This window comes from Citrobacter sp. MGH103 (assembly GCF_001034475.2).
Lineage (GTDB): Bacteria > Pseudomonadota > Gammaproteobacteria > Enterobacterales > Enterobacteriaceae > Citrobacter > Citrobacter freundii.
In genome coordinates this window covers 1,786,638-1,842,815 of sequence record NZ_CP073043.1, presented here as the reverse complement: position 1 = coordinate 1,842,815, position 56,178 = coordinate 1,786,638, and the positions used below count along the sequence as shown (strand labels likewise).

At 51.5% G+C, this 56,178-nt stretch carries 56 protein-coding genes, 1 pseudogene and 1 riboswitch (2 of these 58 running past the window's edge); of the genes and pseudogenes, 27 read left to right on the top strand and 30 right to left on the bottom strand.

Features of this window, described 5'->3' with window-relative positions:
- From SK33_RS08695 to SK33_RS08680, 4 genes are all read right to left on the bottom strand, one after another.
- Positions 1 to 455, bottom strand: the 5' portion of a protein-coding gene (locus SK33_RS08695) for a head completion/stabilization protein (protein WP_046276225.1). Its footprint begins 52 nt before the window's first position; the window shows 455 of its 507 coding nt (coding positions 1-455); the start codon lies at positions 453 to 455; the stop codon falls past the left edge of the window.
- 99 nt (positions 456 to 554) lie between these two features.
- Entirely contained in the window at positions 555 to 1,310 is a 756-nt protein-coding gene (locus SK33_RS08690; RefSeq protein WP_040090154.1) for a phage terminase small subunit, read from the bottom strand.
- Positions 1,311 to 1,313: 3 nt separating this feature from the next.
- Positions 1,314 to 2,381 (bottom strand): phage major capsid protein, P2 family, encoded by a 1,068-nt coding sequence (locus SK33_RS08685; protein ID WP_048218187.1) that lies wholly within the window; start codon positions 2,379 to 2,381, stop codon positions 1,314 to 1,316.
- Between the two features lie 61 nt (positions 2,382 to 2,442).
- Positions 2,443 to 3,297, bottom strand: coding sequence for a GPO family capsid scaffolding protein (locus tag SK33_RS08680; RefSeq protein ID WP_048218189.1), 855 nt, complete (start codon positions 3,295 to 3,297; stop codon positions 2,443 to 2,445).
- Positions 3,298 to 3,463: 166 nt separating this feature from the next.
- Between SK33_RS08680 and SK33_RS08675 the strand changes: the two genes are divergently transcribed.
- Both SK33_RS08675 and SK33_RS08670 read left to right on the top strand, forming a co-directional pair.
- Complete coding sequence (locus tag SK33_RS08675) at positions 3,464 to 5,233, top strand: terminase ATPase subunit family protein (protein WP_048218191.1); 1,770 nt, start codon at positions 3,464 to 3,466, stop codon at positions 5,231 to 5,233.
- Between the two features lies 1 nt (position 5,234).
- Positions 5,235 to 6,251 carry a phage portal protein gene (locus tag SK33_RS08670; RefSeq protein ID WP_048218193.1) on the top strand — a complete coding sequence of 339 codons (1,017 nt, stop codon included), beginning with the start codon at positions 5,235 to 5,237 and terminating at the stop codon, positions 6,249 to 6,251.
- 336 nt (positions 6,252 to 6,587) lie between these two features.
- On the opposite strand, the gene SK33_RS08665 is transcribed toward SK33_RS08670, so the two are convergent.
- From SK33_RS08665 to SK33_RS08635, 7 genes are all read right to left on the bottom strand, one after another.
- Positions 6,588 to 7,871: a HEPN domain-containing protein gene (locus tag SK33_RS08665; RefSeq protein ID WP_247751718.1), complete on the bottom strand. Its 1,284-nt coding sequence runs from the start codon at positions 7,869 to 7,871 to the stop codon at positions 6,588 to 6,590.
- A 104-nt stretch (positions 7,872 to 7,975) separates the two neighbouring features.
- Positions 7,976 to 10,258 (bottom strand): replication endonuclease, encoded by a 2,283-nt coding sequence (locus tag SK33_RS08660; protein ID WP_048218198.1) that lies wholly within the window; start codon positions 10,256 to 10,258, stop codon positions 7,976 to 7,978.
- A complete protein-coding gene (locus tag SK33_RS08655; RefSeq protein ID WP_048218200.1) occupies positions 10,248 to 10,523 on the bottom strand; it encodes a DUF5405 family protein in 276 nt (91 codons plus the stop codon). The genes SK33_RS08660 and SK33_RS08655 overlap by 11 nt, the downstream gene beginning before the upstream one ends.
- Positions 10,523 to 10,822 carry a DUF5405 family protein gene (locus SK33_RS08650; RefSeq protein ID WP_047090182.1) on the bottom strand — a complete coding sequence of 100 codons (300 nt, stop codon included), beginning with the start codon at positions 10,820 to 10,822 and terminating at the stop codon, positions 10,523 to 10,525. Before SK33_RS08650 ends, SK33_RS08655 begins: the two co-directional genes overlap by 1 nt.
- Positions 10,822 to 11,046, bottom strand: coding sequence for a DUF2732 family protein (locus SK33_RS08645; protein WP_048218201.1), 225 nt, complete (start codon positions 11,044 to 11,046; stop codon positions 10,822 to 10,824). Before SK33_RS08645 ends, SK33_RS08650 begins: the two co-directional genes overlap by 1 nt.
- Positions 11,047 to 11,109: 63 nt before the next feature.
- Complete coding sequence (locus tag SK33_RS08640) at positions 11,110 to 11,610, bottom strand: hypothetical protein (RefSeq protein ID WP_047090184.1); 501 nt, start codon at positions 11,608 to 11,610, stop codon at positions 11,110 to 11,112.
- Positions 11,607 to 11,777 carry a hypothetical protein gene (locus SK33_RS08635; RefSeq protein ID WP_163426238.1) on the bottom strand — a complete coding sequence of 57 codons (171 nt, stop codon included), beginning with the start codon at positions 11,775 to 11,777 and terminating at the stop codon, positions 11,607 to 11,609. Before SK33_RS08635 ends, SK33_RS08640 begins: the two co-directional genes overlap by 4 nt.
- A 99-nt stretch (positions 11,778 to 11,876) precedes the next feature.
- Between SK33_RS08635 and SK33_RS08630 the strand changes: the two genes are divergently transcribed.
- Entirely contained in the window at positions 11,877 to 12,068 is a 192-nt protein-coding gene (locus SK33_RS08630) for a hypothetical protein (protein WP_047090185.1), read from the top strand.
- Here the strand turns inward: SK33_RS08630 and SK33_RS08625 are convergent.
- Both SK33_RS08625 and SK33_RS08620 read right to left on the bottom strand, forming a co-directional pair.
- Entirely contained in the window at positions 12,065 to 12,484 is a 420-nt protein-coding gene (locus tag SK33_RS08625; protein WP_047090186.1) for a hypothetical protein, read from the bottom strand. The two genes, SK33_RS08630 and SK33_RS08625, sit on opposite strands and share 4 nt — an antisense overlap.
- Before the next feature lie 64 nt (positions 12,485 to 12,548).
- Positions 12,549 to 12,818, bottom strand: a complete 270-nt coding sequence (locus SK33_RS08620; RefSeq protein ID WP_047090187.1) for a regulatory phage cox family protein — start codon at positions 12,816 to 12,818, stop codon at positions 12,549 to 12,551.
- Positions 12,819 to 12,942: 124 nt separating this feature from the next.
- On the opposite strand from SK33_RS08620, the gene SK33_RS08615 reads away from it, so the two are divergent.
- Together SK33_RS08615 and SK33_RS08610 are read left to right on the top strand one after the other, a co-directional pair.
- On the top strand, positions 12,943 to 13,242 hold the full coding sequence (locus SK33_RS08615; protein WP_047090188.1) for a helix-turn-helix domain-containing protein: 300 nt from the start codon (positions 12,943 to 12,945) through the stop codon (positions 13,240 to 13,242).
- A 96-nt stretch (positions 13,243 to 13,338) separates the two neighbouring features.
- Positions 13,339 to 14,352 (top strand): phage integrase, encoded by a 1,014-nt coding sequence (locus tag SK33_RS08610; protein ID WP_047090189.1) that lies wholly within the window; start codon positions 13,339 to 13,341, stop codon positions 14,350 to 14,352.
- A gap of 205 nt (positions 14,353 to 14,557) precedes the next feature.
- Here SK33_RS08610 and clpA read toward each other — a convergent pair whose 3' ends face one another.
- Positions 14,558 to 16,834: an ATP-dependent Clp protease ATP-binding subunit ClpA gene (clpA, locus tag SK33_RS08605; protein WP_048218204.1), complete on the bottom strand. Its 2,277-nt coding sequence runs from the start codon at positions 16,832 to 16,834 to the stop codon at positions 14,558 to 14,560.
- 30 nt (positions 16,835 to 16,864) lie between these two features.
- Positions 16,865 to 17,185, bottom strand: a complete 321-nt coding sequence (gene clpS / locus SK33_RS08600) for an ATP-dependent Clp protease adapter ClpS (protein WP_003036810.1) — start codon at positions 17,183 to 17,185, stop codon at positions 16,865 to 16,867.
- Positions 17,186 to 17,508: 323 nt separating this feature from the next.
- Here clpS and cspD point away from each other — a divergent pair, with 323 nt between their 5' ends.
- A complete protein-coding gene (cspD, locus tag SK33_RS08595; RefSeq protein ID WP_003036813.1) occupies positions 17,509 to 17,733 on the top strand; it encodes a cold shock-like protein CspD in 225 nt (74 codons plus the stop codon).
- 74 nt (positions 17,734 to 17,807) lie between these two features.
- Here the strand turns inward: cspD and macB are convergent, their stop codons facing one another.
- Together macB and macA are read right to left on the bottom strand one after the other, a co-directional pair.
- Positions 17,808 to 19,754: a macrolide ABC transporter ATP-binding protein/permease MacB gene (gene macB, locus SK33_RS08590; protein WP_048218206.1), complete on the bottom strand. Its 1,947-nt coding sequence runs from the start codon at positions 19,752 to 19,754 to the stop codon at positions 17,808 to 17,810.
- The gene (macA, locus tag SK33_RS08585) at positions 19,751 to 20,866 is read right to left on the bottom strand and encodes a macrolide transporter subunit MacA (RefSeq protein ID WP_003036818.1); all 1,116 of its coding nucleotides are present in this window, start codon (positions 20,864 to 20,866) and stop codon (positions 19,751 to 19,753) included. Before macA ends, macB begins: the two co-directional genes overlap by 4 nt.
- Before the next feature lie 159 nt (positions 20,867 to 21,025).
- Here macA and SK33_RS08580 point away from each other — a divergent pair, with 159 nt between their 5' ends.
- The gene (locus SK33_RS08580; protein ID WP_048218208.1) at positions 21,026 to 21,973 is read left to right on the top strand and encodes a VirK/YbjX family protein; all 948 of its coding nucleotides are present in this window, start codon (positions 21,026 to 21,028) and stop codon (positions 21,971 to 21,973) included.
- On the opposite strand, the gene SK33_RS08575 is transcribed toward SK33_RS08580, so the two are convergent.
- Positions 21,970 to 23,628 (bottom strand): ATP-dependent endonuclease, encoded by a 1,659-nt coding sequence (locus tag SK33_RS08575; RefSeq protein ID WP_003036822.1) that lies wholly within the window; start codon positions 23,626 to 23,628, stop codon positions 21,970 to 21,972. The two genes, SK33_RS08580 and SK33_RS08575, sit on opposite strands and share 4 nt — an antisense overlap.
- A gap of 371 nt (positions 23,629 to 23,999) precedes the next feature.
- Here SK33_RS08575 and aqpZ point away from each other — a divergent pair, with 371 nt between their 5' ends.
- From aqpZ to SK33_RS08550, 5 genes are all read left to right on the top strand, one after another.
- Positions 24,000 to 24,695, top strand: coding sequence for an aquaporin Z (gene aqpZ / locus SK33_RS08570; RefSeq protein WP_003840208.1), 696 nt, complete (start codon positions 24,000 to 24,002; stop codon positions 24,693 to 24,695).
- Positions 24,696 to 24,839: 144 nt separating this feature from the next.
- On the top strand, positions 24,840 to 25,739 hold the full coding sequence (locus SK33_RS08565; RefSeq protein WP_003027250.1) for a lysine exporter LysO family protein: 900 nt from the start codon (positions 24,840 to 24,842) through the stop codon (positions 25,737 to 25,739).
- 155 nt (positions 25,740 to 25,894) lie between these two features.
- Positions 25,895 to 27,547 carry a hydroxylamine reductase gene (hcp, locus tag SK33_RS08560; protein WP_003840204.1) on the top strand — a complete coding sequence of 551 codons (1,653 nt, stop codon included), beginning with the start codon at positions 25,895 to 25,897 and terminating at the stop codon, positions 27,545 to 27,547.
- 10 nt (positions 27,548 to 27,557) lie between these two features.
- Positions 27,558 to 28,526: an NADH oxidoreductase gene (hcr, locus tag SK33_RS08555; protein ID WP_003027256.1), complete on the top strand. Its 969-nt coding sequence runs from the start codon at positions 27,558 to 27,560 to the stop codon at positions 28,524 to 28,526.
- Positions 28,527 to 28,727: 201 nt separating this feature from the next.
- On the top strand, positions 28,728 to 30,341 hold the full coding sequence (locus SK33_RS08550; RefSeq protein ID WP_048218210.1) for an FAD-NAD(P)-binding protein: 1,614 nt from the start codon (positions 28,728 to 28,730) through the stop codon (positions 30,339 to 30,341).
- 75 nt (positions 30,342 to 30,416) lie between these two features.
- Here SK33_RS08550 and SK33_RS08545 read toward each other — a convergent pair whose 3' ends face one another.
- Complete coding sequence (locus SK33_RS08545) at positions 30,417 to 30,851, bottom strand: DoxX family protein (protein WP_003027261.1); 435 nt, start codon at positions 30,849 to 30,851, stop codon at positions 30,417 to 30,419.
- A gap of 152 nt (positions 30,852 to 31,003) precedes the next feature.
- Here SK33_RS08545 and poxB point away from each other — a divergent pair, with 152 nt between their 5' ends.
- The 4 genes from poxB (at position 31,004) to SK33_RS08525 (ending at position 36,431) form a co-directional block, all read left to right on the top strand.
- A complete protein-coding gene (poxB, locus tag SK33_RS08540) occupies positions 31,004 to 32,722 on the top strand; it encodes a ubiquinone-dependent pyruvate dehydrogenase (RefSeq protein WP_048218212.1) in 1,719 nt (572 codons plus the stop codon).
- Positions 32,723 to 32,877: 155 nt separating this feature from the next.
- Positions 32,878 to 33,879, top strand: coding sequence for a low-specificity L-threonine aldolase (gene ltaE / locus SK33_RS08535; RefSeq protein WP_048218216.1), 1,002 nt, complete (start codon positions 32,878 to 32,880; stop codon positions 33,877 to 33,879).
- A 10-nt stretch (positions 33,880 to 33,889) separates the two neighbouring features.
- Positions 33,890 to 35,320 carry an SDR family oxidoreductase gene (locus SK33_RS08530; RefSeq protein ID WP_032950900.1) on the top strand — a complete coding sequence of 477 codons (1,431 nt, stop codon included), beginning with the start codon at positions 33,890 to 33,892 and terminating at the stop codon, positions 35,318 to 35,320.
- A gap of 97 nt (positions 35,321 to 35,417) precedes the next feature.
- On the top strand, positions 35,418 to 36,431 hold the full coding sequence (locus tag SK33_RS08525; protein WP_003840192.1) for an NAD-dependent epimerase/dehydratase family protein: 1,014 nt from the start codon (positions 35,418 to 35,420) through the stop codon (positions 36,429 to 36,431).
- 105 nt (positions 36,432 to 36,536) lie between these two features.
- Here SK33_RS08525 and SK33_RS08520 read toward each other — a convergent pair whose 3' ends face one another.
- Together SK33_RS08520 and SK33_RS08515 are read right to left on the bottom strand one after the other, a co-directional pair.
- Positions 36,537 to 37,367: an N-acetylmuramoyl-L-alanine amidase gene (locus SK33_RS08520; RefSeq protein WP_003027275.1), complete on the bottom strand. Its 831-nt coding sequence runs from the start codon at positions 37,365 to 37,367 to the stop codon at positions 36,537 to 36,539.
- Positions 37,364 to 37,687, bottom strand: coding sequence for a heavy metal-binding domain-containing protein (locus SK33_RS08515; protein ID WP_048218217.1), 324 nt, complete (start codon positions 37,685 to 37,687; stop codon positions 37,364 to 37,366). The genes SK33_RS08520 and SK33_RS08515 overlap by 4 nt, the downstream gene beginning before the upstream one ends.
- A gap of 126 nt (positions 37,688 to 37,813) precedes the next feature.
- Here SK33_RS08515 and SK33_RS08510 point away from each other — a divergent pair, with 126 nt between their 5' ends.
- From SK33_RS08510 to yegS, 7 genes are all read left to right on the top strand, one after another.
- On the top strand, positions 37,814 to 38,329 hold the full coding sequence (locus tag SK33_RS08510) for a lipoprotein (RefSeq protein ID WP_003027292.1): 516 nt from the start codon (positions 37,814 to 37,816) through the stop codon (positions 38,327 to 38,329).
- 225 nt (positions 38,330 to 38,554) lie between these two features.
- Positions 38,555 to 39,283, top strand: a complete 729-nt coding sequence (gene artP, locus SK33_RS08505; RefSeq protein ID WP_003027295.1) for an arginine ABC transporter ATP-binding protein ArtP — start codon at positions 38,555 to 38,557, stop codon at positions 39,281 to 39,283.
- A 16-nt stretch (positions 39,284 to 39,299) separates the two neighbouring features.
- On the top strand, positions 39,300 to 40,031 hold the full coding sequence (gene artI, locus SK33_RS08500; RefSeq protein WP_003027298.1) for an arginine ABC transporter substrate-binding protein ArtI: 732 nt from the start codon (positions 39,300 to 39,302) through the stop codon (positions 40,029 to 40,031).
- A 6-nt stretch (positions 40,032 to 40,037) separates the two neighbouring features.
- The gene (artQ, locus tag SK33_RS08495) at positions 40,038 to 40,754 is read left to right on the top strand and encodes an arginine ABC transporter permease ArtQ (RefSeq protein WP_003027301.1); all 717 of its coding nucleotides are present in this window, start codon (positions 40,038 to 40,040) and stop codon (positions 40,752 to 40,754) included.
- Complete coding sequence (gene artM, locus SK33_RS08490; protein WP_003844364.1) at positions 40,754 to 41,422, top strand: arginine ABC transporter permease ArtM; 669 nt, start codon at positions 40,754 to 40,756, stop codon at positions 41,420 to 41,422. The genes artQ and artM overlap by 1 nt, the downstream gene beginning before the upstream one ends.
- 227 nt (positions 41,423 to 41,649) lie before the next feature.
- Entirely contained in the window at positions 41,650 to 42,381 is a 732-nt protein-coding gene (gene artJ, locus SK33_RS08485; protein ID WP_003027308.1) for an arginine ABC transporter substrate-binding protein ArtJ, read from the top strand.
- A gap of 131 nt (positions 42,382 to 42,512) precedes the next feature.
- Entirely contained in the window at positions 42,513 to 43,412 is a 900-nt protein-coding gene (gene yegS / locus SK33_RS08480; RefSeq protein WP_048218219.1) for a lipid kinase YegS, read from the top strand.
- A 22-nt stretch (positions 43,413 to 43,434) separates the two neighbouring features.
- Here the strand turns inward: yegS and fbaB are convergent, their stop codons facing one another.
- Positions 43,435 to 44,487 (bottom strand): class I fructose-bisphosphate aldolase, encoded by a 1,053-nt coding sequence (gene fbaB / locus SK33_RS08475; protein ID WP_003027312.1) that lies wholly within the window; start codon positions 44,485 to 44,487, stop codon positions 43,435 to 43,437.
- Between the two features lie 252 nt (positions 44,488 to 44,739).
- On the opposite strand from fbaB, the gene SK33_RS08470 reads away from it, so the two are divergent.
- From SK33_RS08470 to SK33_RS08460, 3 genes are read left to right on the top strand one after another with little or no spacing between them, the layout of a single operon-like run.
- Positions 44,740 to 46,026 (top strand): nucleoside permease, encoded by a 1,287-nt coding sequence (locus SK33_RS08470; RefSeq protein WP_048218222.1) that lies wholly within the window; start codon positions 44,740 to 44,742, stop codon positions 46,024 to 46,026.
- Positions 46,023 to 47,027 (top strand): ADP-ribosylglycohydrolase family protein, encoded by a 1,005-nt coding sequence (locus SK33_RS08465; protein WP_032949627.1) that lies wholly within the window; start codon positions 46,023 to 46,025, stop codon positions 47,025 to 47,027. Before SK33_RS08470 ends, SK33_RS08465 begins: the two co-directional genes overlap by 4 nt.
- Positions 47,024 to 47,989 carry a PfkB family carbohydrate kinase gene (locus tag SK33_RS08460; RefSeq protein WP_032949628.1) on the top strand — a complete coding sequence of 322 codons (966 nt, stop codon included), beginning with the start codon at positions 47,024 to 47,026 and terminating at the stop codon, positions 47,987 to 47,989. Before SK33_RS08465 ends, SK33_RS08460 begins: the two co-directional genes overlap by 4 nt.
- Here the strand turns inward: SK33_RS08460 and SK33_RS08455 are convergent.
- The 3 genes from SK33_RS08455 to thiM are packed head-to-tail and all read right to left on the bottom strand — an operon-like array spanning position 47,963 to position 50,337.
- Positions 47,963 to 48,709 (bottom strand): GntR family transcriptional regulator, encoded by a 747-nt coding sequence (locus SK33_RS08455; protein WP_003027325.1) that lies wholly within the window; start codon positions 48,707 to 48,709, stop codon positions 47,963 to 47,965. The genes SK33_RS08460 and SK33_RS08455 overlap by 27 nt on opposite strands.
- A 42-nt stretch (positions 48,710 to 48,751) precedes the next feature.
- Positions 48,752 to 49,552 (bottom strand): bifunctional hydroxymethylpyrimidine kinase/phosphomethylpyrimidine kinase, encoded by an 801-nt coding sequence (gene thiD / locus SK33_RS08450; protein ID WP_003844369.1) that lies wholly within the window; start codon positions 49,550 to 49,552, stop codon positions 48,752 to 48,754.
- An 8-nt stretch (positions 49,553 to 49,560) separates the two neighbouring features.
- Positions 49,561 to 50,337 (bottom strand): hydroxyethylthiazole kinase, encoded by a 777-nt coding sequence (gene thiM / locus SK33_RS08445; RefSeq protein WP_048218224.1) that lies wholly within the window; start codon positions 50,335 to 50,337, stop codon positions 49,561 to 49,563.
- Between the two features lie 31 nt (positions 50,338 to 50,368).
- Positions 50,369 to 50,465: riboswitch (TPP riboswitch) on the bottom strand.
- Positions 50,466 to 50,699: 234 nt separating this feature from the next.
- Here thiM and SK33_RS08440 point away from each other — a divergent pair.
- On the top strand, positions 50,700 to 51,032 hold the full coding sequence (locus SK33_RS08440) for an RcnB family protein (protein WP_016150637.1): 333 nt from the start codon (positions 50,700 to 50,702) through the stop codon (positions 51,030 to 51,032).
- 55 nt (positions 51,033 to 51,087) lie between these two features.
- On the opposite strand, the gene SK33_RS08435 is transcribed toward SK33_RS08440, so the two are convergent.
- From SK33_RS08435 to SK33_RS08415, 5 genes and pseudogenes are all read right to left on the bottom strand, one after another.
- Entirely contained in the window at positions 51,088 to 52,110 is a 1,023-nt protein-coding gene (locus tag SK33_RS08435) for a fimbrial protein (protein ID WP_032949630.1), read from the bottom strand.
- Between the two features lie 11 nt (positions 52,111 to 52,121).
- Positions 52,122 to 54,608, bottom strand: a pseudogene (locus tag SK33_RS08430) (fimbrial biogenesis outer membrane usher protein).
- Positions 54,609 to 54,622: 14 nt separating this feature from the next.
- On the bottom strand, positions 54,623 to 55,303 hold the full coding sequence (locus SK33_RS08425; RefSeq protein ID WP_032949632.1) for a fimbrial assembly chaperone: 681 nt from the start codon (positions 55,301 to 55,303) through the stop codon (positions 54,623 to 54,625).
- Positions 55,304 to 55,366: 63 nt separating this feature from the next.
- Positions 55,367 to 55,897 (bottom strand): fimbrial protein YehD, encoded by a 531-nt coding sequence (gene yehD, locus SK33_RS08420; RefSeq protein WP_048218225.1) that lies wholly within the window; start codon positions 55,895 to 55,897, stop codon positions 55,367 to 55,369.
- Positions 55,898 to 56,174: 277 nt separating this feature from the next.
- Positions 56,175 to 56,178 carry the 3' portion of a DUF2574 family protein gene (locus SK33_RS08415; protein ID WP_032949634.1) on the bottom strand. The gene runs 278 nt beyond the window's last position, so the window shows 4 of its 282 coding nt (coding positions 279-282); its start codon lies off the right edge, out of view; the stop codon is at positions 56,175 to 56,177.

Sequence of the window (56,178 nt, the reverse complement as noted above, 5' to 3'; positions counted from 1 at the left end):
CAGCGCATATCCCGCCACAGCTCATCGATAACCGCCTCGGTGCTTTCCGCCTTGCGGTCGCCTTTTGCCGTCGCATCGATGCCGCGATAGCGCTCAAACAGCGTGGCACTGGTCATGGCGCAGACGGCGCGGAAATAGTGGAAACAGCGCACGCTTTCGCCGTCGATATCATCGGCAGGCACATCGGCCAGCGTGTCATGACCTGCGGCCATCTGCTCAACCCGCCACAGGGCAAGCTCCGCATTGGTTTCAGCCATACCGGCTTTAATCGCATCATTCAGGCGCAGCGCGGAAACGGTCTGCTCCAGACGCATCAGCTCGCGCACACGCTTCGGATCCACATCAGGGAAAAAGAAGGTGTTTTTTATTACCGGCTCGCTCACGCCCGGTGGTGGTATCACCACGCCCGGCACATCCTGCGGCTCTTTTTTTGGCTCAATAATCACTGTCGTCATGACAACCTCGGGTAATGGGTGGGCGGTGGACGCCGGTCGCAGTCAGGGCAATCAATACCCGCATTGACCGGCGTGCCGCCCGGCTCGGGGAGCGCTCTGTTAACCTGCGGCTTTTGCCGCTTTCGGGGGACGCCCGCGCCGTGCCGCCGGTTTGGCGGCAGGTTTGCGCGTGCGCGGTTTATTCTGTTTGGGTGCGGGTTCTGGTTTGGGTTTCAGCGCGCGCTCGAGCTGTTCAATATCTTTTTTCACACCGACAGTTCGCTCTAACTGGATCGCACGCTGCAGGTGCGCCAGCGCGTCAGTCAGACGGCCAGCCTCACGCAGCACGTAGCCGGTAATTTTGTGCAGCTTCGCGCGCACGATGTCCGGCATGTCTGCCCGTTCGGTCAGTGCGATGGTGTCGAGCAGGAGCTGCAGCCCGACAGGCTGTTTCGCATCGAGCAGGCGCTGCGCTGACAGGGCGACCTCTTCGGCCAGCAAATACGGCGTGGTGCGGCGGTGGCCGCCGGTCGGCATGGTCAGGCCATAGGTCATCGCATAGCGGGCAATCTCCAGCGCACCGGCGATGTCATCCGCATCGAGACGCCACAGCATGACGGTCATGACAATGTCATCCTGCGCCCCTTTTCCGGCGCTGAGGACACCCGACACCCACGGCAGATAGAACGGCAGCAGCTCACGCTTTTTATCTGCCTTGCGTTCATTGGAGCGGATTTGTTTTAACGTGCGACAGTCTGCGGCCAGCTTGACGAGCATCTGCTCATAGGCAGTTGCATTGCGCAGCGGAGCAGCAGCCCGCCGCGCATTCTCAGAGGCCGAGACCCGCATCATGTGACGCGCTGCGGGACTCGTCATGGCTTATTCCCCGCTTTCCGGTGCAGCAGGTGCAGTGAAGTCACCGAGTTTGATGTTTTCAATCAGGCAACCGGCGGCGTAAGCCTCGACCACATAGTCAATATTCATCGACTCGTAGTTTTCGACGCGGTCTTTCTTCGGCTCCTCGATGATGGCGCGACGGTGGGCATCATCCATGAAGTAAATCGACAGGTTATCGAGACGCGTCACCATCAGGGCATTCGCCGGGAAATACGGCACACGCACAGCAGGCAGGTTGCCGATGCGCTTCTGGCTGATGATGATGTCAGCGGCCAGCGTTTCGCTGTTTTCCTGTGCCTTGTTGACCAGCGGGAAATATTTATCTGCCATCAGCTTACGGCCAGTGATAACGACGAGCTCCGGGTCATCCTGATAAATCTCATCAATCAGGTTGGTGGTCGCATCCATCACCAGCGCATCAAGGTTTTCATAGTCACCGTTTTTACCCACGCGGATCACATCGGAAATGACCTTGCCGTCATCATCAGTGACGTTGGACATCACACGCGCGGCAGCTTCATTGCGATATTTCTGCAGCCAGCCCACCGCGACATCCTGCAGCATCGGGTTCGTTTTGCGGTTGGATGTCTCCGCGCGGGTGATACCGTTGAAACCGGCCATGATGAAATCGAGCGACTGACGCTTGATAATCGCGTCACGGATACGGGTCTGAAAGTCCTGGAAACGCGCCCACAGGTCGAGCTGTTTGTAACGAATATGGAAATCAAAGTTGATTTGCGCGCATTCGTATTTGTTGGATTCGAGCGCAGTGAAATCAGCGGTCTTACGCTCGTCATCGGCGGCGGTGTCCGTGGTGCTCGCAATCGTACCGTTGACGCCGACCCCGACTTTTTCGCCTTTCAGCTCGTCGACCGGCACGATATTGATTTTGGTCAGAAACGCGGATGACGCCTGCAGGGTGGTCATCAGGGTCTGCGTCACGGACGGCTCAACGGTGAATTTTTTCGCCACGTCATCGGTGTCGACGCCGTTCAGCTCCGCCACGCGGGACAGGTAAGCATTGAATTTAAAGCGGGTATCTTTACGCATTGTTATTCCTGTTTTTCTAAAAAGGGGCATCAGGCCGGGCGACGCGCACCCGGCAGGTCTGTCAGCAGTTGGTCAGCAGCTCGTCACCCGTCCCGCCTTTCGATTTCTCGCGGCGCGGCTGGCGATAGCTTTCGGTGTTATCGAGGGAGCTTTTCAGGGCGTTAAACGCCTGCGTGCTCTGCGTGGTCTGGCTGGTCACGTCCTGCTTTAGCTGTGCAAAGGCGGTTTCCAGCTTAGTGACGCGCGTTTCGGTGGCGGTCAGGTTGGTCTGTACCTGCTCAGAGACGGCGGTCACTGCCTCATGCACATCAGCAAGACGGGCGTCATCGCTGACCTGTTTGCGGCTGAAAATCGATTTGACCTTGTCGGTCAGGCTGTTGAGCATGGAATCGGGAACATCCTCGAATTCCAGCTCAGCAAGGGAGGCCACCGAGAAGAGGTCGCCCGGCTGGTCTTTTTTACCGGCGAGCGGGTTCTGCGCAGCACGGCTGCAGAATTCGAGATATTCGGTGCCGAGGCTTGCCGGGTCATCGGTCACAGCGAGACCAATCAGATAGCATTTACCGGTATTTGAGAAATTCGGGCGAATTTCCATGGAGGTGTAAACCTTCTGACCGGCACGCACCATGCTCACCAGTTCATCAAGCGGTGCAATCTTGCCAAACAGCGCTTTTTTGCCGTTCAGCGCAGAGTCATCACTGATGATTTCCGCTTTCACTTCGGTCACGTCGCCGTAACGTTTAAACGGACTGTCAGGCCAGAGGCTTTTGATGTGTTCGAGGTTAATGCGGCAACCGTAGACGCGCGGGTCAAAGGTATCCGCCATGTCCTGAATGTCATCCCCGTTGATGACACGACCATCGCAGGTGTCACCCTCGACGCCGATGCGAAACCATTTAGAAACTTTCTTTGCCATTGTTCAGGTGTCCTGATGTTGGGTTTTCGGTTCGGGTGTAGTTTCCCGACTCCGCCCCGCATCAGCCACCGCTTGCAGACGTGTACCCCCTGACACAACAGGGGGTTAGCGATAATGCCCCGCTATTTCCTTAGCCTTGCCCCGTATTCACTGACACGAGGCAACCATGACCATTTCGACTGACCTCTCCCTTTTGCACGACCCGCGACGACAGGCACGCCTGCTGTTCTGGCAGGGGTTTTCCGTGCCACAAATCGCCGACACGCTGCAGGTCAAGCGCCCGACCGTGCAGAGCTGGAAACAACGTGACGGCTGGGAGGAAACCGCCCCGCTTAACCGCGTGGAATCCACGCTCGAGGCGCGCCTGATTCAGCTTTATGCAAAGCCTGACCTCACGCCGCATGACTTCAAGGTCGCTGACTTTCTGTCACGCCAGATGGAACGGCTCGCGCGCGTCAGCCGCTACGGCCAGACCGGAAACGAAGTAGATTTAAATCCCAACATTGCCAGCCGCAACAAAGGCGATCGCCGCAAGCCAAAACGTAATTTTTTCAGCGATGAGGCTATCGAAAAGCTCGAAGAGATTTTCTTCGATCAATCCTTTGAGTATCAGCTCAACTGGCACAAAGCCGGTATCGCGCACCGTATTCGCCACATCCTCAAATCGCGCCAGATTGGCGCAACATTTTACTTTGCCCGCGAGTCATTGCTGCGCGCCCTGAAAACCGGGCAAAACCAGATATTTCTGTCAGCCAGTAAGACGCAGGCTTACGTGTTCCGAAAGTACATCATCGCCTTTGCCCGCATGGTCGACGTCGACCTGTCAGGCGACCCGATTGTCATCGGCAACAATGGCGCAGAGCTGATTTTTCTCGGAACCAATTCCAACACGGCACAGAGCCATAACGGCGACCTGTATGTCGATGAAATCTTCTGGATCCCCAACTTTCAGAAACTGCGCAAAGTTGCCTCGGGGATGGCGTCACAGTCCCACCTGCGCACCACCTACTTTTCAACCCCCTCGACGCTGGCACATGGCGCGTATCCGTTCTGGTCAGGTGATCTGTTTAACCGGGGACGCAGCAGCGCCGCCGAGCGTGTCGACATCGATATCAGTCATAAGGCGCTGGCCGGGGGCGTGCTGTGCCCGGACGGACAGTGGCGGCAGATTGTCACCATCGAGGATGCGCTCGCCGGGGGATGCACGCTGTTTAATCTGAATCAACTGAAACAGGAAAACAGCGCCGATGATTTCCGCAACCTCTTCATGTGTGAGTTTGTCGACGACAAGGCATCGGTATTCCCGTTCGAGGAGCTGCAGCGCTGCATGGTCGATGCGATGGAAGAATGGGAGGACTTCGAGCCGTTTTCTGACCGTCCGTTTAACTGGCGCCCGGTGTGGATTGGCTATGACCCGTCACACACCGGCGACAGTGCAGGCTGTGCGGTACTGGCTCCGCCACTGGTTGCCGGTGGCAAGTTCCGCATCCTTGAGCGTCACCAGTGGAAAGGCATGGATTTTGCGACGCAGGCCGGGGCTATCCGCGAGCTGACCGAAAAATACTGCGTCGAGTATATCGGCATCGATGCGACCGGCATCGGCCAGGGTGTTTACCAGCTCGTGCGCTCGTTCTTCCCGGCGGCGCGCGCCATTCGCTACACGCCGGAAATGAAAACCGCGATGGTACTGAAAGCGAAAGACACCATCAGACGCGGGTGTCTGGAATACGACGCCGGGGCAACTGACATCACACAGTCATTTATGGCTATCCGTAAAACCATGACCAGCAGCGGGCGCAGCTCCACCTATGAGGCCAGCCGCAGCGAAGAGGCCAGCCACGCGGATATCGCATGGGCCACTATGCACGCGCTGTTAAACGAGCCACTTTCCGCTGGTAGCGGCATGCATTCAACGTCAATTCTGGATATTAACTGACATGAAAAAACATCAGAAAAAACCCGCCACAATGAGCGCCAGCGCACCGCAAAAAATGGAGGCGTTCACCTTTGGCGAGCCCTCCGCCGTTCTGGATCGCCGCGATATCCTCGATTATGTCGAGTGCATCAATAACGGTAAGTGGTACGAGCCGCCGGTCAACTTCTCAGGTCTGGCAAAAAGCCTGCGCGCCGCCGTGCATCACAGCTCGCCGATTTACGTGAAACGAAATATTCTGACGAGCACCTACATCCCGCACCCGCTCCTGTCGCGTCAGGATTTCAGCCGCCTCGTACTGGATTATCTGGTCTTTGCAAACGGCTATCTTGAGAAACGCATGAGCGTTACCGGCCAGCTTTTAAAACTGGAAACATCACCGGCTAAATATACCCGCCGGGGTGTCGAGGATGGCGTTTACTGGTACATATCGAGCTTTAACAACCCGCACCAGTTCGCACCCGGCTCGGTGTTTCACCTGCTGGAGCCTGATATTAATCAGGAGCTGTACGGCATGCCGGAATATCTGAGCGCACTCAATTCGGCCTGGCTGAATGAATCCGCCACCCTGTTTCGTCGCAAGTATTACCAGAATGGCGCGCACGCAGGTTACATCATGTACGTCACCGACGCGGCACAAAGCAGCACCGACGTCGAGTCGCTGCGTTCTGCAATGCGTGATTCAAAGGGGCTAGGAAATTTTAAAAACCTGTTTTTCTACGCGCCCAACGGGAAACCGGATGGCATCAAGATAGTGCCGCTGAGTGAGGTCGCCACGAAAGATGACTTTTTCAATATTAAAAAGGTGAGCGCCGCTGACCTGCTCGATGCGCACCGTGTACCGTTCCAGCTCATGGGCGGCAAGCCGGAAAATATTGGCTCAATGGGTGATGTTGAGAAGGTGGCGCGGGTGTTTGTGCGTAACGAACTGACCCCGCTGCAGGAGCGCTTTAAAGAGATTAACGACTGGCTCGGGATGGAGGTGATCCGCTTTAAAGATTACAGTCTTGAATCAGAATAACTCTGCAAAAATCGCCGCCTCCGGGCGGCCTCATCCCTGACAGCCTCAGCCCCACCACACGCAATCCAATCTCATCGCGAAACCATCGCAGACTTGCAACATGACAGCGCCGTCACGACGCGCACAGACGCATTAAATTAAATGCTGTCACCGCCTCTGGCGCGCAGTGCTATCCCCGCCTCGCCTGCCCGCTTAAGGGGTCACTTTTAATGCGGTTGCATTAGCAACCCCGACCCGTGCCAGCACAGGAGCCAGCTCACAAAAACCGAACTAAAAAACTGATGCAAATACATGCACCTGATAGATGCATAGCTAAAAATAAGCTTCGCTATCACTTTATTTACCACTTATGAAGCTCTCAATCATCTTTCTAACATCCGCAACAAGCTCAACAGGTACATCCATTGTCCGAGAGTTGCTATATTCTTTTGGTGCTTCATACACACCTTGATAATTGAGAACGCATTCTTTCAGTATTTCAAAAAGAGACTCAACAGGATCGCTCCCATGGCGATCAATAAATTTTAGATATTTCACATGCGCCGATAAAGTGGAAATATCGCCATGGACAAATTTGCATCTAAGATCGTAGATTATTTCTATTTTAGAACTCACATCAAAAATATTTATCGCATCACGACAAACGCCACCAACAATCGAAATTTTGTTACCTGCATTATTACCATACATTGCATCAAGAGCTATAAATTGATTTAAAAACCTTTCACGGCTATCATTCCCCCAACCATGAGCAATGAACGAAAGAGCAGACAAAACACGCTTATCAGATCTAGATAATATTTTTATTAGACGTTCGCAAACCAAACCATCAATATTTAACATTGACAATGATGGAATGTTTACACGGAAATTAGAAATATGATACTTCCCCTCAGAGAAACTCTCAACTTTATTATTAACATCACATGAGTTAATAGCGAATGGATTATTGACAGTAACACATAACCCACCGAATAGCCGATTCAACATCTCAACTGCATCCTGTTGAGAGGAAGCATAGGTAAGTATAACTGTCGAGCTTGCTTGATTGAAATACCTCCCAATCGGTTCATCTCGTATATCTTTCTCATCAAAGAAGGAGTTTGGAACGTCAATACCAGCTTTGGATTTAATATTAGACAATAAGGCCGCACCCTGCCCCGGGCCATATAGATAAAGATTTTCCTGTAACTTCAATTGCCCATCAAACCTAACACATCCAAGATTGTAAATATAAGGATAAAACTTCATTCGTGAGATTATGTAACACTCAAACATTTCACTAAGATTTGTCCTGTGTACCTTTGAAATTATACTATCAACGGATCTTTGCTCTGGGTTAAGCGAGAGGAAATCGGCATCTATACAGTTGAAGGCGTCAGAGCAAAAGCTTAACAACAACTGTTTAGCGGTCTGAATGTCGCTCACCCCTAATTCTTGACCATAATTTCTTAGCAGAGCGCTAGCGCATTTTGCCACTTCCTCATCATTGTATTTGAGCCAAAAAATTAAATCTTGGAGTGGTTTACCTACTTGAATACAAGGCATCTCTTTATCATGTCTATAAAAAAAACACTTGCATAATCTGTTTATCATACCTCTCGCGAAAGCAACCTTCATTGACACTTCATTCCTTGATTTAACCATCGATGATCACCCCCAATAAATTTGAGTATTACCTTAATTTACAGCGTGTTCCTTCGAATTTGCTAATTTACATGTTCTCACCAGTTGAAGGGAAACACCATCCAGTTTTCCTGTACAGCAAAACTAAACCGTTTATCCCCATAAATTACTGTTGCACCTTTCGCCATCGCTTCAACCTCCCATCGTTCAGGGACAATACCTTCCTGAGCTAACTTGAAACGAATTTTTGAGACGCGCCCCCTTTCGGCGCTAGTCATCCTAGCTGATGGCGCTTGCTCGCTCGCTTTAAGGGGCGCATTGTTTCTTTGCTGCCGATTTTTGAGCGGCGCCTCAGCTTTTAACGCACCGTTAAGCACCTTCATGACGTCAGGCTCATTCCACCCGATAACCCCGTGCTCAATCAGATTTAACACCGCTGCGGCTTGCTCAGACGGCGTGGGGGTCATAACTGGATCGCCACCGCCGGTGAGCATTCCACAGTTATTGACAGGACTCCGAGGCGCGGCAGAGCCGCTTTTTAAGGTCAAAGGCTCAACGGCCAAAATCTTTGGAACAATGCGCCATTCGGCTGTACGGGTTACATGTATGCGACTCGCCCCGAGGTGAGGGGCATAAATGCCGACCACTCTCTCGATATCTTCCTCATATTCGTTGACCTCATCAGTCACCTTACGGGCGACCCTAACGGCCTGCGCATCACGCGGCATGTTTGCCCCACCCTGTGCGATGATATACAGGTCAAATTCACCTTCATCAGCAGCAGCCCGGACAGCCTCGACCCGGTCGTCAAACTCACTGGCGATACTCACGCCGCGCGGCAGCTTGCGCAGTTCGCGGTAAGCGCCCATTGTCGGCAGGCCAATTGGTTTAAACTGCGGGATGCGCCATGTAGACGCCCATGCAGTTACGGCTGCGGCGGTATCTTTCAGAGGCTTTCCGGTGTCGTGGTCGAGCTGGCCGTCGAGTGCGTAGCCGTCGATATTTTTGGCAATGTATTTAGCGATATAACCCGCCGCACCGCCCTGATTAAGATGACGTGACTCAAAGCGCTGTTTTGCCGCTCCCTTTTCGTGCCCGTCCTCTTTGAGAGCATAACGACGCATAATTTCGTTAATAGCTTTACGCTGACCGGGTTTGCAAAACAGCATCATGTGCCAGTGTGGCGTCCCGTCGTGGTGCGGTTCGACAACACGCATCCCGTAAACCTCTAAATCGTTATCTTTGAAAGCGGTGCGTATCAGGCTCCAGATTCGGCACAGATAGCGCTGGCCGTCTTTGGGGGTAAATGCGGTTTCATTCCAGCCATGATTGAGCTGCACAGTTTTGTTTTCACCTTTGCCGACCTGTCGGGTCGGGTGATACTTCGATGGCGTGGTCAGTGTGATAAACATCCCCACGTCACCAACGCTGGCCGCGTAGCGTTCAATCCCGGCGATAGTGTTCATCAGTTCCATACGCCGTATTTCAGGGTTAGAAATACTCCCCATTACCTTACTGATGAGGTCGATACGTTCGCCGGTGACTTTGTTTTCCAGCTCGCAGGATTTCAGGTATTCGAGATTAGCCAGGCGGCGCGCGTGCACATCGCGGATCGCCATTTTGCTTGCGTAAGGTGAGCGGTCTTTGTTGACCTCGCCAGCCGCAATAAGCAGCGCCTCGCGCCAGCGCATCCGCTGCGCCTTGAGCTGGCTGACCCACCACTCATCTTTTATCAGACGGGAAATAGCAGAAAATGCCATGCGGATCGTCATCTGACCCTTACGGTATTTTTTCCAGTACATCGGGGTGAAGTTAAAAGCGCGAGCAATACCGGCCACCTGACCGTATAAATGCGCCTGCGCCTCATCGGTGAATAAAGTGTCTTTCCCGCCGTGCGCCTCCTCCCATGCGTCGCTTAACTCCTCGTATTTGCTCCAGAGTTGAGAAGCAATTCTAGCCGCAAACTTCTTAAGCTCTTTGTCATTCATATCCGGCAGGCGCACATACTGGTCACGCTCGGACAAAAAACCAATCGAGGCGGATTCATTCATTCCGCACAGCTCATTAACACGCTCAAGACGCGGCAGCAACTTGCGCTCAAACGTGTTTTTGAGGAAATACAGCCCACCCAAAGGGCTCTTTGTGCGGCGGATGAAGTTATAACGCGAGGTAAACAGCGTTTGCAGGAAAAACGGCAGGCGATCAATCCGGTTTAAAACACCTTGCACCTGACGGAGTTCGGCACGTGTAAGGGGTCTGTCGCGGCCAACTGCCTCGCGGGATTTATTCCACGGATAAGCACCGACGAAATTATCACCGGTGCTTTTTGGTAGTGGCGGAGGTGGCGAGGGGGCAACGCGCCCCCGAGTTTCAACGGCCATCTGCAGCAAACGCAGTCTGACATTGCTGACCAATGCGCTCGACCTGCTCGCCAATGTCCGCAAAACTAGCCGCCTCACCGGTCAGAATGCCATGTAATATCAGACCAGATACGAGTCTGGAAACTGTTGGATAATAGCCAATTACACCGAGCCACTCTTTACCGGCGCTCTTTCCTGATTTTGCGGTTTTCTTTTCCTGCAAAATAAATTGAAACTGGTCACTAGTGACGACGAAACGGTCGCCCACCTCAATATAAATTGACATTATTTACCACCTTTCCGATTTAATTTTTTTAGCTCACACGCACAATATGTAGATTGTTCAGCCATGAATTGTATTAATTCATCCACAGTGGTTATTTTCTTGCGATAAATAGCACGTTTGACAATTAGGTCGACAACATCAGAAAACAGATTTAACTCATTCGAATAAATAGCGATAACTGACCCAACCATCAAGCCAGATTCTTTATCACTTTTGAGGTCAGACAGAGATAAATCACCATTTTTGAGAACGGCAACTTTTAACCAGCCATTGAGAATCACAGATTTCAGCACAGACATTAAACAGCCTCCCCACGGGCGAGACCTGCGTTATGAAGTACCGTTGATTCCTGGCTGAGTAACTCGACAATCTCAACACGCTCCAACTCCTGCGTAACGATATGTTGAATCAGTTTATCCAGATGAAATGAGAATATAGTCGCTGCGTCGGCCTGCGCTTCTGCTCTGGCCTGCTGAAGCAATAAAGAAAAATTACTGCTTTGCTTTTCCGTTCCTGTAAGCATGACTTTCTCCAGACAAAAAGAAGTCCCGCACAATCAAGTGCGTTTAAAATTTAGATTATTTAATTAATGCAAATATTGCTCAGGCTTGACCGATGTTAATATCGTCGGCGCGTACTCAAACAGGCTAAACAACTCACGTAAAGCACGAAATAAATTTTCACGCCAATAACATGATTCTTCATTAATACGCCAGTAAGGCTGATTAAATTCAACCTCACTTAACCCTGCATGTAAAAACAATGACCGCCGTTGGCTAACCGTTAGAAAACTAATATATGCGGACTCACTTGAGCCAACCTGACGACGTTTTGAAAATGCAGCACGTAGCTCGTCGATAGCGCACACCAGACGCTCCCGGTCTACATCGTTCATTTCTTCAAGACGCATCGTCGCATGACGCTGTTTTAATTGAGCATGAAAACAGACCGTCAGGCGGTCGCGCTCCATCATTTGATTATAGAAATCACAGCTATCCTGCCAGCGGGGCGCTGCAAGATATTTACCAATCAGACTACGTAATCCTTCTGGCTGCTTGTCCACAATGGCAAGGGTCATAACCGTCATAACGATACCCCTATGGATTTTATGAAGCGTTTAGTCATGGCAAAAAATCCCGGCTTACGGGTGCGGATGATGATGCCTTTACGTCCCTTACCGTGAGTAATCTTGAATGTCATCGGCTGGGGACTTTCCTTACGAAGTAGCTGCGCAATACAACGTGGTTCTTGCATAAATCCTCCATTAAGTAGCCGGGTTTTGCCCATGCCCGGTACATGGTCTTGTGGTAGGATTGAATCGCCAAAAACAACTCCACCACTAAGAGGTAAAAAGTGAACAATCAAAAACTTAATGAATTAATTACCACTCTTGAACAAGCCGTAGCATTAATTGAGTCTCTACCAACCCCAATGGGTGACGTGGAAAAATCGAATCAAGTCGATGTATTGACAATTAAGTTAAGAGAATTAGCTCACTCAAAAAAACCAAATCATCTTCAAGGGTTTATTGATATAAACGACTAAGCGTCTAATTCATGTGGTGCGGCTTTTTTGGGACGATGCGACCGCACCATCACATTAAAAATGTCATCCCAATCATCTTTGCTCATTAGCGTAATACCCAGCTCCCGAGCCTTTTCTCTTACACAGCGCGCCAGATATAAACGATTATCAATACTTATCCCTATAGCCCTTTCTTTCATGCGGCCGTAGTTATCAGAAAGAAGCTGTATCAAGTCAAGGCGTAGTATTTCAACTGAGCCATCAGTGCTGCGAAAAACTAAATCATCACCATCAATAAACACTGGTTCACTTTTGAGCTCTTCGCTACTCACCCACTTACGCAGACTTCGTGGAACAACAAGACTATTTGAAGGTGTCATTTCGTCTAATTCACCACTGAATAAAGCCACTTTTATGGTTTTCAACTGATGTTCCATTTCTACCCCCTTATGCCGACTGGTCAGCTAGCCATTCACAAACTGAGCGATGTATTTCAACCGGTTAAGACCCTAAGCCCAACCACATTAGCCACCCTTCCCTAATTTCTTTCGGGCGACTTTCATATGCGAGTTTCATGCCGTTGTTCCATGCTGGGAGGTAAACCCAGTATTCACCTACTGTTCCGCTGGTTGACTGCGGATCAGTCATTTTAATAATGGGTAGCTTCCCTTTATCAATCATTCCCCGAACAGCCATGGGAGTCTTACCAATAAGTCTTGCGAACTCTTGATAAGGGACTGCATCAGTTACACTTACAAGCTGTTTGCTCATCTGTTACGATTCTCCTTTAGTGCTATTAATTGCTCTTAATGGGGTTTAATTGCTCTTAATGGTGATTCACCCATCGGAAAGATAAATCTACGATAGGTGATAATATTCAACTATAGGTGATTTTATGTCAATAGAGATTCATGAAAAAATCAAGCTCATCAGAGAGTCTGAAAGACTAAATAGAAGAGAATTCAGTGAGTTAACAGGGATCGTTTACGGTTCTTTTTGTAGCTATGAGGCTGGCGATAAAAAACCAGGTGTAGAGCAAATAATGAAAATCCTTCAACACCCGCGCTTCACCAAGTACACGATGTGGTTTATGACTGATCAAATAACACCTGAAGCTGGGCAGATTGCACCGGCTCTCGCGCACTTTGGGCAGCCGACAACTACGTCACCCCACTCAGACCAGAAAACTGGCTAACAATTTACGGCGCTTTTTTGTGCAGTAAATGCACTGTGAGTTTTTGTTATTTAAATCAGGAAATTGAAGTACGCAGTAACATCATCGGGAGGCTTTATGTCTGTTAAAAAGCTCGATGATGGTCGATATGAAGTGGACGTCAGACCTGCAGGGCGCAACGGAAAGCGCATCCGCAGGAAGTTCGATAAGAAAAGTGAAGCTATCGCTTTTGAAAAATATACTCAGTACAACCATCACAACAAAGATTGGTTGGCTAAACCGACAGATAAGCGGCATCTGTCAGAATTAACAAAAGTCTGGTGGGATTTGAAGGGCAAGCATGAGACTCATGGTCGAGATTATCTAGGAAAAATTGAGTTATTCACAAGGATTACAAGTGACCCATGCGCATTTCAGATTACTAAATCATTGATTAGCCAGTACGGCACGGTGCGCCGTTCTCAGGGCATCAAACCATCGAGCATCAACCGCGATTTGACTTGCCTTAGCGGAATGTTTACCTCGTTGATAGATGCAGAGCTATTTTTCGGTGAACACCCTTTCAGAGGTGTTAAGCGACTGAAAGAGGACAAACCTGAAACTGGCTACCTCACGCAAGAGGAGATCGCTGATCTACTGTCGAAAGTCGATGGGGATAATAAGAAAATAGCGATTCTTTGTCTTAGCACCGGCGCGAGATGGAGTGAGGCTGCAAAATTGAAAGCTGAAAACATCATCCAAAATCGCGTCACGTTCGTTAAGACAAAAACCAACAAACCGCGAACCGTTCCGATATCCGAGGAGCTGGCAACAATGATCACATCAGGAAAGCGTGGCTATCTGTTCACGAACGCTAACTATCCTGCATTCAGACGATTAATGAAAGAGTTGAAACCGGACTTGCCACCGGGTCAGGCGACGCACGCATTGCGTCACAGCTTTGCCACTCACTTTATGATTAACGGAGGCAGCATTATCACGCTTCAACGGATACTCGGGCACTCACGAATTGAGCAGACAATGACCTATGCACATTTCGCCCCTGAGTACCTGCAGGACGCGGTAACGCTTAATCCTTTACGCGGTGGCACTGATGCTCTGAGTGTCCACACAATGTCCACGCTTGAATGATTTATAGTGGCTTTCAGTGGTCTTGCGTGCCGCGCAAACCCGCATTGCACCGCTGAAAGCCCCTGTTGTAGGGGTATAAAAACGCCCTTACGCAGGCTTATTTTTTGCCTGCCGTTTAAACTCTCCGAATCTCCCCTAAGTCAAATCTTTACTTTCAGGCGAAAAAAAACCGGGCATTACGCCCGGCTCATTAGGTGATTAAAGATTAATGTGCCGCTTCTGGCTTGTGCTTTTGCGCACTCTGGAAGCCATAGGTCAGCTCATTTTTCTCTTTATCCAGCTCAACGGTCACCTGACCGCCATCCACCAGCGAACCGAACAGCAGTTCGTTAGCCAATGGTTTTTTCAGGTTATCCTGGACAACACGCGTCATTGGACGTGCGCCCATTGCGCGGTCATAGCCTTTCTCTGCCAGCCAGTCACGTGCTTCCTGACTCACTTCAAGAGAGACACCTTTCTGATCCAGCTGAACCTGAAGCTCGACGATAAACTTATCAACAACCTGATGAATCACCTCGGTAGAGAGATGATCGAACCAGATAATGTTGTCGAGACGGTTACGGAATTCCGGCGTAAACACTTTTTTGATTTCGCCCATCGCATCAGTACTGTTGTCCTGATGAATCAACCCAATCGATTTACGCTCAGTTTCACGTACACCAGCGTTGGTGGTCATGACCAGCACCACGTTGCGAAAATCCGCTTTACGCCCGTTATTGTCGGTCAGCGTGCCGTTATCCATCACCTGCAGCAACAGGTTAAAGACATCCGGGTGCGCTTTTTCGATTTCATCCAGCAGCAGTACCGCATGCGGATGCTTAATAACAGCATCAGTCAGCAAACCGCCCTGGTCAAAACCGACATATCCTGGAGGCGCACCAATCAGACGGCTGACCGTGTGGCGTTCCATATACTCGGACATATCAAAACGCAGCAGTTCAATGCCGAGGGCTTTGGAGAGCTGCACCGTGACTTCGGTCTTACCGACACCAGTTGGTCCAGCAAACAGGAACGAACCGACCGGCTTATGCTCATGTCCCAGACCGGCACGGCTCATTTTGATCGCTTCAGTCAGCGCCTCAATGGCTTTATCCTGTCCGAATACCAGCATTTTCAGACGGTTGCCCAAGTTTTTCAGCGTGTCGCGATCGCTCTGCGATACGCTCTTCTCCGGGATCCGCGCAATGCGGGCCACTACGGACTCAATATCCGCCACGTTGACGGTTTTCTTGCGCTTGCTGACCGGCATCAGACGCGCACGTGCGCCCGCCTCATCAATCACGTCAATCGCTTTATCCGGCAGATGACGATCGTTAATGTATTTCACCGCCAGTTCGACCGCTGCACGCACCGCTTTGGCGGTATAGCGGACGTCATGGTGGGCTTCGTATTTCGGCTTCAGACCATTGATTATCTGCACGGTCTCTTCTACCGATGGCTCAGTGACATCGATTTTCTGGAAACGGCGCGCTAACGCGCGGTCCTTTTCAAAGATATTGCTGAATTCCTGATAGGTTGTGGAGCCTATCACACGGATCTTACCACTGGAGAGCAACGGCTTGATCAGGTTAGCCGCATCCACCTGGCCGCCCGATGCCGCACCCGCGCCAATAATGGTATGGATCTCATCGATAAACAGAATGCTGTTAGTATCCTGTTCCAGCTGTTTCAGCAGCGCCTTAAAGCGTTTCTCAAAATCACCGCGATATTTGGTGCCAGCCAACAGCGAGCCGATATCCAGGGAGTAAAGGGTACAATCAGCCATGATTTCAGGCACATCACCCTGGACGATACGCCAGGCGAGGCCTTCGGCAATGGCGGTTTTACCGACACCAGACTCTCCCACCAACAGCGGGTTGTTTTTTCTGCGACGGCACAGTACCTGAATGGCGCGCTCCAGCTCTTTGTCCCGGCCAATGAGCGGATCAATTCCGCCCACTCGGGCAAGCTGGTTAAGGTTAGTCGTGAAGTTCTCCATACGGTCCTCCCCGCCAGCTTGCTCTTCGTTATTTGGCTGATTCCCAGAGTCAGAAGACTGGCTGGGTTCATCTTTACGCGTGCCATGAGAGATAAAATTCACCACATCAAGACGACTTACTTCATGCTTACGCAGCAGATAAGCCGCCTGAGATTCCTGCTCGCTGAAGATAGCAACCAGCACATTTGCGCCGGTAACTTCATTGCGTCCGGAGGACTGAACATGAAAGACCGCACGTTGCAGTACACGTTGAAAACTCAACGTCGGCTGCGTGTCGCGCTCTTCCTCACTGGCAGGCAATACAGGTGTGGTCTGTTCAATGAAGGCTTCGAGTTCCTGACGGAGCGCCACCAGATCCACAGAACACGCTTCCAGCGCTTCGCGGGCCGACGGGTTACTGAGCAACGCCAGTAACAAGTGCTCGACGGTCATAAACTCATGTCGGTGCTCGCGCGCTCTGGCGAAAGCCATGTTTAAACTGAGTTCCAGTTCTTGATTGAGCATAGGCACCTCCCCCAATGTTTATGCCTGCATTCAGGCTTTTTCCAGCGTACACAGCAACGGATGCTCGTTCTCCCTTGCATATTTGTTCACCATCGCTACTTTGGTTTCAGCCACTTCGGCAGTAAACACGCCGCAAATCGCTTTGCCTTGATAGTGAACTGCAAGCATCAGTTGCGTTGCACGTTCTACATCATAAGAAAAGAATTTTTGTAACACGTCAATAACAAACTCCATCGGAGTGTAATCATCATTGACTAATATCACTTTATACATAGATGGCGGTTTTAGCGCGTCGCGCAATTTGTCTTCCGCCAGCAGATCGAAATCCAGCCAGTCGTTCGTCTTACCCATTGTCAGTCGTCATCTTCAGTTACGGTTTCCGGCAGAAAATCTTGCCGCTGACAAGCAGCCTATGCGCACAATCAATCTACCTCAAGTATTAGATAACTATCATCTATTAGTGCCATCCGCGACATCTGTCACATAACCGACAATAGCGTTAACTGCTTCAAATTTTGATGCATTTTTACCCTATTCTGTCTGCCTGGCGCTTGACGCCCCGCCTGATTTCTCTAAATTGTAGTTTCGAGAGTTGGCGAGGTTTTGAACAGCCCCCACTCCGCCACCGGTTCATTCCATCTTACTTATATAAGATTTACGAAGGATGTCGAAGTATGGAAACGGGTACTGTTAAGTGGTTCAACAACGCCAAAGGGTTTGGTTTCATTTGCCCCGAAGGCGGCGGCGAAGATATTTTCGCCCATTATTCCACCATTCAGATGGATGGTTACAGAACGCTAAAAGCCGGACAGTCTGTCCAGTTTGATGTCCACCAGGGGCCAAAAGGCAATCATGCCAGTGTCATCGTGCCTGTCATTGAAGCAGAAGCTGTCGCATAGCTCTTCTGTCTCATTGTGTACATCCCGCAGTCAAAATGCCAGCCTTTGCGGCTGGCATTTTTATCTCTGTGGCATTATTCCCGCGCCAGAGCATCTACTGGATCCAGACGTGCCGCATTCCGCGCCGGTAGCCAGCCAAACAACACCCCGGTTGCAGTCGAACACAGGAACGCCGTCAACAGCGCGACGGGTGAGAATCCAATTTCCCAGCCCGGCAGGAATAGCTGAAGTGTAAAGGCGATCAGCATCGACAGGCTAATGCCCAACGCGCCGCCAACCAGACACACTAACACCGCTTCAATTAAGAACTGTTGCAGCACCTCACTGGCACGCGCGCCAACCGCCATACGAATGCCAATCTCACGCGTTCGTTCGGTTACCGAAACCAGCATAATATTCATCACGCCAATCCCACCAACCACCAGCGAAATCACCGCCACCAGCGTCAGGAAGAGTTGTAATGTACGTGTGGTCTTTTCAGCGGTTTTCAAGACACCGTCCATATTCCAGGTGAAGAAATCCTTCTTACCGTGGCGCAACGTCAACAGTCGGGTCAGTTGCTGTTCGGCCCGGGCACTGTCAAAACCATCCTTTACTCGCACAGTGATCGAGTTCAGCCACGACTGCCCCATAATTCGTCCGGACATGGTGCTGTAGGGCAGCCAGACCCGCAGGATCTTGCTACTGCCGAACATCGACTGTTTCTCTTCTGCAACACCAATTACCGTGGCCGGCATATTTCCCACCAGCACGACTTCGCCGACAACTTTCGCTTTATTGGGGAACAACTGGCGCCGGGTATTACTGTCGAGCACCACCACCTGAGCGCGCCCCGCCAGTTGCTCGGCGTTAAAGGTGGTCCCTTCGCTAAATGTCATGCCATAGACGTTGAAATAGTCGCCGCTCACGCCGTTAGCACTGGCAGCAACGTCGATATTGCCATAGCGTAACCGCAGGTTCTTCGATACTGCAGGTGTTACCGAACTGACCCAGGGCTGCTTCTGTAGCGCCGTCAAATCGTCATACTTCAATGCCTGTTGATATTGCGGATCGTCGTCGCCGAAATCTTTGCCAGGATAGATATCAATGGTGTTAGTACCAATAGCGCGAATATCTGCCAGTACCAGTTGTTTAGCCGCATCGCCTACCACCACGATCGACACCACCGAAGCAATACCGATGATGATCCCAAGCATGGTGAGTAGCGTTCGCATCTTATTTGCGGCCATTGCCAGCCAGGCCATGGTAAGCGCTTCACGAAAACCGCTGACAAACTGACTCCAGCCGGATGCCGTTTTCACCGTTGGCTCCGCGATATCGCGTCCGCCAGAAGGTTTCTGTGGCGGCGGATTGCGCACAATCTCGCCGTCACGAATTTCAATGACCCGCTCGGCCTGTGCGGCAACCTGCGGGTCGTGCGTGACGATAATTACCGTGTGTCCGCGATCGCGCAGCTGATGCAAAATTGCCATTACTTCTTCGCCGGAATGGCTATCCAGCGCGCCAGTGGGTTCGTCGGCAAGAATAACCTGTCCCCCGTTCATCAGCGCACGCGCAATACTTACCCGCTGCTGCTGACCACCGGAAAGTTGAGAAGGTTGATAGTCAACCCTGTCGCCCAGACCCAGCCGCTGGAGTAATTCCTGCGCACGCGCCAGGCGCTGCTTACGCTCGGTGCCAGCGTAGACAGCAGGCACCTCGACATTTTGCGCCGCGGTTAAATGTGACAGCAAATGATAGCGCTGGAAGATAAAGCCGAAATGCTCACGGCGCAGCTGTGCCAGCGCATCGCTATCCAGCGTGGAAACATCCCGCCCGGCAACCCGGTACGTACCGCTGGTAGGTTTGTCCAGACAGCCGAGAATGTTCATCAGCGTCGATTTACCCGAACCCGACGCCCCGACAATCGCCACCATTTCCCCGGCCTGAATGCTCAAGGATACGTCCTTCAACACCTCAACCAGGCCTTCACCTGAGGGATAGCTGCGGCGGATATGGCTCAGTTCAAGCAATGCTGTCATTTTGCAGCTCCAGCGTTGCCCTCGCCGGTAATGACTTCATCACCCTCTTCCAGCCCTTTCACGATCTCCACATCGGTGTCATTCCGCGCGCCGATAACCACTTCACGTTCGCGGGTTTCGCCGTTACGCAGTAGCCTGACGTTATAGCGGTTGTTACCAATAGGATCGCCCAGTGCCGACAGCGGGATCGTCAGAACATTTTTGACATCAGTGAGCTGGATATGGACCTGCGCGGTCATATCCAGACGCAGGATCCCTTTCGGATTGGGAACTTCGAAGCGGGCATAGTAGAAAATCGCATCATTCACTTTCTCTGGCGTCGGAAGAACATCTTTGAGCGTGCCTTCGTAGCGCGTCTGCGGATCGCCCAGTACGGTAAACCAGGCTTTTTGCCCAGGTTGCAGGTGAATTACATCAGCCTCAGAAACCTGCGCTTTTACCAGCATGGTGCTCATATCCGCCAGCGTCAGAATATTAGGTGCTTGCTGGGCGGCAATAACGGTTTGCCCTTGCAGGGTAGTAATTTGCGTTACTTCGCCTGCCATTGGCGCGACAATGCGGGTGTAATCAAGGTTGGTTTTTGCCGTATCGAGAGAAGCCTGATTACGTTTAATTTGCGCGTCAATTGTGCCAATTTGCGCCTGTTTGACCGCCATTTCGGTGGCCGCCGTGTCGAGATCCTGCTGTGAAACGGCCTGGGTTTTTGCCAGCTGTTGCTGACGGGAAAGCGTCACCCGCGCCAGTTTCCACTCAGCTTCTGCCTGTAAACGCTGGGCGCGCAATTCCATTAGCGTCGCTTCAACCTCTTTGATTTGGTTTTGCGCCTGTTCAGGATCGATTACGCCGAGCAACTGATCTTTTTTGACTTTATCGCCAATCGCGACCGACAGCGTTTTTAACTGCCCGCTGACCTGCGCCCCGACGTCAACTTTACGCAGCGCATCCAGTTTACCGGTAGCCAGCACGCTTTGCTGCAGATCGCCCGGACGAACAATTAATGTTTGATACTGAGGTAAAGGCGCATTAAGCGTTCGCCAAAGTGCAATTACCGCCACAATAAGGATGATGGCGAACAGAAAATAGCGTTTTTTGATTTTTCCCTTGAGCTTCATAAATGCCCCAATTCCCCCAATACGTCCACCAGAGTGGAGTGCTAAACATCAACGTTAAATAAATCGCCGTTGAAAAGCGCAAGAATAACAGAGTTATTGATGAATGGTTAAGATCCGCTGTGCTGAAATTAGTACCAGGGTATCAATCGGATTTATATTATGAGTCAACTAACTGAAAGCACTTTTCTTTCCACCAAACCCGTCACCAGCTTTGGTCTTTTTTACAGCCTGAGCAGCGGCCATTTACGTCCCGCACATTGCTGGGATAAGCGGAGCTTTCGTCGTAAGTTTATCTGGCGCTCACTCTTGATACCTCGCCTCACCCAGGAATGGATGACAGAACTGTCCCAATGGCCGGATCTTGAAAACCTGCTATCCCACCAACCCCGACTGCCGGTGCGTTTGCATCGTCCTTACCTTGCCGCAAACTTCACCCGTAAAATGCGTTTAGACGCGGTGCGTTTTCATTATAATGTTATCCGCCATGCATTTTTACCCGCAGAATTTAACGCCTTATTAAGCAATGACGGCTTACAGCTGGCGCAAATTGAAGGCAAAGATGGCGATATATTTACCGTAACCATGATGATGTTCCCGGTGCTGGATAAAGAGGGAGAGAGCACTATTCAGGTGCAAAATGGCGACGGCGACGTGCTGACTAAAATGACGTTTACGTTCTGCGAATATAATGGCAAAAGTACATTATTTATTGGCGGTGTGCAGGGCAATGCACAACTTCCTCACGAAGCAATCCAAAAAGCGACCAAGTCCTGTCACGGGATATTCCCAAAACGTATTGTAATGGAAGCCATTTGCCGGTTAGCAGAACGATTGAATATCGATAATGTTATGGCAGTCAGCAATGAACAGCATATCTTTCGCAGCCAACGCTACCACGATAAAAATAAGGTAATTCATTCCGACTACAACGCATTTTGGGAATCGGTTGGCGGCGAGTGCGACAGACACGGGTACTATCATATTCCGCGCACGCTGGCGCGAAAAAGCGAGGCGGATATTGCCAGCAAAAAACGCGCAGAATACCGCCGCCGCTATCAGCTAATGGACAGCATCCATTCGCAGCTGTCGTCGATGTTTCACCACTAATCCGCTCTACCGCGTGCCAGCCACAGCACGCGGGAAAACATTTTTCGCAGCAGCGTTGGCACTGCGTCAACGCCGCGCCGCCCGGCTTCCATCGCTACCTCAATGGCTAAATCCGGTTTTGACGAACGATGTATCGCCTTGGAGATAATTTTGCGCATGTTCATGGGCACGTTCTCCGGGATTTGCGCCACCCGGTGAAAGACGTCAGCAAACCCCTGGCGATACATAAAGTGTTCCATATCCAGCGCGGGGAGCATGGTCAAATGCTCACGCTCTTCCTCTCTGTCGTCATTCAATAAGCTACGTACCGTGGCCGCATACTTTTTTCCGGCCTCATCGCCATCGACCAGCACATGCCACTCGATACCCATCCGGCGGGCGAATTTAACCAGCGGCTTAAGGCCGGACTGGGCGAATTCAATAACTTTAATCCCTTCTGCATCAAAGTGATGTCCGCACTGACGGGCCAGTTCGTTAATAACCCAGGTTTCCGTTTCGCCTTCTACCAGCAACCAGCAGCGGGCAAACAACGATGACGCACGATTAAAACGAATATGAAATGCGATTCGCCGACCATCTTCTGCACTGATCCCACCCGGCCCCAGCCGCCAGGCGGCGACGCGGGATGATTCACGAACCAGACGAACAACATGTTCCACGGGCGTAAGGGACAACAGCTCACCGGAGTTGGTTGTCGCCACTCGCTGCAGAGGCAGTAAATTCAACAAGTGCCAGGCCACCGACAGCATGATGGGATGTAAACGCGTTTCCGGATCTTCCACCAGCAATAAAGGTCGGGCGTCTTTATCCAGCCTCAGCGTGCCTTTGGCCTGCAACAGGGTCGAAAACAGGCCCAACAGAATAACCCGGTGCGTACGTCCGCCGGGTTTATCAATCATGCGGTTAATAATGTCCAGATAGCGCCAGCTCCGTTGTTCGTTATTGGAGCGACGGCGCATCAGACGGTAACGGGACTGGCCAGCCCCCTGCTCGGAAAAATAGTGCTCCAACAACTGCACCATGGCCGATAACCCCTGGCGGATCTGCCCGTCGGTCAGGTTTTGCGGTCGGGTAGCCAGCTCACGCGCCAGAAAATCCAGTTGGCGGGCGGTGACTTCGACGTCCGCCGAATCCGGCACAGTACCGTTGCGGATCCGGCGCATAAATCGCGCGTCGCGCAGACGCAGTACCGGCATCAGGCGTACAAGATGCCGCGCCTGATCGTTAATGTCATCGAGAGGTAATGGATGGCCGTCGCCGTCAAGAAAACTGCGCAAGGTCAGAACGCTACCGTCATCCGCACACTCGCCTTCCAGACGATAAAAAATGCGGTGATAGCCATCCTGGCACGGCGTCCAGCTGGCTTCCAGAGGACGATAGCGACGTACCCGGTGACGACCCGGCTGGGATTCACGAAACGTCAGGATAATGTGCAGGTGGTGTTCCCGGCCCTGTATATCGCCCGGCGGGAACCAGAAATCCTCGCGGACAAAATGATACAAGTCTGGCTCCGGCGACAGCAGCAGGGTTAAGGCATCCAGCAGACTGGATTTACCCCACGCGTTCTCCCCAATCAGCACGTTGCTCTGCTCCAGCATCAACGACAGACGGTTAATACCACGAAATCCAACAATCTCAACGCGTTCGAGAATCATATAGCCTCCGGAAATGCTAACTTTTTCCTTCAAGTTATCAGGAGTATAACGGCAAGCGGGTGCTCAGGACACCCGATATCAATCTGGCGTGAATCGCAAAAGCAAAAAAAATAAGAATATTCTTCTTATGTTTTCTCCTGAATATAATTTCAGAACTTAATCATCGTCCTTTCGCTAGTTGGACTATGCTTCATTCATCCAAGATTCAAAAAGGAATCGCAACATATTGCCTTAAATCAAATTTTTTCATCAATTTAACTGGCGAAGGGATGATATTTTTTTCTAAAATACCCGCTCTTTCATCATCGTCCCTTTTAGCGATGAATTACCGGGCAAGGAATACGAACCCGGAACTTTTAATTGAGGTGGTTATGTTCAGGAAATTAGCAGCTGAATTCTTCGGTACGTTTTGGCTCGTTTTTGGTGGGTGCGGTAGTGCAGTGCTGGCAGCCGCATTCCCGGAATTGGGAATTGGATTTGCCGGTGTCGCGCTGGCATTCGGCCTGACCGTATTAACCATGGCATTCGCCGTGGGTCATATTTCAGGTGGGCATTTTAACCCGGCGGTAACCTTCGGTTTATGGGCTGGCGGTCGTTTCCCGGCAAAAGATGTTATTGGTTACGTTATTGCTCAGGTTGTAGGCGGTATTGTTGCAGCAGCGGCGCTGTATCTTATTGCCAGCGGTAAAGCAGGTTTTGATGCAACGGCCAGTGGTTTTGCTTCAAACGGCTTTGGTGAACATTCACCAGGCGGTTATTCCATGCTTTCTGCCGTCGTCATTGAAATTATTCTGACCGCAGGCTTCTTATTAGTGATCCACGGCGCGACCGATAAACATGCTCCGGCAGGTTTTGCACCTATCGCAATTGGTCTGGCGTTAACTCTGATCCACTTGATCAGTATTCCAGTCACCAACACCTCCGTAAACCCGGCACGTAGTACCGCAGTAGCCATTTTCCAGGGCGGCTGGGCATTGCAACAATTGTGGTTCTTCTGGGTTATGCCGATTATCGGTGGGGTACTCGGCGGCCTTATTTACCGCACTCTGCTGGAAAAACGCGATTAATCGCTAACAAAAAAGGCCTGGCGTAAGTCAGGTCTTTTTTATCCTCTCTATATTTCCTTTTATTTGCAACTTTACTCCCCTCTTTGCTTTGAGTAGTGTGTGCTAGCGCATTTCGTCTTACTTCTCAGCAAGGATCTGGTTTTCATGTTTTCAGGGCTGTTAATCATTCTGGTTCCCCTTATTGTGGGCTACCTTATTCCGCTCCGGCACAGGACTGCATTACAACTTATCAATCGCCTGTTGAGCTGGATCGTCTACCTTATTCTCTTTTTTATGGGTATTAGCCTGGCGTTTCTGGATAATCTCGCCAGCAACCTGTTAGCTATTCTTCATTATTCTGCAGTCAGCGTGACGGTCATTATACTGTGTAATATTGCGGCGCTGTTCTGGCTGGAGCGTTCGCTGCCCTGGAGACACAACCACAAGCAAGAAAAGCTCCCCTCGCGAATTGCAATGGCGCTTGAGTCGCTCCAGCTTTGCGGCGTCGTCGTCATCGGTTTCCTGCTCGGCCTCACTGGGCTTTCCATTCTGCAGCATGCCACCGAAGCCAGCGAATATACGTTAATCTTTTTACTGTTCCTGGTGGGGATCCAGCTGCGCAACAGCGGTATGACCTTAAAGCAAATTGTGCTGAACCGTCGGGGGATGATCGTAGCCGTCGTCGTCGTCGCCAGTTCGATGCTGGCGGGGGTTATCAATGCATTGATCCTCGGTCTGCCGCTGAAAACCGCGCTGGCGATGGCATCAGGTTTTGGCTGGTATTCCCTGTCCGGTATTCTGTTGACCGAATCGTTCGGACCCGTAATTGGTAGTGCCGCCTTCTTTAACGACCTGGCCCGTGAACTGATCGCCATTATGTTGATTCCAGGAATGGTGGGCCGCAGCCGCTCTACCGCGCTGGGATTATGCGGGGCGACATCAATGGATTTCACCCTGCCCGTTTTACAACGCAGCGGCGGCCTGGAAATGGTCCCGGCAGCCATCGTCCACGGCTTTATTTTGAGTCTGTTAGTGCCTCTGCTGATGGCGTTTTTCTCCGCCTGACGCCCGGGCAAATACCTCTCTGGCGGTAGTCAGCTACCGCCAAAATTGCGCTAAATCAATCTCCCTGCAAGTAGTAGCAGAAATCCCTTTTATCCCTACGCGCACAGGCATAATCTTAAACATGTATATTAAATATAACTTTAAAAGGTGTGACCATGTTTTGTGTGCAATGTGAACAAACCATCCGTACTCCGGCAGGAAACGGCTGCTCTTACGCGCAGGGTATGTGCGGTAAAACGGCTGAAACCTCCGATTTGCAGGATCTGCTGATTGCTTCCCTACAAGGTCTGTCTGCATGGGCTGTTAAAGCACGTGAATACGGCATCATCGACCATGAGGTTGATAACTTTGCGCCGCGTGCGTTCTTCTCCACGCTGACTAACGTAAACTTCGATTCCCCGCGTATTGTTGGCTATGCCCGTGAAGCTATCGCCATGCGCGACGCCCTGAAAGCACAATGCCTGAACATCGACGCGAACGCAGCTGTCACCAACCCGATGGCCGATCTGCAACTGGTCAGCGACGATCTGGGAGACCTGCAACGTCAGGCCGCTGAATTCACCCCGAATAAAGACAAAGCGACCATCGGCGATAATATCCTCGGCCTGCGTCTGCTGTGTCTGTACGGCCTGAAAGGTGCGGCAGCTTACATGGAGCACGCCCACGTCCTTGGTCAGTACGACAACGATATCTATGCTCAGTACCACAAAATCATGGCGTGGCTGGGTACCTGGCCTTCCGATATGAACGCTCTTCTGGAGTGTTCAATGGAAATCGGCCAGATGAACTTCAAAGTGATGAGCATTCTGGACGCCGGTGAAACCACTAAATACGGTCACCCGACCCCGACTCAGGTCAACGTAAAAGCAACCGAAGGTAAGTGCATCCTGATCTCCGGTCACGACCTGAAAGATTTGTACAACCTGCTTGAGCAGACTGAAGGCACCGGTGTTAACGTTTATACCCACGGTGAAATGCTGCCAGCACACGGCTATCCGGAACTGCGTAAGTTCAAACACCTAATCGGTAACTACGGCAGCGGCTGGCAGAACCAGCAGGTTGAATTCGCCCGCTTCCCTGGCCCAATCGTGATGACTTCTAACTGCATCATCGACCCAACCGTTGGCGCCTACGACGACCGTATCTGGACCCGTAGCATCGTCGGCTGGCCGGGCGTGAGCCACCTTGAAGGTGACGATTTCGGTCCGGTTATCGCACAGGCGCAGCAGATGGCTGGCTTCCCGTACAGTGAAATTCCGCACCTGATCACCGTAGGTTTCGGTCGTCAGACCCTGCTGGGCGCTGCTGATACCCTGATCGACCTGGTGAGCCGCGAAAAACTGCGTCACATCTTCCTGGTTGGCGGTTGTGACGGCGCACGTGGTGAACGTAACTACTTCACCGACTTCGCCACCAGCGTACCAGACGACTGCCTGATTCTGACCCTTGCTTGCGGTAAATACCGTTTCAACAAACTGGAATTCGGCGATATCGAAGGTCTGCCGCGTCTGGTCGATGCCGGTCAGTGTAACGATGCCTACTCTGCCATTATCCTGGCGGTCACCCTGGCAGAGAAACTGGGCTGTGGCGTGAACGATCTGCCGCTGTCTCTGGTGCTCTCCTGGTTCGAACAGAAAGCGATTGTTATTCTGCTGACCCTGCTGTCTCTGGGCGTGAAAAACATCGTCACTGGCCCGACTGCGCCTGGTTTCTTCACACCGGATTTGCTGGCAGTTCTCAACGAGAAATTTGGTCTGCGTTCCGTGACCACCGTTGAAGAAGACATGAAGCAACTGCTGAGCGCGTAAGGAGTAAAGAATGACAATGCCAACTCATCAGTGCCCATGGCGGATGCAGGTTCACCACATCCATCAGGAAACGCCGGATGTATGGACAATTTCGTTGCTGTGCCACGATTATTATCCTTACCGCGCCGGGCAGTATGCACTGGTCAGCGTACGTAATTCAGCGGATACGCTGCGTGCTTACACCATTTCCTCAACACCGGGCGTTAGCGAGTACATTACGTTGACCATCCGCCGGATTGACGATGGCGCAGGTTCACAGTGGCTAACCCGCGACGTGAAGCGCGGCGACTATATCTGGCTGTCCGATGCCATGGGTGAGTTCACCTGTGAAGATAAAGCGGAAGACAAGTTCCTGATGCTGGCCGCAGGCTGTGGCGTTACGCCAATCATGTCAATGCGTCGCTGGTTGGCAAAGTACCGCCCGCAAGCGGATGTACAGGTAATCTTTAACGTTCGCTCGCCGCAAGATGTCATTTTTGCCGACGAGTGGCGTGAATATCCGGTGACATTAGTTGCTGAAAACAATGCCACCGAAGGTTTTGTTTCCGGCCGACTGACTACCGAACTGCTGAAAAGCGTACCGGATCTGACCTCGCGTACCGTGATGACCTGTGGCCCGGCACCGTATATGGATCTGGTCGAGAAAGAAGTCAAAGCACTGGGTGTGACGCGCTTTTTTAAAGAGCAGTTCTTCACACCTGTTGCCGAAGCCGCCACCAGTGGTCTGAAGTTTACCAAGCTACAGCCGGCGAAAGAGTTCTATGCGCCGGTGGGCAGTACGCTGCTGGAAGCGCTGGAAAGCAACAAGGTTCCGGTTGTCGCCGCATGCCGTGCAGGCGTTTGCGGCTGCTGCAAAACCAAAGTGGTTGACGGTAACTACACGGTCAGCAGCACCATGACGCTGACCGACGCAGAAATCGCTGAAGGTTATGTGCTGGCCTGTTCCTGCCATCCGCAGGGTGATTTAGTGCTGGCGTAATTGGCCGGTATCTGATGTGCAAAAGGCTGCCTGGCTGTACCGGGTGGCCTTTTTTTATGCTCTCAGGCGCTGCAAAATTCTGATATTTTCACTCTACCCGGCAAAATACCTCCTTCCCCCCGTGAATTATCGACCACACTTACCCTTCGCAGATTAAGCATAATCCCCGACTACCACGTCGAACTTTCTACAAGGATCCCCATGAAAAAAGTGGCCATTGTCGGCGTCGGCCCCACCGGGATTTATACGTTTCATGCCCTGGTTGAGCGCGGTGAACCGCTGGAAATAGAGCTTTATGAGCAAGCTGAAGAGGCGGGCGTTGGCATGCCTTATAACAGCGACAACAACGCAGACTTCATGCTGGCAAATATAGCCAGCATAGAGATCCCACCGATTTATATCAGTTATCTGACGTGGCTACAGAATCAAAGTGATGACTATCTGGCGCAGTTTCGGATTGAACGTAATTCTTTGCATGAACGGCAATTTTTGCCCCGCGTGCTCCTCGGTGACTATTATCGCGATCGTTTATTCGCTATCGTCGAGAAAGCGCGAGGCTCAGGCTTCACGATTAGCATAAACGAATTAAGCAAAGTCACCGACCTGCAAGCGACCCCGAATGGGGTCTCTCTGTGGATCAATCATGCTTTACAGCCTGTCGATGTGGACTTCGCCGCTATCGCCACCGGTCATCTGTGGCCTGAAACGGATGTACAGACACGGAAGTTTTTCCCCAGCCCGTGGACCGGTCTGATGGACGTCCAGATTAGCGCTTGCCGGGTAGGAATTCTCGGCACCTCGCTCAGCGCGATTGACGCAGCGATGGCCGTGGCCTGCCAACACGGTGCCTTCACCACCGGGGCTGATAACGCACTCCAGTTTATCTGTAAATCCGACAGCCAAAGCCTGAAGCTGACCCTAATGTCGCGCAACGGTGTGCTGCCTGAAGCGGATTTTTACTGCCCTCTGCCCTATGAATCGTTGAATATCGCAACGCCTGAAGCAATTGAAGACGTCATTGTCCATGGGCAAAAAGGATTACTGGACCGCATTTTCCGGATTATTGTACAACAACTGCAAGATGCAGCCCCGCAATGGAGCCAAGAGATAGCACTTGAGACGCTCAACGCCGATACATTCCCCGAGGCCTACTTTGCCGACAGGCTTGAGCACGATCCTTTTGAATGGGCGAAGCGCAACCTGATTGAAGTTGAACGCAACAAACAGGAACAGCGTACCGTCGCGTGGCGCTATACCCTGCTGCGGCTACACGAGGTAATCGAAGAGATCGTCCCACATCTTGATCCGCCTGATGAAAAGCGCTTTAAGCAAGGACTGGCGCGCGTGTTTATCGATAATTATGCGGCAATCCCGTCTGAATCAGTCCGCCGACTGCTGGCGCTGCACGACGCCGGGCTGATTGAGATCCTCACACTTGGTGCGGATTATGAGCGTACGAATGAGCAGGAAATGACGGTAATTTACCACCACGGTCGACGCAGCGAATTCGATGTGTTTATTGACGCCCGAGGGCAACGGGCATTGCAGAGCAAAGATATCCCTTTCCCAACGCTACGCCATCAACTGCTGGCCTGTGGCGATGAGATCCCGGACATCGGCGAAGATTACACGCTGCAAGCGCCGGAAAACGCCCGCAATCGCATCGCTTTTGGCGGGCTGCCGTGGTTGATGCACGATCGTCCGTTTATTCAGGGACTGGTTGTCAGTGCTGAAATAGGCGCCGCGATGGCAAGGGCATTGACGCAGCGAGCGCTGAGACGTCGGCACAAACTATGGAACAGTGATGACATATAGATTAGCGACAGATTGAACGACGAGGCGGGCAAACCGTTAGCGCCCCCCGCCTCGGTATTGACTCTCAAATGGTAACTATCGCCAGGCAGAATTTCCTGCAACGGAGTAACGCCCCGCCCCCAAAAACGCCACGGCCAGCGCACCGATGAAGAAATACACCAGACTTTCAATCGCCCATGCACCGGTTTTATCCAGTGTCCAGGTTTCGCCCATCCCGACCATCAGCCATGCCACAACCATCGTAAACGCCAGCCCCAACGCTGCCGGACGCGTCAGGATGCCTAGAATAATCAGACACGGCGCTACAACCTCTCCCAGCAGAACGCCGTACGCAATAAAGCCTGGGAAACCTTTCGCTATCAACATACCGCTGATGCCATCAATACCAGCAAACAGTTTATGCAGCCCATGAAACAGCATCAGCCCACCGACGGCAAGGCGTAACAAAAACTTGCCAAAATCTTCGTGAGTCAGTACCCGGTTAACTGTATTTAATAGTTTTATAACCATTTGAATTTATTCCTTGTTTCACCATGTCCAATAACAAACTACGCTTAATACAGATTAAATGAAACCTGCCGGAAATAAGGGGTAATGAGAAGCATAACGATTATCTTCATCTAAACTTGTAACCGGTATCACATTAGAGGAGAAGGAAAACCATGAAACAAACGGTTGCCGCTTTTATTGCTAAAACACTCGAACAAGCTGGCGTTAAACGTATTTGGGGTGTGACGGGAGACTCGCTCAATGGCCTTAGTGACAGTCTGAATCGTATGGGCACGATTGACTGGATGCCAACCCGCCATGAAGAGGTTGCCGCTTTTGCCGCAGGCGCAGAAGCCCAACTGACCGGTGAGCTGGCCGTCTGTGCCGGCTCATGTGGACCGGGAAACCTGCACCTGATTAACGGCCTGTTTGATTGCCACCGCAACCACGTTCCGGTACTGGCAATCGCCGCGCATATTCCATCCAGTGAGATAGGCAGTGGTTATTTTCAGGAGACCCACCCGCAGGAGTTGTTCCGTGAATGTAGCCACTATTGCGAGCTGGTCTCCAGCCCTGAGCAGATCCCCCAGGTGCTGGCTATAGCTATGCGTAAAGCGGTGCTCAACCGTGGCGTCTCCGTGGTGGTATTACCCGGCGACGTGGCGCTGAAGCCCGCCCCTGAAAGCGCCACCACGCACTGGTATCATGCGCCGCTCCCGGTAGTCACCCCGGAAGTGGAAGAGCTGAGAAAACTGGCGCAACTGCTGCGCTACTCCAGCAACATCGCCCTGATGTGCGGCAGCGGCTGCGCCGGTGCGCATAAAGAGCTGGTTGAGTTTGCGGCTAAAATCAAAGCCCCGATCGTGCACGCTCTGCGCGGGAAAGAGCATGTTGAGTACGATAACCCCTATGACGTGGGTATGACCGGGCTGATTGGCTTTTCATCCGGCTTCCATACCATGATGAATGCCGACACGCTGATCCTGCTCGGTACCCAGTTCCCCTATCGCCCGTTCTACCCCACCGACGCCAAAATTATTCAGATTGATATCAATCCGGCGAGTATTGGCGCGCACAGTAAAGTTGATATGGCGCTGGTAGGCGATATTAAATCCACGTTACGCGCCCTACTACCTTTGGTGGAAGAGAAAACCGAGCGGCAGTTCCTGGACAAAGCACTGGAGCACTACCGCGAGGCGCGCAAAGGGCTGGATGATTTAGCCAAACCCAGCGATAAAGCCATTCACCCGCAATATCTGGCGCAACAGATCAGCCACTTTGCCGCTGACGATGCCATCTTTACCTGCGACGTTGGCACGCCAACGGTGTGGGCAGCACGCTATCTGAAAATGAACGGCAAACGTCGCCTGCTCGGATCGTTTAACCACGGGTCGATGGCTAATGCCATGCCGCAGGCACTCGGCGCACAAGCGACCGAACCAGGACGTCAGGTTGTGGCAATGTGCGGTGACGGCGGCTTTAGCATGCTGATGGGCGATTTTCTGTCGGTGGTACAAATGAAGTTACCGGTGAAGATTATTGTCTTCAACAACAGCGTGCTGGGATTTGTGGCGATGGAGATGAAAGCTGGTGGTTATCTGACTGACGGCACCGAACTGCACGACACGAATTTCGCGCGGATTGCCGAGGCCTGTGGCATCACGGGCATTCGCGTGGAGAAATCTTCAGAGGTTGATGAGGCGCTGCAAAGGGCGATGTCAATTGACGGCCCGGTGCTGGTCGATGTGGTGGTGGCGAAAGAAGAGCTGGCGATCCCGCCGCAGATCAAACTCGAACAAGCCAAAGGTTTTAGCCTGTATATGCTGCGCGCAATCATCAGCGGACGCGGTGATGAAGTGATCGAACTGGCGAAAACTAACTGGCTCAGGTAAAACATCCTTATTAAACCACACACAAAATCATTCATGATGCATCAAGGCGGCAAGCCCGAAAATCCCCAGGAGCATAGGAATACTATGTGACTGGGGTTTGAGGGTGCAGCCAACGCCGAGGCAGCTTGAAGGATGAAGTGTAATAAGGAGATACCATGATTGATTTACGCAGTGATACCGTCACCCGACCCAGTCGCGCCATGCTCGAAGAGATGATGGCCGCCCCGGTCGGGGACGACGTCTACGGTGATGATCCTACCGTTAATGCCCTCCAGCAATACGCGGCCGAACTTTCTGGCAAAGAAGCTGCCATTTTCTTACCTACTGGCACTCAGGCGAACCTGGTTGCACTGCTCAGCCATTGTCAGCGCGGCGAAGAGTATATCGCCGGTCAGGGCGCGCATAACTATCTCTACGAAGCGGGTGGCGCAGCGGTGCTCGGCAGCATTCAACCGCAACCCATCGATGCCGCGCCGGATGGCTCCCTGCCGCTGGACAAAGTGGCAGCAAAAATCAAAGCAGACGATATCCATTTTGCCCGCACCCGTCTGCTCAGTCTGGAAAACACGCATAACGGCAAAGTGCTGCCGCGCGAGTATCTGAAAGAGGCCTGGGAATTCACCCGGGAGCGCAATCTTGCCCTGCACGTCGACGGCGCGCGTATTTTTAACGCCGTCGTCGCCTATGGCTGTGAGCTTAAAGATGTCACGCAATACTGCGACTCGTTCACCATTTGTCTTTCCAAAGGTCTGGGAACGCCGGTAGGCTCGCTGCTGGTCGGCAGCCACGAGTACATCAAGCGTGCCATTCGCTGGCGCAAAATGACCGGCGGCGGAATGCGCCAGGCGGGTATTTTGGCGGCGGCCGGACTGTATGCGCTGAAAAATAACGTGGCGCGTTTGCAGGAAGACCATGACAACGCTGCCTGGATGGCGGAGCAACTGCGCGAAGCAGGGGCGGACGTCATGCGCCACGACACCAACATGCTGTTTGTTCGCGTTGGCGAAGAGCGCGCGGCCGCGCTGGGTGAATATATGAAAGCGCAGGGTGTGCTGATTAACGCCTCCCCGATTGTGCGCCTGGTGATGCATCTGGACGTATCACGTGAACAACTTGCTGAAGTCGTCGCCCACTGGCGCGCTTTTTTAACCCAATAAGGAGATGGGCGTGCCGCAACGGATTTTGGTTCTTGGCGCCAGTGGCTACATTGGTCAGCATTTGGTACAGGCGCTCAGTCAGCAAGGGCATCAGGTGTTGGCTGCGGCACGTCGCATTGAACGACTGGAAAAGCAGCAACTGGCCAACGTCAGTTGCCATAAGGTCGATTTGAATTGGCCAGATAACCTCCCCCCGCTGCTGGCGGGTGTTGATACGGTTTATTACCTGGTCCATGGCATGGGTGAAGGCGGTGATTTTATCGCCCACGAACGTCAGGTGGCGATGAACGTCCGCGATGCACTGCGTAATACACCAATCAAACAGCTTATTTTCCTGAGCTCATTACAGGCTCCCCGGCATGAACAATCCGATCATCTGCGTGCGCGACAGATAACCGCAGATACTCTGCGTGAATCAGGCGTGCCAATGACGGAATTGCGTGCGGGCATTATCGTGGGGGCAGGTTCCGCTGCCTTTGAAGTGATGCGCGACATGGTCTACAACCTGCCGGTACTCACCCCTCCGCGCTGGGTGCGCTCACGAACCACACCCATCGCGCTGGAGAATTTGATGTACTACCTGGTGGCGTTGTTGGATCATCCCACGCAACATCACCGCGTACTCGAAGCAGCCGGCCCGCAGGTGTTGAGCTATCAGGAACAGTTCGAGCATTTTATGGCGGTCAGCGGTAAACATCGCCTGCTCATCCCCATCCCCTTCCCTACCCGCTGGATTTCGGTCTGGTTTTTAAACGTCATTACGTCAGTGCCGCCAACCACGGCCAAAGCGCTGATCCAGGGCTTAAAACACGACCTGCTGGCCGATGACACCGAACTACGTGCGCTGATCCCGCAAAAGCTGATTGCCTTTGATGACGCGGTGCGCAGTACGTTGAAGGAAGAAGAAAAGCTGGTCAACTCCAGCGACTGGGGTTACGACGCACAGGCGTTTGCCCGCTGGCGTCCAGAATATGGCTATTTCGCCAAACAAGCTGGCTTTAGCGTTGAAACCTCCGCCAGTAAAAAAGCACTGTGGCAGGTAGTGAATCGACTCGGCGGCAAAGAAGGCTATTTCTTTGGCAATATTCTATGGAAGACACGCGCGGCGTTGGACCTGCTGGTCGGCCATAAGCTGGCAAAAGGTCGTCCCGAACACCCACTATTGCAAGTTGGCGACACCGTTGATAGCTGGAAAGTCATCATCGTTGAGCCGGAGAAACAGCTGACGCTGCTGTTTGGGATGAAAGCGCCGGGATTGGGTCGCCTGAGCTTCACACTGGAAGATAAAGGCGATCATCGACGCATTGATGTACGCGCCTGGTGGCATCCGCACGGTATGCCAGGCCTCTTCTACTGGCTGTTGATGATCCCCGCCCACTTGTTCATTTTCAGGGGGATGGCGAAGCGAATAGCCAAACTTGCAGAACAAATCACAGACTAATGATAAAAAGAGCCTGTATTCTTTCATGTTTCCCATTGCATACAGGCGTATTTCACGGAAGAATGCGCACGACGTTTTTTAAACACAGTGGATTGATATGAAGGTACTGGTTACCGGAGCCACCAGCGGCTTGGGCCGAAACGCGGTTGAGTTTTTATGCAGCAAAGGCGTCAGTGTCAGAGCCACCGGTCGCAACGAAGCGATGGGCAAGCTGCTGGAGAAAATGGGCGCAGAGTTTGTGCATGCGGATTTGACCGAGCTGGTTTCTTCGCAAGCAAAAGTGATGCTTGCCGGCATCGACACGCTGTGGCACTGCTCCAGTTTTACCTCACCGTGGGGAACTCAGGAAGCCTTCGATCTGGCCAACGTTCGCGCAACTCGCCGTCTGGGCGAGTGGGCCGTGGCCTGGGGCGTTCGCAACTTCATTCATATCTCCTCGCCGTCGCTCTATTTTGATTATCACCACCATCGCGATATCAAAGAGGACTTTCGCCCGCACCGCTTCGCCAATGAATTTGCCCGCAGCAAAGCAGCTGGTGAAGACGTGATCGCGTTGCTGGCGCAGGCCAACCCGCAGACGCGTTTTACGGTATTGCGTCCGCAAAGCCTGTTCGGACCACACGATAAGGTCTTTATCCCGCGCCTGGCCCATATGATGTACCACTATGGCAGCATCCTGTTGCCGCACGGCGGAAGTGCGCTGGTAGATATGACCTACTACGAAAATGCAGTGCACGCGATGTGGCTGGCAAGTCAGCAAGCCTGCGATAAGCTGCCGTCAGGTCGCGCGTACAACATTACCAACGGCGAGCATCGCACTCTGCGCAGCATTGTGCAGAAGCTCATCGACGAGCTGAATATTGATTGTCGGATCCGCTCCGTTCCCTACCCGATGCTGGACATGATTGCCCGCAGCATGGAGCGTTTAGGCAATAAATCGGCAAAAGAGCCAAAGCTGACGCATTACGGCGTCTCGAAGCTAAATTTTGATTTTACGCTGGATACTACCCGCGCTCAGGAAGAGTTGGGTTATCAGCCCATTGTGACGCTGGATGCAGGGATTGAACGTACCGCGGCCTGGCTGCGCGACCACGGTAAGCTGCCGCGTTAACCATTGCCGGATGGCGGCGCAAGCGCCTTATCCGGCCTACAAAATCCAGCCTAAATTAGCCGTAGGCCTGATAAGCGAAGCACCATCAGGCATTGGTATTCTGCGTTAACCCTGCCCGTATTTTTCCAGTAACGCTTCGGCAATCGCCTGAGTTTCTGCATCCGCCACGCCGTTCCACAGCGTCGGGCGGAAGTGCATCTGGAAGGCCATAATCACCCGCTGCTGTTCGCGCGGCGTCATATCAGATTTTATCTCATAGCCGTAACGCGACAGCAGATCGAGTAAAGATTCGGTTGCTACCGGCGTATGAGGCGCTCGCCCGGCAAGATAAAATGCTACGCGCTGAGTGTCCGGCCACGCGCCAATTCCCTGTTCGGCCAGCACTTTCCATGGGAAAAGCGGTCCAGGATCGTCCTTACGTTGCGGCGCGATGTCCGCATGGGCTACCACGTTCTGCGGTTTTATGTCGTAGCGGGCGATAATATCTTTCGCCAATGGGATCAGCGCCTGAATCTGCGCGGGTTCAAACGGCGCAAAATATTTTATCCCTGCCGATTTTTGCCAGCCGCGGTTTTCCAGCTCAATGCCAATTGAGGTATCGTTAATACGCGTAGCGCCACGCCAGAAGCTAATCCCCGCATGCCAGGCCAGATCTTTTTCCGGCACCAGTTGCCAGATACGCGGTTTGCCGTGGTAGAGCGGCGGCACAGCCGGGATCAAATAATGCGAGCTGACGTTTTTATCGGTCAGCGTAGCCAGAGAAGAGTCAAAATCATCGGCCGTGTAATGGATAACCAGCACTTTAATGCGTGGATAAGCAGCCTGTGCCTGACGGCGGGTATCTAACTGATACCCGTCTTTGTCGACAATCCCTTTTTCGCCAGCACATCCCACCAGCAACAGCGTAAATGCCAGCAGACACAACAGACGCTTCATCGGCGAGTTTTCACCGCGGTACCGCTGACGCTCACCATCAGCATACTGCCGTCTTTGCCCACGGTTTCGTAATCAATATCAATACCGACCACCGCATCAGCACCCAGCGCTTTGGCCTGTTCGCCCAGCTCCTGGAAAGCAATTTCACGCGCTTTACGCAGCTCTTTTTCATACGCGCCGGAGCGACCGCCGACAATATCGCGAATGCCGGCGAAAAAATCGCGGAAGATATTCGCGCCTAAAATGGCTTCGCCAGTCACAACACCGCAGTATTTCACGATGCTCTGCCCTTCCAGCGTAGGGGTAGTCGAAAACTGCATGGTTAATCTCCTTTTTGCGCTAAGAGCACGATCTCAAAAGCATTATCGAACCGATCCACTATCATTGAAAGGATATATTCTATCAACGTAGAACACTAATAGTAGAAAGCTAATAAGGAAATCATTATGCGCTACTCGAAACTCTCTCTGCTGGTTCCATTTGCACTACTTCTCAGCGCCTGTACGACCGTGACGCCGGTCTATAAAGATAACGGCACGCGTAGCGGTTCATGCGTAGAAGGCGGGCCAGACAGCGTGGCTCAACAATTCTATGATTACCGTATTCAGCATCGAAACAATGATCTTACCCCACTTCGTCCATACCTTAGCGACAACCTGGCTAAACTGCTGACCGACGCCAGCCGCGATAATGCACACCGCGACCTGTTTAACAGCGATCCGTTCTCCAGTCGGGCTACGTTACCGGACAGTGCCAGCGTCGCCAGCGCATCGACTATTCCGAATAGTGATGCACGCAACATTCCGCTACGCGTAGAGCTGAAACAGGGTGACCAGAGCTGGCGTGATGAAGTGCTGATGATCCGCGAAGGCCAGTGCTGGGTCGTTGATGATGTACGCTATCTGGGCGGCAGCGTACACGCGCCAGCCGGGACGTTGCGCCAGTCTGTCGAAAACCGTTAATCGCGCCATTTACTCGCCCAAATCATAACCCCCATTAATTGTCTGGCATTCTGCATAGAATGCCGACAATTATTCTTGCCCACTGGTGGCCCCGCTATTTTGTGCTATGTTTAGAGAAGAATGCGGTTTGCATTTAACTTTTAACGCATAAATATTGCATAACTATTCTGTCAAAGGTAGTATCTGCGGCTTCAATAGCTATCAGACTGCCAGTATCGAGTGTCAATGAGTATTCAATTAAACGGCATTAACTGCTTCTACGGCGCACATCAGGCGCTGTTCGATATCACGCTGGATTGCCCTCAGGGTGAAACACTGGTGTTACTTGGCCCAAGTGGAGCCGGGAAAAGCTCGCTACTGCGCGTACTCAACCTGCTTGAGATGCCGCGCTCGGGCACGCTCTCTATTGCGGGTAACCGTTTCGACTTCACGAAAACCCCGTCAGATAAAGCCATTCGGGATCTGCGTCAAAACGTGGGCATGGTCTTCCAGCAATATAATCTTTGGCCGCATCTCACGGTGGTGCAGAACCTGATTGAAGCGCCCTGCCGCGTACTGGGGCTGACGAAAGAGCAAGCGATGGCGCGTGCCGAGAAACTGCTGGAACGACTGCGTCTGAAGCCGTACAGCGATCGCTATCCACTGCATCTGTCCGGCGGCCAGCAGCAGCGTGTGGCCATTGCCCGCGCGTTGATGATGGAACCACAGGTGCTGCTGTTTGATGAGCCTACCGCAGCGCTTGACCCGGAAATCACCGCCCAAATCGTCAGCATCATTCGTGAGCTGGCAGAAACCAATATTACTCAGGTGATCGTCACCCACGAAGTGGAAGTTGCTCGTAAAACGGCCAGTCGCGTGGTGTACATGGAAAACGGTCATATCGTCGAGTTTGGGGATGCGAGCTGCTTTGCCAACCCGCAAACCGAAGCGTTTAAAAACTATCTTTCTCACTAAGATTCGGGACAATACAATGAAAAAAGTTCTGATTGCCGCGCTAATCGCAGGTTTTAGCCTTTCCGCTACCGCAGCCCAAACCATTCGTTTCGCCACCGAAGCGTCTTATCCTCCGTTTGAATCGATCGATGCTAACAACAAGATCGTAGGGTTTGACGTTGATCTGGCGAATGCGCTGTGTAAAGAGATTGACGCTACCTGTACCTTCACCAATCAGGCCTTCGACAGCCTGATCCCGAGCCTGAAATTCCGTCGTTTTGACGCGGTGATGGCCGGTATGGACATCACGCCTGAGCGTGAAAAACAGGTTCTGTTCACCACCCCTTACTACGACAACTCTGCGCTGTTTGTTGGCCAACAGGGTAAATACACCAGCATTGATCAGCTGAAAGGCAAAAAAGTCGGCGTTCAAAACGGGACGACGCACCAGAAATTCATCATGGATAAACATCCGGAAGTGACTACCGTGCCGTATGACAGCTATCAGAATGCCAAACTCGATCTGCAAAACGGTCGTATTGACGGCGTCTTTGGTGATACCGCAGTAGTAACAGAGTGGCTGAAAGACAATCCAAAACTGGCCGCGGTTGGCGACAAAGTCACGGATAAAGATTACTTCGGTACTGGTCTGGGCATCGCTGTGCGCCAGGGCAATACCGAGCTGCAGCAGAAATTTAACGCTGCGCTGGAAAAAGTGAAGAAAGATGGGACTTACGAGACCATCTACAACAAATGGTTCCAGAAGTAATATTTGATGAATGAATTTTTTCCTTTAGCAAGCGCCGCCGGGATGACCGTCGGCCTTGCCGTTTGTGCGCTGATCATTGGCCTTGCGCTCGCCATGTTTTTTGCCGTCTGGGAGTCAGTAAAATGGCGCCCGGTGGCATGGGCGGGCTCGGCCCTGGTCACCATCCTGCGCGGTCTGCCAGAAATTCTGGTGGTTCTGTTTATCTATTTCGGCTCCTCACAACTGCTGCTGACGCTGGCCGATGGCTTTACGATAAATCTCGGGTTTGTACAAATCCCGGTTCAGATGCAGATCGAAAACTTCGACGTCAGCCCGTTCCTGTGCGGTGTCATTGCACTGTCATTGCTGTATGCCGCTTACGCGTCGCAAACGCTGCGTGGCGCGCTGAAGGCCGTGCCACTCGGGCAATGGGAGTCAGGTCAGGCGTTAGGTTTGTCTAAAGCCGCGATCTTCTTTCGTCTGGTGATGCCGCAGATGTGGCGTCATGCCTTACCGGGACTGGGTAACCAGTGGCTGGTATTGCTGAAAGATACCGCGCTGGTCAGCCTTATCAGCGTGAACGATCTGATGCTGCAAACCAAGAGCATCGCTACCCGTACCCAGGAGCCGTTTACCTGGTACATTGTGGCGGCCGCTATTTACCTGGTGATTACGCTGGTGAGTCAGTACATTCTCAAACGCATTGACCTGCGCGCGACACGTTTTGAGCGGAGACCAGGCTGATGCTTGAGTATTTACCTGAATTGTTGAAAGGGCTGCATACCAGCCTGACGCTGACGGTCGCCTCCATCGTGGTTGCTCTGGTGCTGGCGCTGATCTTCACCGTCATCCTGACGCTGAAAACGCCGGTACTGGTGTGGCTGGTTCGCGCTTATATCACGCTGTTTACCGGTACACCGCTGCTGGTGCAAATCTTCCTGATCTACTACGGGCCAGGACAGTTTCCGACGTTGCAAGAATATCCGGTACTTTGGCACCTGCTCTCTGAACCCTGGTTATGCGCCTTAATTGCGCTGTCGTTAAACAGTGCGGCCTACACTACGCAACTGTTCTACGGCGCTATCCGTGCAATCCCGGAAGGCCAGTGGCAGTCCTGCGGTGCATTGGGGATGAGCAAAAAGGATACGCTGGCGATTCTGTTGCCGTACGCTTTTAAACGCGCCCTCTCCTCGTATTCCAACGAAGTGGTGCTGGTATTTAAAAGTACCTCACTGGCTTACACCATTACGCTGATGGAAGTCATGGGCTATAGCCAACTGCTATATGGCCGCACATACGACGTTATGGTCTTCGGTGCTGCGGGTGTTATTTACCTGATCGTCAACGGCTTGCTGACGCTGATGATGCGCTTAATAGAGCGTAAAGCGCTGGCGTTTGAACATCGGAATTAAATCGGTATTTGTGCCTTTGTAGGTCGGATAAGGTCTAACACCGCCATCCGAAAAATGTGCATAAGCAAAAAATATAAAGACGGACAACAATCTAAATTGTCCGTCTTTTTTTATGTCAAAAAAAATACTTAATCATTTTTATTGCATATAAATTCATTAAATGGCATTGTTAATCCACGCCGCAGACACGGTAAATAATCATAAGATTGACAGACGGGAGTTCCACCATGAAAAAGTTAGTACTGGCCGCATTACTTGCTACTTTCGCCGCTGGCGCCTCAGCTGCTGATAAAATTAGTTTCGGGGTATCAGCCACGTATCCGCCATTTGAATCACTGGACGCCAGCAATAAGATTGTCGGTTTTGACATCGACCTGGCAACGGCGCTGTGCAAACAAATGCAGGCAGAATGTACTTTCACCAATCACGCTTTCGATAGCCTGATCCCCGCGCTGAAATTCAAGAAATATGATGCGGTTATTTCCGGAATGGATATCACCCCTGAGCGTAGCAAGCAGGTAGCATTTACTCAGCCTTACTATGCCAACTCCGCGCTGGTGATTGCGAAAAAAGACACCTATAAAACCTTTGCTGACCTGAAAGGTAAGCGCATCGGTATGGAAAACGGCACCACCCATCAGAAATACCTGCAGGATAAACATCCTGAGGTGAAAACCGTGGCCTACGATAGCTATCAGAATGCGATTATCGACCTGAAAAATGGCCGTATTGATGGCGTATTTGGCGATACTGCTGTGGTTAACGAGTGGCTGAAAACCAACCCGCAGTTAGGCGTAGCCACTGACAAAGTAACCGACCCGCAATACTTCGGTACTGGCCTTGGCATCGCGGTTCGCCCGGATAACAAAGCCCTGCTGGAAAAACTGAACAGCGCGCTGGCGGCAATCAAAGCTGACGGCACGTACCAGAAAATCAGCGATCAGTGGTTCCCGCAGTAACGTCTGCCCAATCTGAAAAGCCGCGCTCTGCGGCTTTTTTTATCTCTTCGCCTGCGCTTTCAGTCAGTTCTTACGCCATAAACACTTTCCTGGCATACACTTGTTAAAACGAAAAAAAGTGAGGCAAACGGATGATAGCGTTCCCTGCCAGTTTACTGATCCTCAATGGAAAAAGTGCTGATAATCTCCCCCTGCGTGATGCCATTGCGAAGCTTCGCGATGAAGGCGTGGAAATCCATGTTCGCGTGACCTGGGAAAAAGGCGATGCCCAACGCTACGTTGATGAAGCTCGTCAGCTAGGCGTTGAAACGGTGATTGCCGGCGGCGGCGACGGCACCATCAACGAAGTTTCGACGGCGCTGATCCAGTCGCAGGGCGACAATATTCCGGCGCTGGGTATTTTACCGTTGGGAACGGCAAATGATTTTGCCACCAGCATGGGGATACCCGACGACCTTGATAAGGCGTTAAAGCTGGCTATCGCCGCAAATGCGACAGCGATCGATATGGTGCAGGTCAATGATAAAACCTGTTTTATCAACATGGCGACCGGCGGCTTCGGCACACGCATCACTACCGAGACGCCGGAAAAACTCAAAGCTGCGTTGGGTGGCGTATCATACTTTATCCACGGATTAATGCGCATGGATACGCTCAAACCCGACGTCTGCGATATTCGTGGGGAAGATTTTCACTGGCAGGGTAAGGCGCTGGTGATTGGTATCGGTAATGGTCGTCAGGCTGGTGGCGGGCAACAGCTTTGCCCAACGGCGCTGATCAACGATGGTCTGTTGCAACTGCGCATTTTTACCGGCGAAGAACTGTTGCCAGGGCTGCTTTCGGCGTTAACGCAATCCGAAGACAACCCTAACATCATCGAGGGCGCATCATCGTGGTTTGATATCCGCGCCCCACACGAAATTACCTTTAATCTTGACGGCGAACCGCTCAACGGACAGGAGTTTCATATTGAAATCCTGCCTGAGGCGTTACGTTGCAGACTGCCGCCGGGTTGTCCACTGTTGCGCTAACACAACGACACCCCGGCTGTAATCAGGCGATGGTAACTTTGCTGTCCAGATAAACATCCTGCACGGCGTTAATCAGCTTAACGCCGTCGGCCATGGTTTTCTTGAATGCTTTGCGTCCAAGAATCAGCCCCATGCCGCCTGCTCGTTTGTTAATCACCGCCGTACGTACCGCATCACTGAGATCGGTTTCGCCGCCAGCCGCGCCGCCGGAGTTAATTAACCCGGCGCGCCCCATATAACAGTTCGCCAGTTGATAACGTACCAGGTCAATTGGATTCTCGCTGGTCAACTTGGTGTAGACGCGATCGTCGGTGTAGCCAAAATTAACCGCTTTATACCCACCGTTATTTTCCGCCATTTTCTGCTTAACGATATCCGCCCCGATAGTGGCCGCCAGATGGTTAGCCTGTCCGGTAAGATCGGCAGAAACATGGTAATCCACGCCATCTTTTTTAAACGCGGAGTTACGCAGATACGCCCACAGCACGGTGACCATACCCAGCTCATGGGCGCGCTCAAACGCGGCCGAAATCTCCTCAATCTGGCGGCGGGATTCCTCAGAACCGAAATAGATTGTTGCCCCTACCGCAACCGCACCCATATTGAACGCCTGCTCTACGCTGGCATACAGCGTCTGGTCGAACGTATTCGGATAGCTGAGCGTTTCGTTGTGGTTAATTTTAACGAGGAACGGAATGCGGTGCGCGTAGCGGCGGGAGACAGAAGCCAGCACGCCATAGGTCGATGCCACGCAGTTGCACCCTGCTTCGATAGCCAGCTCCACAATATTCTTCGGATCAAAGTACAGCGGGTTAGCCGCAAACGATGCGCCAGCGGAGTGCTCTACCCCCTGGTCCACCGGTAGAATCGACAGATACCCTGTCCCGGCCAGTCGCCCCGTGTTATACAGCGTCTGCATGTTACGCAGCACGGCAGGCGGCCGATTGTTATCCACCATCACACGGTCGACGTAATCATGTCCAGGCAGGTAAAGTTGATCAGAAGGAATGGTCATACAACGATGCTGTAAAAGGTTGTCGGCGTCTTTGCCAAGCAACTGCGCAATATCAGTCATAGCTATGCTCCCGTAATTTCCGATTTGAAACCGGAATGTGGATTGTCCTGACCCGCTTTGTTGCGGGCAGCATTAAGCCTGGTACCGACTGCGTTTTTTTTCCATCTTTAGCGCACTTTTCAGCAACTTCTGCTGGCTCGATTCAGGAAGAAATAATGTTAAGGCGGTCAAATTTAGACCACAAAGGTATTTTAAAGGTATTATCAGATGGTACTATCAATGCGTACCTTACCTGTCATGAAGGATTTAAAGATGAAAACTACAGTTAAGCTGTCGTTCATGATGTTTGTAGAGTGGTTTATCTGGGGCGCCTGGTTTGTACCGCTGTGGCTGTGGCTGAGTAAAAGCGGCTTTAGCGCCGGGGAGATCGGCTGGTCCTACGCTTGTACCGCGATCGCCGCGATCGCCGCGATCCTGTCGCCCATTCTGGTCGGTTCAATCACTGACCGCTTTTTCTCCGCGCAAAAAGTGCTGGCGGTGTTGATGTTCGTCGGCGCTATTCTGATGTACTTCGCCGCCCAGCAAACCACCTTCAGCGGATTCTTCCCGCTGTTACTGGCCTATTCGTTGACCTATATGCCGACGATTGCGCTGACTAACAGTATTGCTTTTGCCAACGTACCGGACGTTGAGCGTGATTTCCCGCGCATCCGAGTGATGGGAACCATCGGCTGGATTGCCTCTGGTTTGGCCTGTGGTTTCTTACCGCAAATGCTTGGCTATAGCGACATTTCACCCACCAATATTCCCCTGCTGATCACTGCCGGAAGCTCTGTACTGTTGGGCGTCTTTGCGTTCTTCTTACCGGATACGCCACCAAAAAGTACCGGTAAAATGGATTTCAAAGTCATGCTGGGTCTGGATGCGCTGATCCTGCTGCGCGATAAGAACTTCCTCGTCTTTTTCTTTTGCTCTTTCCTGTTTGCGATGCCACTGGCGTTCTATTACATCTTCGCCAACGGCTACCTGACAGAGGTCGGAATGAAAAACGCCACCGGCTGGATGACGCTGGGCCAGTTCTCTGAAATCTTCTTTATGCTGGCGCTACCATTTTTCACCAAACGCTTTGGCATTAAAAAGGTATTGTTACTTGGTCTTATTACTGCGGCGATCCGCTACGGATTTTTCGTTTACGGCGGTGCGGAAGAATATTTCACTTACGCCCTGCTGTTTCTCGGCATTCTGCTGCACGGCGTCAGTTACGACTTCTATTACGTCACGGCCTACATCTATGTCGATAAAAAAGCGCCGGTTCACATGCGCACCGCAGCGCAAGGGCTTATCACCCTCTGCTGTCAGGGATTCGGCAGCCTGCTCGGTTACCGTCTGGGCGGCGTGATGATGGAAAAAATGTTTGCTTACCAGGAACCGGTTAATGGTCTCACCTTTAACTGGGCTGGCATGTGGGGATTTGGCGCGGTCATGATTGCCGTCATTGCCGTGATGTTTATGATTTTCTTTCGCGAATCTGACAAAGAAATCACCGCCATTAAGGTGGACGATCGCGATGTAGCGTTGAAACAAGGGGAAGTAAAATGAAAGCAGAACGTATTCTCGGTGCTCTTTATGGGCAGGCGTTAGGGGATGCGATGGGCATGCCGTCGGAACTGTGGCCAAGAACCCGGGTTAAAGCCCATTTCGGTTGGATCGACCGTTTTTTACCCGGCCCTGCGGAAAATAATGCCGCCTGCTATTTTAACCAGGCGGAGTTCACTGATGACACGTCCATGGCGCTGTGTCTGGCAGATGCCCTGCTTGAATGCGACGGCGAAATTGTACCAGACGTAATTGGTCGCAATATTCTGGCCTGGGCCGAGCAATTTGATGCCTTTAATAAAAACGTGCTCGGCCCGACCTCAAAAATTGCGCTCAAAGCCATTCGCGACGGCAAACCTGTCGCCGAACTGGAGAATAATGGCGTGACCAACGGTGCGGCAATGCGCGTTTCGCCACTGGGATGCCTGCTACCCGCCCGCAATCTTGATGCCTTTATCGATGATGTGGCATTGGCCTCCAGCCCGACGCATAAATCGGATCTGGCTATCGCGGGAGCCGTTGTCGTCGCGTGGGCGGTATCGCGCGCCATCGACGGAGGAACATGGTCAGAGATTGTTGATGCGCTGCCTGCCATTGCCCTGCATGCGCAGCAAAAGCGGATCACTACCTTTAGCGCCTCTCTCTCTGCACGCCTTGAGATGGCGCTGAAAATCGTCCGTAATGCCGACGGCATTGAGTCTGCCAGCGAACAGCTGTATCAGGTGGTGGGAGCCGGAACCAGTACGATTGAGTCCGTGCCTTGCGCCATCGCGATGGTCGAACTGGCGCAGACCGATCCCAACCGCTGCGCCATTCTGTGCGCGAACCTCGGCGGCGATACCGATACCATCGGAGCGATGGCTACCGCCATTTGTGGCGCGCTGCACGGCGTCGGCGCGATTGACCCGGCATTGAAGCAGGAGTTGGATGCGGTTAATCAGCTGGACTTTACCCGCTACGCCAGTGGGTTAATGCGACTGCGTGAGCAGCGGGAGGCGCTATGAGCAATACGCATCTGCAACAACTTCTCTCGCAGTTACGTACACAGCGGCCAGTAACGGTTGTGGGTGCAGCGGTGATTGATGTCATTGCCGATGCGTATGCCCTTCCCTGGCGAGGCTGTGACATCGAACTCAAACAGCAAGGCGTGAACGTTGGGGGCTGCGCGCTCAATATTGCCGTAGCGCTCAAGCGTTTAGGTATCGACGCCAGTAATGCGTTACCGCTGGGTCAGGGGGTGTGGGCCGACATTATCCGCAATCGGATGGCAAAAGAGGGGCTGCACAGCCTGATCGACAACGCTGAAGGCGATAACGGCTGGTGCCTGGCGCTGGTGGAACCGGATGGCGAACGTACCTTTATGTCCTTTAGCGGCGTTGAGAATCAGTGGAATGCCGCCTGGCTGGCACAGCTGGATATCCCACGTCATAGCCTGGTGTATCTCTCGGGTTATCAGCTAGCGTCCCCGTGCGGTGAATTGCTGGTGCAGTGGCTGGAAGGACTGGAAGAGGTGACACCGTTTATCGATTTTGGCCCGCGCATCGGCGACATTCCTGAGCCCTTACTGGTACGAATTATGGCCCGCCGTCCGCTGGTGTCACTTAATCGTCAGGAGGCGGAAATTGCTGCCGAGCGATTTGCATTGAGTCTGGATGTGGAAGGTTTTGGCGCAGAATGGGTGCAGCGTTTCGCCGCACCGGTGGTCGTTCGTCACGATAAAGACGGCGCATGGTATTTCAGCGCACAGACATCCGGCTGCGTACCGGCATTTGCAACGGCGGTCATTGATACTATCGGCGCAGGAGACAGCCACGCCGGCGGCATGCTGGCCGGACTAGCGTCTGGCTGGACGCTGGCCGACTCAGTGCTGTTAGGTAACGCGGTGGCGTCCTGGGTAGTTGGGCATCGTGGCGGCGATTGCGCCCCATCACGCGAGGCGCTACTCCTCGCACACAAAAACGTATAGATCGCTACGACAGTAACTGATGCTGTATTCAATAGGCCGTTGCTGCTGGTCAAGCGCTACCTGCTTGATCACCAGTACCGGCACTTTACTATCCATTTGAATGTGCGCCTGGAACTCTGCATCCGGCATTCTGGCGCTAACGCGTGAGCGCGTGCGCTGTGGGAAAATATGCTGGCTACGAAAATAGTCATACAGAGAAACACCAATGGCATCCACGTCATGAATTAGATGTGCGGGTACCCAAGACTCTTCAATAGATACTGCGTCTTCGTCAACGTAACGAATGCGTTTGAGCAGAAAGACATCACTTCCTGTGACAACAGCCAACTGCTGTGCCACCTCTTCCGGGCAAGGTACAATTCTTTTGTTAACCCACAACGTATCCGGTTTTTTACCACGCAACACCACCTGCTGAGAAAAACCGCGCGCTTCTTTGAGCGAATACTCGAAGATATTGTTGATTTGCGTTCCGTAACCGCGGGCACGTGTTACTACACCTTCTTCTTCCAGGGCCTGCATCGCCTTGCGTACCGTAATCCGAGAAACGCCGGTCAACTGGCTGAGGTCGCGCTCGCCGGGCAGGATATTGCCGTGTTCCAGGATACCACTGCGCACAGCATTCTTCACCGTCTGCGCAAATTTCATATACAGCGGCGTGTTATCCGCCGCTGAAATACGTTCATTCAGTTGTGCGATAAGCTGGGTATGCGCTTGTTCCATTTATCTTTTCCCTGGCCGCCGTTTCTGCAGCCAGTATACCCATTACCACCACGCGTGAAAATGATGCACCGGACCAATTCCCTCGCCAACTTCCAGCGTGTCTGCCTGTGCCAGCGCCGCTGAAAGCCACAGTTTGGCTTCCTGTACGGTATCGGCCCAGTTGTTATGGCGCGGACGCAGGGCTGCCAACGCCGCCGATAGCGTACAACCGGTGCCATGGGTATTTTTGGTCATCACCCTCGGCGCGGTAAAACGCTGCTCGCCGTCGCGAGTAAAGAGCCAGTCGGGGCTTTGCGCGTCATCCAGATGACCGCCCTTCATCAACACCGCCTCGCAACCCAGCGCCCGTAGCGCTCTTCCCTGCTCTAACATCTCCTGCTCAGTCTGCGCATGCGATGCCCCGAGCAGTGCAGCTGCTTCGGGTAAATTAGGGGTGATAATCGAAACCTGTGGCAGCAAACGGGTACGCAGCGTTTCTACCGCCGAGGGTGACAGCAACGGATCGCCGCTTTTCGCCAACATCACCGTGTCCAGCACCACATTTTGTACCCGATGACGACGCAAACGTTCGGCGACCGCTTCAACAATATCCGTCTCCGCCAACATACCAATTTTTGTGGTGTCGATACGCACATCACTCAACACAGAGTCCAGCTGCGCAGCGACAAAGTCAGGTTCAATACGATACACCGACTGCACCCCGCGCGTATTTTGCGCCACCAACGCCGTAATAACGGAACAGCCGTATGCGCCCAGCGCCGAGAAGGTTTTTAAATCGGCCTGAATACCCGCGCCACCGCTTGGATCGGTTCCGGCGATCGTTAATGCGTTAATCCGTTTCATGCTTACTCCTAGGCGTTCAGGTTATAAAGGGCGTCGAGAAATGCCGGGACAAAGCTGCCCGGTCCGTTTGATTGCTCGGTGGCGATTTGCCCGGCCTGTTTCATCCAGCTACAGGCGGAAGCGACGTTATCAAGTCGGTCACCACGCAAGGCACAACTGGCTGCAACAACCGCTGATAGCGCGCATCCGGTGCCCACCACGCGAGTCATTAACGAGTCGCCGCCGTCCACGCAAACGGTACGCTGATCATCGGTGACGTAATCCACTTCGCCGGTAACCACGACAATGGTCCCAATCTGACGAGCCAGCGCCTGCGCTGCCGGAAGCGCAGCGACAGCTGTATCGGTTGTATCCACGCCGCGTCCCCCACCGTTCATGCCGGCCAGAGCAAGTATTTCCGAAGCGTTGCCACGAATAGCAGCAGGCTGTAGCGACAATAAATCCAGACAAAAGCGGCGGCGAAACTCAAGCGCGCCTACGGCAACGGGATCGAGCGTCCACGGGGTTTTAGCATGATAAGCCCGCTCAACGGCGGCGCGCATCGCCATGGCCCGCTCCTGAGTTAAGGTGCCGACATTAACCAGCAATGCACTGGCAATAGCGGCGAATTGGCTGGCTTCTTCAGGTTCGATCACCATCGCCGGCGATGCGCCCAGCGCCAGTAATGTATTGGCAGTAAAGCTTTGCACGACCTCATTGGTCATACAGTGTGTGAGCGGGGATAGGGTTCTAAATTGGTGCAAAGTGTGAGCCGCGAGCGCGCGGCTGTGCAGGTCAGGCTGCATGGTTCAGCTCCTGCCCGCGCGAAGAAGGGACACGGGCAGTGTCAGACTTCCCTACGCTGGCATTATCCAGATCAGGTGGTACGGGTATTTCTCAGCCTTCACCAGGAAGGGCACCCCGAGTCGTTGAAACACAAACGTAATATGCTGGTTTCAGTAACAGGATACTGCCTGTGCTTAGCGATGTAAATTGGCGTACTACCCGCCCTCACAGTGAAACTACTGGTCAAGGTTGCTGCAATTCTGTACTTTCATTTACACTTTTTACGAAATGACTGGAGTGATCACAAAATAGTGCTTGTCAGACATCCGGTATGCCAGGAATGATACATGACTGATTTTGATGACCCGAAGAGGTAGAGAGGATGGGTATGAAGAATAAAATGTTGCTGGGTGCACTTCTGCTTGCAAGCAGCGTCGTCTGGGCCGCGCCAACCGCAACAGCTGCACCCACCGGTATCGATAAGTATGAACTGAGCAGCTTTATTGCTGACTTCACCCATTTCAAACCCGGTGACAAGGTTCCACCACTGTATCTCACCGAAGAATACACCATTAAACAGTGGAATCTACGCAATCTGCCCGCGCCGACGGCAGGCACCCACTGGACCTACATGGGCGGCGCGTATGTGCTGGTCAATGATGCCGATGCTAAGATCATTAAAGCCTACGATGGCGAGATTTTTTATCACCGCTAATCGAATAAAAACACGTACTTTCAGCAAGAAAGTACGTGAGATAACCACCAATCAATTAGTCGTAAGATACCGCAAAGGTCACTTTGCTTTGTACGTCACCAGGCTGTAGTGATTCTCCTGTTACGCGAACATATTTCGCAGTGATGGGAAAAGTGTAACTACTTTTTATTTCAGTCAGTTTAGCTATTTTGTTCATCAGCGTATCCCCCAATTTCAACGGCGATGTCGCACTGCCGTTAAAAATCTGGAAACCCACTCCCTTTGCGCCATTCATTACGGTATTTTTCAGTATCGTTCCACTACTATCCCAGTCGCCGCGTACCACTTTAAAACTCACTGGATTGGTTGTGACGTTATTGATGCTTTCGCATTTCAGTTCCAGTTCTGTGGAACCAGATTTAGTATTGTTTGCGCTTAACATTTCTTTTAGCGTCGTATTCGGCATCTTAATTTCGTATGTCGACTGGGAGAAACGACAGGTTGTTGGTTTGTGCTTGACGGTAAATGTAATATTTTGTGCGTAAGTGTTTTTACCACTCAGTTTACCTGTCAACCAACACCATAGCCACGCCCCAAGACTCTTCCGACATGAATTATCAGCTAAAATATTGATTGCCGGACGCCCCAAATTTATCGTATTACCACTAGATATCGCTAAATCAGCACTGCCAGGTGTTATATATGAAACTTCAAGAATAAATGGTTTTGAGTTAAACGCCTCTTGTGTTGTATATGATTTTGAGGCAATTACCCCTCCCCCATTACCCGTCGCAACAGGAAATTCAGTGTTTTCGAGCATGTTAAACTTTAGAAAAATAGATTTATTCGCACCGGGTTCCTTCAATTCTATGACATAGTTTTGAAATGGCGTCGTATAATCCATAAAATCTGTATTTTCATTACATGAAAAAGTATCGTTTAGGTTTGTGTTTATTACAAGACGAACAGGAGAACCCACCATTACTGTCGTCATGTCCAGCTCTATCGTTTGTTGTGCTGATGTATTCGAACCTAATGTACATTTAGCCTGCACCAAGAAAGGAAGCAAACATAAAATTAAAACCCAATATTTTTTCATAACCGAATCCCTTATCGGCAAATATAGACTTTATTCTCATCAATCACCTTATCGAAGGTAATCGTGCAGAATTGTCCCTGATTTTTATTAACCACGACGCGTACCGATGCGGGAATATCGTTGGTGCGAATAAATAACCGACTGCCCTGGCCGATCAGACCGACGTTATTACCTGCGCTATCTTCAACCTCATAGCCGAACGATAACGGAGAGCCGTCTGGTCGTTTGGCGAGGAAATACCATAGCTTACGCTGATCGGTTTCAAACTCCGTCATCACGACCGCGCCGCGATAAGGAACAGTAGCTTTACGATTACCCAGCAGCGCCACGTCGCTTTTACTATCGGACAAATCCAGCATCAGCATATTTTCACGATACGGCGTCAGGCTGTCATACATAGCGTAACCTTTACTGTCCGTTGTTAAGTAACGGTGTCCCTGCACCGCCGCCCCCTGTAAACCCGGCGCTTTAACAATGGCGAAAGTATCGGAAAGCCGTGACGTCAGCGCCACGCCGTCAGACCACACCACAACACCGCCCTGAATATTACCGCTGGCCTGTTGATACTTATTCGACTGGCTGTAGCTGCCGCCTATGGTCGCTATCTGCGCGCGCCAGGCCATATTACCGCCCGCAGTTGTTTCATTCCCCTGCCGTTGGTGACTGAGGTTGGCGCCGTAGCTGAACTAATCGCGATTACCCGCCACCCCGCTTAAGCTGGTGTTATTCGACTGATAACCGTCATCATCGAATGTCGTTGAGTTAGAGACAAACAGATCGCGGCGAGGGGTAGATATCCCGTCCCCCCACGAGAATGGGATGGAGATATACAGGTTAAAACGCTTATCCTCGTGATTATCCTCATCGTACGTTTGGCTAACGGCAAAGGTATAGCTGATACGTTGCCAGGAGTTCGAATAACTTATTTGATAATCTTTACCCGTTCCGCTGCGTTGCCAGTAATCACGCCACAAACCGCTTACGGCCAGAAATCCCAAGTCGCCAGGCAATGCCTGATTGATGTTCAGGGAAAAACTATTCTTACGGCCAAAATCATTCTGATAATAATCAGCAATGTCATAAACATCATTTTCATCACGGTTGTAGCTATTTTTGTTATTCGCCCAAACGTGATCGTTAAAGGTACGATAATCCCGCGAAGAGTAGCGAAAGGCCGCCAGCGCAAACTGAGTTCCGGTCTGTACGACATATTTATTCCATGCTACCTGATAACTCTGTCCGTCAAAAACGCCGTTATCCTGCTCACTGTGCGATCGTGTGGCGTCTACCGAAACCGCACCAATTGGCGTATTCCATCCTGTGCCAAGCACAAATGAATAATAGTTATCCGATAACATTGAGCCGCCATAAACTGTAAGCAGATTGTTCAAGCCATAAAAATAACTACCCTGCATAAAATCAGACTGATTACTCGCACCTGCAATATCGCTACGTCCGGCAGCCAAATCATATTTCGCCACACCTGCCTGCAACATATTCGGTACCGATGAATAAGGTACCAGGTAATGTCTTATCGAACCATCTGCCTCTTTAACACTCACATCCAGATCTGCACCACCACCTGCAAGCTGCAAATCATCAATGGCAAATGGGCCTGGAGAGACCTCTTTTTGATAAATCACAAAACCATTTTGTTCGATGGTTACCAGCGCGTTACTCTGGGCAATACCACGTACTACTGGGGTAAAATTCTGTTTTGAGTTCGGTAACATTTGCATATCACGCCAGATACGCACCCCGCGAAAGCGTACCGCGTCAAAAATATCCGCCCCGGTATACATGTCCCCGACGCGCAATGTACCGAGAATAGACGGAATACCACGTTCCACATATAACGTATTACTTTTCCACTCGCCGCTACCTTCGTTGCCTTTGGTATAGTTGGCATTCGAATGCAGCTGCCAACCCAGCACATTCAACCCGCTGTTCAGATTAACATAGCTACTTTTATCATTACCGCCGTGTTTATAATCACTGTAATACTGGCTGGCATAATAAGCCATATAAAATGCGTTAATTCCACGGTCCCAAGTTTCGGGAGGCATATAACCCGGTTCATATTCGTTCACAAATGCCTGAGGCACGCTCAGATTTAATGCAAACTGCCCAATATCATACCCTATGTTGCCGCCCTGTACTGCTGATCGTAGCGGAACACAATCCACGCTTTTATCCGCTTTAATACCGTCGGTACGAATGCCTATCTGCTGTAATTGCGCCCAGGATAAACATGTTTCATCGGGATCGGTTTTAATATTAATATCATAATGACCACGCCACTGATTATTCAGATAAATGTCCATCTCGTACATGCCTGGCATGGGCTTATCACCATCAATTAGATAGCGTGATATTTTTTCACCATTTAAACCACCAATCATAAAGTGGGTGTCAAACGTTTCTTCTTCAGCCCATACAGATGATGAAGTCGCCAGCACCGACAAAATGGCCAGTGTAATCGAATTAATCTTTGACATAGCCAGTCCTTGAGCTATTTTTCAGTTTTGATTTTTTCACTCAAATAATTGCCGTGATCATCAATGAGCGTAACATTGTAATAATTCACAATAGCAGAAGTGCTCAGCATTTTTTCTGACCACGGTGCCAACAGCATAGTTTCTTTATTAAGTTTCGCTTTACCGCTAAGCTCAGGGATAGTTATCCAGTTAGCCGAATTATTCTTGATTGTAATACCGCCACCACTATTTCTGATGTTCAGCTGGGTAAAGCTATTTTTATCAACACCGGCAATTCCCTGTGGGCGATAAATAAATTTAATACGGTTTTGCATCGCAAATTTAATGATGTTCTTACCTTCGGAATCTGCAGAGTTCGGTGGGATATCCAGCACGTTAAGGAAGAATAAACTTTCGCGATCTTTCGGCAACGTATTTGGCAACAGCTTAATTTTCAGCTGTTGGCCAGAACCACCGCTCACCTTTGCCACCGGCGGTGTCATCACAAACGGTACCTGAATTTTCTCCGGCGGCAGGTCGGTGTCACCATCATCAATCCACGACTGGACGAGTGCACTGCGATTGCCTTCATTCATTAACTGCACGGTAATCTCTTTTTTCTGCGCCGGATAAATGATACGCGTACCGTAAATATAAATGCCACCCCACGCAGGCAATACTGTGCCAGCCAAAAATAATGCTAATATCTTTTTCATTATAATTATCCTTACTACAGAAATAATCGGCGGCCGCAGCCGCCGACAAACAGGATAGTAATCTTAATCAGTTACTACGGTCATCGTAAGCGAAGAGGCAACATCACCACTCTCGACAATACCAGTTCCAACTTTCGCATAACGCGCACTAAAGTCCAGAACATATTTATTGTCGGCTGTTTTGGTTAACTGAATACCAGACTCAGGATTAACCTGTTCATTACCATAATAGACTGCAAAACCAGCACCGTTATTCGAGACGGTATTTCGTGTAATGTATTTATTCGTGCTGTCGAATTGAGAACTGGAGAAAGTTATTTTCGGTGCTTCAGTCCCCGTACACTCTACTGTCAGTGGTACAGTAGTTTTATTTGTGTAACCATCATAAACACCACCAGCACTCAAAGCATTTAATCTGTCAGCACCAATTTGGTTCATACCAATAGTCGCGGTGGAATCACCAGTAAATTTACAGGTAGTTCCAACCACCTTACCCGTAATAATTAATTCACCCTGATCGGTATCAGCAGCAAAAGTCCCAGCGCTCATAAATACAACAGACAAAACAGCAGCAGAAATAATTGAACGTTTCATAATATCTTCCCTAATGAATTAATTTCGATTTGTTAAGAGCAGTTATCTCTTGAAAAGAAATTCTCACAGCTGAAACGTTGCCGCAATGTAAACGCGTTGTTTTATTGATTTAAAACAAGTTACAAATCGCAATATACATGCAACAAATAAATCAGGATTTGTATTATTTTCAGAATTAATAAATCTATGTAATTAACTGCCAGGAAGAATTTATTCAATGCATAGAAAACCACATATCATTCATTAAAATGATATGTGGTTAATAAAGGCGTTCTTTTTAA

What these genes read in the sequence shown, in the direction of transcription:
- SK33_RS08690 (WP_040090154.1), bottom strand. Translation starts at nt 1,310, where the DNA reads ATGACGAGTCCCGCAGCGCGTCACATGATGCGGGTCTCGGCCTCTGAG.
- SK33_RS08685 (WP_048218187.1), bottom strand. Translation starts at nt 2,381, where the DNA reads ATGCGTAAAGATACCCGCTTTAAATTCAATGCTTACCTGTCCCGCGTG.
- SK33_RS08680 (WP_048218189.1), bottom strand. Translation starts at nt 3,297, where the DNA reads ATGGCAAAGAAAGTTTCTAAATGGTTTCGCATCGGCGTCGAGGGTGAC.
- SK33_RS08675 (WP_048218191.1), top strand. Translation starts at nt 3,464, where the DNA reads ATGACCATTTCGACTGACCTCTCCCTTTTGCACGACCCGCGACGACAG.
- SK33_RS08670 (WP_048218193.1), top strand. Translation starts at nt 5,235, where the DNA reads ATGAAAAAACATCAGAAAAAACCCGCCACAATGAGCGCCAGCGCACCG.
- SK33_RS08665 (WP_247751718.1), bottom strand. Translation starts at nt 7,871, where the DNA reads ATGAAGGTTGCTTTCGCGAGAGGTATGATAAACAGATTATGCAAGTGT.
- SK33_RS08660 (WP_048218198.1), bottom strand. Translation starts at nt 10,258, where the DNA reads ATGGCCGTTGAAACTCGGGGGCGCGTTGCCCCCTCGCCACCTCCGCCA.
- SK33_RS08655 (WP_048218200.1), bottom strand. Translation starts at nt 10,523, where the DNA reads ATGTCAATTTATATTGAGGTGGGCGACCGTTTCGTCGTCACTAGTGAC.
- SK33_RS08650 (WP_047090182.1), bottom strand. Translation starts at nt 10,822, where the DNA reads ATGTCTGTGCTGAAATCTGTGATTCTCAATGGCTGGTTAAAAGTTGCC.
- SK33_RS08645 (WP_048218201.1), bottom strand. Translation starts at nt 11,046, where the DNA reads ATGCTTACAGGAACGGAAAAGCAAAGCAGTAATTTTTCTTTATTGCTT.
- SK33_RS08640 (WP_047090184.1), bottom strand. Translation starts at nt 11,610, where the DNA reads ATGACGGTTATGACCCTTGCCATTGTGGACAAGCAGCCAGAAGGATTA.
- SK33_RS08635 (WP_163426238.1), bottom strand. Translation starts at nt 11,777, where the DNA reads ATGCAAGAACCACGTTGTATTGCGCAGCTACTTCGTAAGGAAAGTCCC.
- SK33_RS08625 (WP_047090186.1), bottom strand. Translation starts at nt 12,484, where the DNA reads ATGGAACATCAGTTGAAAACCATAAAAGTGGCTTTATTCAGTGGTGAA.
- SK33_RS08620 (WP_047090187.1), bottom strand. Translation starts at nt 12,818, where the DNA reads ATGAGCAAACAGCTTGTAAGTGTAACTGATGCAGTCCCTTATCAAGAG.
- SK33_RS08615 (WP_047090188.1), top strand. Translation starts at nt 12,943, where the DNA reads ATGTCAATAGAGATTCATGAAAAAATCAAGCTCATCAGAGAGTCTGAA.
- SK33_RS08610 (WP_047090189.1), top strand. Translation starts at nt 13,339, where the DNA reads ATGTCTGTTAAAAAGCTCGATGATGGTCGATATGAAGTGGACGTCAGA.
- clpA (WP_048218204.1), bottom strand. Translation starts at nt 16,834, where the DNA reads ATGCTCAATCAAGAACTGGAACTCAGTTTAAACATGGCTTTCGCCAGA.
- clpS (WP_003036810.1), bottom strand. Translation starts at nt 17,185, where the DNA reads ATGGGTAAGACGAACGACTGGCTGGATTTCGATCTGCTGGCGGAAGAC.
- cspD (WP_003036813.1), top strand. Translation starts at nt 17,509, where the DNA reads ATGGAAACGGGTACTGTTAAGTGGTTCAACAACGCCAAAGGGTTTGGT.
- macB (WP_048218206.1), bottom strand. Translation starts at nt 19,754, where the DNA reads ATGACAGCATTGCTTGAACTGAGCCATATCCGCCGCAGCTATCCCTCA.
- macA (WP_003036818.1), bottom strand. Translation starts at nt 20,866, where the DNA reads ATGAAGCTCAAGGGAAAAATCAAAAAACGCTATTTTCTGTTCGCCATC.
- SK33_RS08580 (WP_048218208.1), top strand. Translation starts at nt 21,026, where the DNA reads ATGAGTCAACTAACTGAAAGCACTTTTCTTTCCACCAAACCCGTCACC.
- SK33_RS08575 (WP_003036822.1), bottom strand. Translation starts at nt 23,628, where the DNA reads ATGATTCTCGAACGCGTTGAGATTGTTGGATTTCGTGGTATTAACCGT.
- aqpZ (WP_003840208.1), top strand. Translation starts at nt 24,000, where the DNA reads ATGTTCAGGAAATTAGCAGCTGAATTCTTCGGTACGTTTTGGCTCGTT.
- SK33_RS08565 (WP_003027250.1), top strand. Translation starts at nt 24,840, where the DNA reads ATGTTTTCAGGGCTGTTAATCATTCTGGTTCCCCTTATTGTGGGCTAC.
- hcp (WP_003840204.1), top strand. Translation starts at nt 25,895, where the DNA reads ATGTTTTGTGTGCAATGTGAACAAACCATCCGTACTCCGGCAGGAAAC.
- hcr (WP_003027256.1), top strand. Translation starts at nt 27,558, where the DNA reads ATGACAATGCCAACTCATCAGTGCCCATGGCGGATGCAGGTTCACCAC.
- SK33_RS08550 (WP_048218210.1), top strand. Translation starts at nt 28,728, where the DNA reads ATGAAAAAAGTGGCCATTGTCGGCGTCGGCCCCACCGGGATTTATACG.
- SK33_RS08545 (WP_003027261.1), bottom strand. Translation starts at nt 30,851, where the DNA reads ATGGTTATAAAACTATTAAATACAGTTAACCGGGTACTGACTCACGAA.
- poxB (WP_048218212.1), top strand. Translation starts at nt 31,004, where the DNA reads ATGAAACAAACGGTTGCCGCTTTTATTGCTAAAACACTCGAACAAGCT.
- ltaE (WP_048218216.1), top strand. Translation starts at nt 32,878, where the DNA reads ATGATTGATTTACGCAGTGATACCGTCACCCGACCCAGTCGCGCCATG.
- SK33_RS08525 (WP_003840192.1), top strand. Translation starts at nt 35,418, where the DNA reads ATGAAGGTACTGGTTACCGGAGCCACCAGCGGCTTGGGCCGAAACGCG.
- SK33_RS08520 (WP_003027275.1), bottom strand. Translation starts at nt 37,367, where the DNA reads ATGAAGCGTCTGTTGTGTCTGCTGGCATTTACGCTGTTGCTGGTGGGA.
- SK33_RS08515 (WP_048218217.1), bottom strand. Translation starts at nt 37,687, where the DNA reads ATGCAGTTTTCGACTACCCCTACGCTGGAAGGGCAGAGCATCGTGAAA.
- SK33_RS08510 (WP_003027292.1), top strand. Translation starts at nt 37,814, where the DNA reads ATGCGCTACTCGAAACTCTCTCTGCTGGTTCCATTTGCACTACTTCTC.
- artP (WP_003027295.1), top strand. Translation starts at nt 38,555, where the DNA reads ATGAGTATTCAATTAAACGGCATTAACTGCTTCTACGGCGCACATCAG.
- artI (WP_003027298.1), top strand. Translation starts at nt 39,300, where the DNA reads ATGAAAAAAGTTCTGATTGCCGCGCTAATCGCAGGTTTTAGCCTTTCC.
- artQ (WP_003027301.1), top strand. Translation starts at nt 40,038, where the DNA reads ATGAATGAATTTTTTCCTTTAGCAAGCGCCGCCGGGATGACCGTCGGC.
- artM (WP_003844364.1), top strand. Translation starts at nt 40,754, where the DNA reads ATGCTTGAGTATTTACCTGAATTGTTGAAAGGGCTGCATACCAGCCTG.
- artJ (WP_003027308.1), top strand. Translation starts at nt 41,650, where the DNA reads ATGAAAAAGTTAGTACTGGCCGCATTACTTGCTACTTTCGCCGCTGGC.
- yegS (WP_048218219.1), top strand. Translation starts at nt 42,513, where the DNA reads ATGATAGCGTTCCCTGCCAGTTTACTGATCCTCAATGGAAAAAGTGCT.
- fbaB (WP_003027312.1), bottom strand. Translation starts at nt 44,487, where the DNA reads ATGACTGATATTGCGCAGTTGCTTGGCAAAGACGCCGACAACCTTTTA.
- SK33_RS08470 (WP_048218222.1), top strand. Translation starts at nt 44,740, where the DNA reads ATGAAAACTACAGTTAAGCTGTCGTTCATGATGTTTGTAGAGTGGTTT.
- SK33_RS08465 (WP_032949627.1), top strand. Translation starts at nt 46,023, where the DNA reads ATGAAAGCAGAACGTATTCTCGGTGCTCTTTATGGGCAGGCGTTAGGG.
- SK33_RS08460 (WP_032949628.1), top strand. Translation starts at nt 47,024, where the DNA reads ATGAGCAATACGCATCTGCAACAACTTCTCTCGCAGTTACGTACACAG.
- SK33_RS08455 (WP_003027325.1), bottom strand. Translation starts at nt 48,709, where the DNA reads ATGGAACAAGCGCATACCCAGCTTATCGCACAACTGAATGAACGTATT.
- thiD (WP_003844369.1), bottom strand. Translation starts at nt 49,552, where the DNA reads ATGAAACGGATTAACGCATTAACGATCGCCGGAACCGATCCAAGCGGT.
- thiM (WP_048218224.1), bottom strand. Translation starts at nt 50,337, where the DNA reads ATGCAGCCTGACCTGCACAGCCGCGCGCTCGCGGCTCACACTTTGCAC.
- SK33_RS08440 (WP_016150637.1), top strand. Translation starts at nt 50,700, where the DNA reads ATGGGTATGAAGAATAAAATGTTGCTGGGTGCACTTCTGCTTGCAAGC.
- SK33_RS08435 (WP_032949630.1), bottom strand. Translation starts at nt 52,110, where the DNA reads ATGAAAAAATATTGGGTTTTAATTTTATGTTTGCTTCCTTTCTTGGTG.
- SK33_RS08425 (WP_032949632.1), bottom strand. Translation starts at nt 55,303, where the DNA reads ATGAAAAAGATATTAGCATTATTTTTGGCTGGCACAGTATTGCCTGCG.
- yehD (WP_048218225.1), bottom strand. Translation starts at nt 55,897, where the DNA reads ATGAAACGTTCAATTATTTCTGCTGCTGTTTTGTCTGTTGTATTTATG.